This window comes from Streptomyces sp. (assembly GCF_019510245.1).
Lineage (GTDB): Bacteria > Actinomycetota > Actinomycetes > Streptomycetales > Streptomycetaceae > Streptomyces.
The window spans coordinates 1-41,775 of the sequence record NZ_JAEKKT010000174.1; the positions used below are offsets into that span (position 1 = coordinate 1).

Consider the following 41,775-nt stretch of genomic DNA (forward strand, 5'->3'; position numbering starts at 1 on the left):
AACCGCATCCGCAGCCGCGACCACAGCCTCCACACCCGCCACACCACCCCGCAACGACCCCAAACCCACCCTCGCCCTCCCCACCTCCGACCGCGCCCACTCCCGCGCCGCACCCCCCTCCACACCACCCACCACCCCCGCAAACCCAGCCCCCAGCAAAAACCCCGCCTCACTCTCCCCCTCCGGCCTCCCCGACACATCCTCAGACACCTTCGCCTCCACCACACCCGACACCCCCCACCCCACACCCCCCCACACCGGAGACACCCCCGACCCCACACCCCCCACACCCTCCACACCACCAGCCACACCCTCCCCCACACCCACACCCTCCACCTCACCCCGCACACCACCCACACCCTCCACCTCACCCCGCACACCACGCCCACCACCCAACACCCCCACCCCAACCCCCCTCACCCCACCCGCCACCACACCACTCACCACACCCGACCACAACTCCGAAACCAGCATCCCCCCATCCACACCCCTCCGCGGCCCCTCCACCACCTGCGACAACTGAACCAGCAAATCCAACCCCACATTCAACCCCCCACCCACCACCCCCAACTCCACCGCATCCACCACCACCGAACCCACCAACCGCCGCAACACCCCCACCACCCCCTCCACCCCCAACGCCACCTCCCCCGCACGACCCGCACCCACCCCCACCATCCGCGACGACAACACCAACCGAAACCTCCGCACCAACGCCTCACCCGCCACCAAAAAAGCCTCAACCAACTCCGGCGCCACCAACAACACCTGCGCCACCTCCACCGCCACCACCCCCACCATCCCCACCATCATCCGCTTACCAAACTGAACCCCCACCGCCACCTCACGCAACAACTCCCCCAACCCCACACACGACGCACCCAACCCAGGAACACTCCGCTCCAACCCACCCAAAAACCCATCCATCACCTCCCCCGCCACCCCCACCACACTCCCCCGCACCCGCCCACGCACACCCCCCACCACACCCCCCACCCCACCCAACCGCTCCCCCGACCGCACATGCACCCCACCCAACGCAAACAACCGCGACTCACTCGCCGGACTCCAACTCCCACCCAACACCCGCTCAGCAACCCACGCAAAACCCTCCGGCACCACAAGATCACGCACACCAACCACCCCCCCACACCAACCTACTCACGACACACCACGCCCACTCCCATCACTCAGCCGCGCCAGCTCTCCACCCCCCAACATAAAAACCACACCCCCACCAACCCCCCCCCACCCCCACACCGGGCACAACAAGACCCCACCCCGTACCCCTCCATACCCCCACCCCACCCCACAACCCCTAAACCAGACACCTTCACCAGCCCCCACGGCTGGGGCCCACCAAACCAACACCGCCACCCAGCCGAAACCCAGCACAAACCCCAAACAGCCACAATATGAATGAATCCGCTAAATCAAACATCAGAGATCATTCTCTTTTCCGAACCTCGTGTTCGGATTCCGCCGGTCACGGAAGTCTCGGTCCGTTGCTGACCGAGTTGTCATGGGAGTGGAGGCTGTGTCAAATAAACGGCTGATCGTGGTTGTTGTTGGCTATTCGTAGACGGTCAGCGGCAGAACCATCTCGTCGACGCCGGCCAGTCTCCGCTGCCGTTTCTTGACGATCTCTGACTCGAACGTCCCCGGGGCGTCACGCGAAACCTTGACCTCGATTGGTCCGACGTCGGTCAACGCCGTGTTGGCCCGGCCCCCGTTGGGGGGGTTGCCACTGCCCCAGCCGACCGCATCGTGCTTCTCCAGGTCCCGCACGGAACCGTGCTCGTGTGGTCGATCATCCGGCTTCGATTGGTGCCCTGCCGCTGGCTGTCTCGAGGGACATGCTGCCAGGTCGTCTACTTACTTGCCTTGACGATACGGCGGAACTCCGACCTCTACACCGGGCGAGGCCAAGACGGACGCAAGGGACGCGTTCAGAGCTGGAGGTGATCGCGAGGGCTTGGCGAGTCGATCCGCTGGGTGGTGTGCTTGACGCGGTCGCGAAGGAAGGCGACAAACCGTCCGGTCGCCGGGGGCCGTGCGGCCGTCGGCGCCGAGCACCGGGTTCCCCGCGAGACACTTGGTGCCGGGCACCTATGGCTGCCGACCCGTGTGCAGGCTCTTCACGAACAGAGTGGTGGACGCGGCCAGCGGGCAGCCGTCCGGGGACCCCGTGACTCCGTGCACCACGCAACGGCCGTCGGCACTCAGGCTCGCGCTCAGCGGCGTCGTGGCCAGTTGTGTCCCGCCGGCCTCACGACTCGCCCGCCGGACGGCGGCGCGGTCAGCCAGACCACGACGGCCAGCACAGGCCCCCTAGTGAATATCGGACTATGTACAACCAGATTGCAAGGTCACGCGTCCGCGAGGAGCTCCGCCGCCAGGAAGTCCCGCACGTGGCCGAGAACCTGTGCCCGGTCCGTTCCGCGCAGGCCGATCGCCACGTGGATGGAGAACCCGTCGAGCAGGGCGCGCAGCCGGGCGGCGCACCGGTCGGGGTCGACGGGGCGGAACTCGCCGCGCGAGATGCCCTCGGCGACCAGCGCCACCAGGTCGCGGTGCCAGGCGCCCTCGATGGCGGCCTGCCGGTCGCGGGCCGCCTCGTCGGCGTTCTGCGAGCGGTTCCAGACCTCCAGCCAGAGCGTCCAGTGCGGGTCCCGGTGCCCGTCGGGGACGTACAGGTCGACGTAGGCGTCGAGGCGTTCGCGGGCGGTGCCGCGCCGGGTCAGCACCCGGCCGCGCTCGGCGCCGAGCCGGCCCTCGCTCCACTCCAGGGTCTGGAGCAGGAGTTCGTCCTTGGAGCGGAAGTAGTAGAGGAGATGACCGCTGCTCATGCCGACCTCACGGCCGAGCGCGGCCATGGTGAGCTTCTCCAGACCCCGTCCGGCGATCATCGTCATGGCGGCGGCGAGCACGTCCTCGCGGGGCGGGGCGTTCCTGCGCGCACCGGCCATGTTCCGCTCCGCTCCTAGATCCTCGGCTGCTGCTGGGTGATGCAATGAATACCGCCACCACCCGCGAAGATCGTACGGGCGTCCACCAGCGTGACGGTCCGGTCGGGGAAGAGGCGGCCGAAGATCCCGGCGGCGATCTCGTCGCGCGGGTCGTCGAAGCCGCACAGGACGACCCCGCCGTTGCAGAGGTAGTGGTTGATGTAGGAGTAGTCGGCCCAGTGGCCGTCGGCCTCCAGGACGGTCGGGGCCGGCACCTCGACGACCTCCAGCCTCCGGCCGCGGGCGTCGGTCTGGGACCGCAGCAGGCCGATCACCTCCCGGCTCACCTCGTGGTCGGGGTGCGCGGGGTCGGGCTGGGAGTGCGCGACCACGACTCCCGGGCGGGCGAAGGCGGCGACGATGTCGACATGCCCGAGGGTGCCGAAGCCGTACGGGGGATAGTCGCCGGTGAGGCCGCGGGGCAGCCATATCGCCTTGCGGGTGCCGAGCATCCCGTGGATCTCGGCCTCGACCTCCGCCTTCGTCCAGCCCGGGTTGCGCTCGCGGCCCAGCTGCACGGTCTCGGTCAGCAGGACGGTCCCCTCGCCGTCGACGTGGATCGCACCGCCCTCGTTGACCAGCTGCGAGGCGTACGTCCGGGCGCCCGCGAGGTCCGCGACATACGCGGCGATCTTCGCGTCGTGCTCCCAGCGGGCCCAGTGCTGGGCGCCCCACCCGTTGAACGTCCAGTCCACGGCGGCCAGTTCACGTCCGTCGGTGAGGAAGGTGGGGCCGATGTCCCGCATCCAGGCGTCGTCGAGGTCCCGCTCGACGGTGTCGACGCCGGGGCCGAGCAGCGTCTGTGCCGCCGCCGACTGGCCGGGGCCGCACACCACGGTCACCGGTTCGAAGCGCAGGACGGCGCGGGCCACCGACGCCCAGGCCGTCCGGGCGGCGATGAGGTCGTCGGCGTCGTCAAAGGTGGGGTTGGGGCCCGGCCACGCCATCCAGGTGCGCTCGTGCGGGGTCCACTCGGCGGGCATCCGGAAGCCGTCGGCGGCAGCAGACATGAGTGATCCTTACAGGCTGTGACGTTCAGAGGAAGTACAGGCGGTTGAGGGAGACGGAGTCGGCCGGCTCCGAGCGCAGCGGTTCGCCGTCGAGGGTGACCAGGCCGGTGCGCTGGTCGACGTCGACCGCTCCGGTACGGGAGTTGCGCCGCAGGTCGGCCGGGCCGATGCCGCGGGTGCCGCGGACGGCGACCCGGCGGCGCCGGGTGGGCATGGTGTCGTGGCCCTGGTCGAGGGCCGCCTGGGCCACGAACGCGACGGAGAGGTCGGCGGGGGTGGCGCCGTGCGCCCCGAACTGGGGGCCCAGCACGAGGGGTTCGCAGGTGTCGGTGGCCGCGTTCGGGTCGCCGGTGACGCCGAACGCCGGGAAGCCGGCCTTCAGCACCAGCTGCGGCTTGGCCCCGAAGTACTCCGGCGCCCACAGCACGATGTCGGCGAGCTTGCCGACCTCGATCGAGCCGACCTCGTGCGAGAGCCCGTGTGCGATGGCCGGGTTGATGGTCAGCTTGGCCAGGTACCGGAGCACGCGCTCGTTGTCGTGGCCGTCGTCCGGGGCGCCGAGCTCGGCCTTCATCTTGCCGGCCATGGCGAAGGTGCGGCGGACGGTCTCCCCGGCCCGGCCCATGCCCTGCGCGTCGGACGAGGTGATGCCGATCGCGCCCAGGTCGTGCAGCACGTCCTCGGCGCCCATGGTCCCGGCCCGGATGCGGTCGCGGGCCATGGCGGCGTCGCCTGGCAGGTCGGTCTTGAGGTCGTGGACGGAGACGATCATCCCGTAGTGCTCGGCGACCGCGTCCCGGCCGAAGGGCAGGGTGGGGTTGGTGGAGGAGCCGATGACGTTGGGGACGCCGGCCATCTTCAGGACGTTGGGCACGTGCCCGCCGCCGCAGCCCTCGATGTGGAAGGCGTGGATGGTGCGGCCCTCAAGGACCCGGAGGGTGTCCTCGACCGAGAGGCACTCGTTCAGCCCGTCGCTGTGCAGGGCGACCTGGACGTCGTGTTCTTCGGCGACCCGCAGCGCCGTGTCCAGGGCCCGGGTGTGGGCGCCCATGTCCTCGTGCACCTTGAAGCCGCAGGCGCCGCCCTCGGCGAGGGCCTCGATTAGCGGGGCCGGGTGCGAGGACGAGCCACGCCCGAGGAAGCCGATGTTGACCGGCCAGGCGTCGAAGGCGCCGAACGCGTGCTTCAGCGCCCAGGGCGAGTTGACGCCGACGCCCCACACCGGCCCGAACTCCTGCCCGATGATCGTGGTCACACCGGAGGCCAGCGAGGCCTCCATGATGCGCGGCGACAACAGGTGGACGTGTGTGTCGACGGCCCCTGCGGTGGCGATGAGCCCCTCGCCGGACACGATCGAGGTGCCGGTGCCGACGACGACGTCCACCCCGTCGAGGGTGTCGGGGTTCCCGGCCCGCCCGATCGAGCAGATCCGCCCCTCGCGGATGCCGATGGAGACCTTCCGGATGCCCAGCACGGCGTCGATGACGACGACGTTGCTGATCACGACGTCACAGGTCTCCCGCACGGCGGCGGCCTTCAGGTGCAGCCCGTCCCTGGCCGTCTTGCCGAAACCGGCCAGGAACTCGTCCCCGTAGCGCTGGGAGTCGTCCTCGACGCGGATCACGAGTCCCGAGTCCCCGAGGCGGACGCGGTCGCCGGCGCGGGGGCCGTGGGTGGCCGCGTACTCGTGCGGGGTGAGGCGGCGCGCCTCGGCGGGATGCCCTCCGGGACGGCTCATCGCCCGGCCCCCTCTGCCTCTCGTACACCCAGGTACCCGCAGGCGGCGGCGCGGCGCAGCGCCTCCTCGCGGGCGCCGGGCGCGTCCAGCGGCCCGTCGACGAGCCCGGCGAAGCCGATGGCGACCCGGGAGCCGCCGATCGGCACGAGACCGACCTCCAGCGACTCACCCGGCCCGAACCGCACGGACGACCCGGCCGGCACGGCGAGCCGCAGCCCGTAGGCGGCGGCGCGGTCGAAGTCGAGGCGAGGGTTGGCCTCGAAGAAGTGGAAGTGCGAGGTGACGGAGACGGGGACGGCGGCGGTGTTGGTGACGGTCAGCCGGACGACCGCCTCCGGATCGGCGTGCTCGGGTCCCGGCAACAGCGCGCCCGGACCCTCCTCCCCCAGTCCCCCGCCCCCGATCGGGTCGGTGACGACCGCGAGCCTCGACCCGTCGTCGAAGACGGCCTCGACGTGCACCTCGGTGACGATGCCGGCGACACCGGGCAGCACGTCGGCCGACCCCAGGACGGAGCGGGCCGCCTCGATCGCCTCGGCGAGCCGCCGGCCGTCCCGGGCGGCCTCGCAGACGGTGTCCGCGATCAGCGCGGTGGCCTCCGGCACGTTGAGCCTGAGGCCCCGCGCGCGGCGGGCCCGCGCCAGCTCGGCGGCTCCGAAGAGCAGCAGCCGGTCACGTTCCGTGGGGGTCAGGCGCACGCCCGCCACCTCCTTGGCTTCGTCCTACCTCGCTCGATTTAGAACAACACTCTAAATGACCGACTACAAGAAGAGAACCACTGCAGTCCACCTAGAGGCTCAACCGCATTGAACGTCGCTCTAACGTCCAGGCAGCACCCAAAGGGGACCATTCGGGGTCTTCGCCTACGCCCCGCACTTCACGACATCCGCGCTGCCGGAACCGGGCGGCTTCTGGCCGATCTGGTGCCTGGCGGCGGGCCTGCCCGGTCCGGTCGCCTCCATCACCCTCCTCGGCGACGACATCCGCTACCTGCCCCCCGGCCCGCCGCACCTCCCGCCGGGTCCTGCACGCGACCGGGACCTGGCTAGGCCTGATCCTGGGCCTGCCGGTGCCGCAGCTCTTCGGCACGTTCACCGCGTACGCGGCGAGGGCGGCGGACTAGGCGGGCCCGCTGGTCTCGGCCTCCCCTGCCTGGTACCCGGTCCCGTTCCTGCTCTCCGCCTCCGCGGGCTCGGTCGGCGACGCGGGCCTGATGCTCTTCGCTCGCGCCCCGGGCCCCCAGTGGGGCTCACGGAGGGGGTTGCCGTGCGGGTCGAGGACAATGGCGCCGAGGTGGTCGGCGTTGAGGCCGACAGCAAGCAGTCTTGCACCGGAAGCCGGGATTCCCCTCCGGTGAGGGAGTGACCGCGGTGCTGGTGGACCAGGAGGCGTCCAGGTACCAGCGGTCGCAGGTCGGGTCATAGACGAGGTCACAGCGCACGGCCCGATGAGCACTCACCCGGTCCAACCACTGCGCACGGCCGTGGTTGAAGGTGAGCGTGCATGCCAGCCGGCAGCACCAGCGTGACCGAGCCGCCCTCGGGATCCACGGTGATGGTGTAGTTGCCGTGCGAAGCACCGGACTCCCTCTCGGCGGTCAGGAACATCCGGGCAGCAGTCCACCGTTTCCGCCAGTCGGCTTTGGCCATACCGGCCGCCGCGAGGTGGTGACGGGTCCCGGCCAGTCGGCGCGCACCCACCGTCCTCGATGGGCGCCCCTGCTCGATCTGCTGCTCCACCACAGCAAGGCGGCCCTCAAGCTTGCTCAGGTGCCGCTGCTTCTGCCAGCGCTCGGCCCCGTCGGCGTAACCGCGTGCCCGCTCGCGCTTCCGCCCGCACGCCACGCCACTGGCAGGCGCTGCCCGATCTTGCGGATCCGGCGGACCAGCCCCGCCCGCTCCTCCGCCGGGCAACGCAGGGAAAGCCGGTGCTGGTCCTCCGACGCCCGGGTCACAGCCCCCGCCCACCGCGACGAGGAAAGGGCCATCAACCGCTTCTTCCGCCCCGCCCGGCCAGTCTGATGCGCCGGGACATTCCCCGTCCGGACTCGTGCGGCCAGATCCGCTCGCTGATGGTGGCCCAGGAGCTCGCCGACCAGTGTCAGGACCTGCACGTCCGTCGCCGTCAGATCCTTCAGCCGGTCCCGGATCCTCGCTCCGGACGGAGCGGCCACCGTGAATCGAAGGGACCCGCCACCACCGATCATACGTTCCATGCAGGTGCGGCACCCTGACAAGCGGACCCGTTCACCCCGTCGAGCGACACCTGGGCCGACAACCGAAGATCGATCAGCCGAGCTGGTGCATCCAGCCGTGCTTGTCCTCGGCCTTGCCGCGCTGGATGTCGAGGAGGGCCTCGCGGAGCCGGAGCGTGACCTCGCCGGGCTCGCCGCCCGACTGCTGCCACTCGGCGTTCGCGCGCTTGACCGTGCCGACGGGGGTGATCACGGCGGCGGTGCCGCAGGCGAAGACCTCGGTGAGGGTGCCGTTCTCGGAGTCGCGCTGCCACTGGTCGATGGAGACCCGGGCTTCCTCGGACTCGTAGCCGAGGTCGCGGGCGACGGTGAGGAGGGAGTCGCGGGTGACGCCTTCGAGGATGGAGCCGGTGAGGGTCGGGGTGACGATCTTGTTCCCGTACACGAAGTACAGGTTCATGCCGCCGAGCTCCTCGACCCACTTGTGCTCGACCGCGTCGAGGTAGCAGACCTGGTCGCAGCCCTGGGCGGCGGCTTCGGCCTGGGCGAGCAGGGAGGCCGCGTAGTTGCCGCCGGTCTTGGCGTCGCCCATGCCGCCGGGGACGGCGCGGACGCGGTCCTCGGAGGCCCAGATGGAGACCGGCTTCACGCCGCCGGGGAAGTAGGCACCCGCCGGGGAGGCGATGACCAGGAAGAGGTACTCGTTGGCCGGCTTGACGCCCAGACCGACCTCGGTGGCGATCATGAAGGGGCGCAGGTAGAGGGATTCCTCGCCGCCGTGCGCCGGGACCCATGCCTTGTCCTGCTGGACGAGCAGGTCGCAGGCCTCGATGAAGGTCTCCACCGGCAGCTCGGGCATGGCGAGCCGGCGGGCGGAACGCTGGAAGCGCTTGGCGTTCTGGTCGGGGCGGAAGGTGGCCACCGAGCCGTCGGGGCGGCGGTAGGCCTTCAGGCCCTCGAAGATCTCCTGGGCGTAGTGCAGGACGTTGGTGGCCGGGTCGAGGGGGATCGGCGCGTACGGGACGAGCTGGCCGTCGTGCCAGCCGCGGCCCTCGGTCCACTTGATCGTCACCATGTGGTCGGTGAAGTGGCGGCCGAATCCGGGGCTGGTCAGGATCGCCTCGCGCTCCGCGGCGGGCAGCGGGTGTGCGGACGGCTTGAGCTCGATCGTGGGCGTCGTCATGAGTAGGTGTCCTTCACCGGTTGTAGTGATGGGCCGCGCTCACACCCTTGTCCTAGGACGTCCGAGCATTCCCTCACGGCGCGGCTCCGCGTTCGATTATCTCGCGGGGGCCGGGGTGGAAGGAATCGGGGTGAATGCGGACCCGGGTTTGATGGTGGCACCCGGCGGCAGGCATGGGGAAGCCGCCGAGCGCTTGTGCGACCCGGCGGCTTCGAAGATCTGCGAAGAAGCCCGGGGGTCAGCCGGCTACTCGTACGGCGAGCGCGTCGCCGATCTCCGAGGTGGAGCGGGCGGGCTTGCCCGTGGGGGTACCGCCCGTGCCCTTAAGGCTACGGGGGAGCTCGGTGAGGTCGGCGGTGACCGCTTCCTCGACGCGGGCGGCCTCGGCATCGTAGCCGAGGTGGCGCAGCAGCAGGGCGACGGACAGGACCGTGGCGGTGGGGTCGGCCTTGCCCTGGCCGGCGATGTCGGGCGCGGAACCGTGGACCGGCTCGAACATGGACGGGAACTCACCACCGGGGTTGATGTTCCCGCTCGCCGCGACGCCGATGCCGCCGGAGACGGCCGCGGCGAGGTCGGTGATGATGTCGCCGAAGAGGTTGTCGGTGACGATGACGTCGAAGCGGCCGGGGTCGGTGACGAGGTAGATCGTCGCCGCGTCGACGTGGATGTAGTCCGTGGTGACCTCGGGGAACTCCGCGGCCACCTTGTTGAAGATGTTCGTCCACAGGTGCCCGGCGAAGGTCAGCACGTTGTTCTTGTGGACCAGCGTGAGCTTCTTGCGCGGGCGGGCCTGGGCGCGGGCGAAGGCGTCCCGGACGACACGCTCGACGCCGAAGGCCGTGTTGACGGACACCTCGGTGGCGACCTCGTGCTCGGTGCCCTTGCGGATGGTGCCGCCGTTGCCGGTGTACGGACCCTCGGTGCCCTCGCGGACCACGACGAAGTCGATCTGCGGCTCGCCGGCCAGCGGGGTGGCGACACCCGGGAGCAGCTTCGACGGACGCAGGTTGACGTGGTGGTCGAAGGCGAAACGGAGCTTCAGCAGGAAGCCGCGCTCCAGGACGCCCGAGGGCACGCTCGGGTCGCCGATGGCGCCCAGCAGGATGGCGTCGTGCTGCTTCAGCGCGGCGAGGTCGGCGTCGGTGAGGGTCTCACCGGTGGCGTGGTAACGCTTGGCGCCGAAGTCGTACTCCTTGGTCTCCAGCTTCACGTCCTCGGGGAGGACGGCGGAGAGGACCTTGAGGCCTTCGGCCACGACTTCCTGCCCGATGCCGTCACCGGGGATCACTGCGAGATCGATGCTGCGAGACATGCCGGGCACCCTACTCCTCGTCCCATGGGATGACATGCAACGTCCGGCATACGGACAGGGGGTGTCGTTCCGTCGACCGGCGTTCACCCGTATGTGTGGCTGGTGTTGGCCTGCGCTGGGAAGCGTCCCGGCCATGGACATCCCCGACTTCGGCATCCCGCCGCGGCTCGCCGCCCGGATGAGTATGGCCGAGCAGTACGAGTACCTGCGCGCCCGGCTGGTGAGCCGCCGCACCCTGGTGACGGTGGGCACGCTGGCGGGCGGCGCGCTGGTGGCGGGCTGCGCGAAGACGTCGGCGAAGTCGGCGCACCCGGCTCCGGCGACCTCCGCGGTCCGCGGTTCCGCGGTCGTGCCGTTCGGCCGCCACCTCGCCTTCGGCGCCGACCCGCGGACGCAGATGCGGATCTCCTGGCAGGTGCCGTCCGCGGTGCGGAAGCCGTTCGTGCGGATCGGGACGCGCCCGGACCAGCTGGGCACCCGCGTGGCCGCGGAGATCCGGCACCTGCACACGCCCGGGGTGCAGGGGGTGCGCCCGGTGGTCGAGCAGTACTACGTGCACGCGGCCCTGACCGGCCTCACGCCCGGCACCACGTACTACTACGGCGTCGGCCACGACGGCTGGGACCCGGCCGCCCCCGGCCACCGCGCCGCCATCACCCCGTTCCGGACCGCGCCCGCGAGCCCGGAGCGGTTCGTGTTCACGGCCTTCGGTGACCAGGGCGTCGGCCAGGCCGGGAAGGCGAGCGACAACGCGCTGCTGAAGCAGAACCCCGCCTTCCACCTGCACGCGGGCGACATCTGCTACGCGGACGGCAACGGCGCCGGGAAGACCTCGGACGGCTACGACGCCCGGGAGTGGGACCGGTTCCTGCAGCAGAACGACCCGGTGGCGCGTTCCGTGCCGTGGATGGTGACGACCGGCAACCACGACATGGAGGCCTGGTACTCCCCCGACGGCTACGGCGGCCAGTACGCCCGCTTCGCCCTCCCGGACAACGGCTTCGACCCGCACGGCTCACCGGGCGTGTACGCGTTCACCTACGGCAACGTCGGCTTCGTGGCCCTGGACGCGAACGACGTGTCGTACGAGATCCCCGCCAACCTCGGCTACAGCGGCGGCCGGCAGACGAAGTGGCTGGAGAGGAAGCTGCAGGAGCTGCGGGCGGCGCGCGGCGTGGACTTCGTCGTCGTCTTCTTCCACCACTGCGCGTACTCCACGTCCTCGCACGCCTCCGACGGCGGGATCCGGGCGGCCTGGCTGCCGCTGTTCGCCAGGTACCAGGTGGATCTGGTGATCAACGGGCACAACCACGTCTACGAGCGCACCGACGCGGTCAGGGGCGGCGGGGTCGGCCGCGCGGTCCCGGTCGGCGGCTCGACCGACCCGACGCGGGACGGCATCGTCTACGTCACGGCGGGCGGCGGCGGGCGGGGCCTGTACGGGTTCCCCTCGGGGGTCGGGGACAGCTACGAGGGGCACGTCACCCGGCACGACGCGGTGCACAGCTTCCACTGGGCCAAGGGGCAGCACAACGTCGCGGAGGCGGTGGAGTGGTCGCGGGTGCGGTACACCGGCTTCTCCTTCCTCAGGGTCGAGGCGGAGGCGGGCACGGCCCCGCGGCTGAAGGTGTCGGCGCTCGCGCAGAGCGGTGCGCGGATCGACCGCTTCGAGGTACGCCGGGGCGCCTGATCCCCGGAGTACGGCGCGGCCGTCCCGGCCGCGCCGTACCCGTGCGGGGTGCGGCTCCCGTCGAGGGGTTGTTACACGTGATACCGACGGTGCGTCAACGGCTCGTCAACGGCTCAGTGGCCGGTCTCGCCGCCGTTGTCGCGGCGGTCGAGGGCGCGCTGCAGAGCGGCGGCGGCGTTCTTGCGGTCCGAGTCGCTCGTGCGGGACACGTGGCGGACTCGGCGGCGGACGGTCGTCTCGGCCATGGGAATCGACTCCTTCGACATACGTGGAGTACGGCAAGGGGGGATACGAGACGCCGGAAGGGGCGGGGAGCGGTGCCGCAGGGGTTGCCTGCACGGGGCCCGGCTCACGACCGCCATTCGCTTGATCGAGCGAGACGTTCGGCTCCTACAAAAGTAAGGGAGCGGCCCGCTTCTGTCTGCACAATTACTCGGACTTCCTACTATCTGAGACGACGAGGCGGGCCGCACGGCTGTGAACTGGGCCTTTGACGCGTGGGACAGGTGGTTCCAAAGGGGTGAACGGGTTGCCGCGGGGAGACGGGAGGGACATCGCCCCCGTGGCGTACCGGACTACCAGGCGACGGTGCCGTGGCGGTCGACGAAGCGGCCCGTCCCCGCGTCGGACGGCTCGGTGGCGAGGCGGACGATCGCGTCGGTGCCCTCGGTGACGGTCTGCGGGCCGCTGTGGGCGTTGAGGTCGGTCGCCGTGTAGCCGGGGTCGACGGCGTTGACGCGGATGTCCTTGAGTGCCTTGGCGTACTGGGTGGTGAGCATGGTGAGGGCCGACTTCGAGGCGGTGTAGAGGGGCGAGACGACGGAGGACTCGACACGTGCCGGATCGTGCGTGAGCGCGAACGATCCCATCCCGCTGCTGACGTTGACGACGACCGGGTCCGACGAGCGGCGCAGGAGCGGGAGGAAGGCGGTGGTGGTGCGGATGACACCGAAGACGTTGACGTCGAAGACGCCGAGGGCGTCCGCACCCGTCAGCTCCGCCGGGTCGCCGTGCGGGCCGGAGATGCCGGCGTTGTTGACCAGTACGTCGATCCGGCCCTCGTGGGCGGCGACGTCGGCGGCCGCGGCGGCCACCGACGCGTCGTCGGTGACGTCGATCCGGACGAACCGCGCGCCGAGCGCCTCGGCGGCCGCCGCGCCCTGCTCCGGACCGCGGGCGCCGAGAAGCACGGTGTGGCCGAGTCCGACGAGGCGGCGGGCGGTCTCGCGGCCGAGGCCCTTGTTGGCCCCGGTGATGAAGGTGATGGTCATGGATCGATCGTCGGCCCGGCGCGGGACCGCTGCCAGAGATGCTTCGACCGTAGGAACGGCGGTACCAGGATCGCGGAGAAGGCAGGATGGAGGGCATGGCGAGGAAAGAGGCGGCCGGGCTGGGCCCGACGATCCGGGCCTGGCGGGAGCGGCTGTCGCCGGCGGCCGTGGGAGTGGCCGCGACCGGCCGCGCCCGCCGGGCGACCGGGCTGCGCCGCGAGGAACTGGCCGAGCTGGCCGGGGTGTCGGTCGACTACGTCGTACGGCTGGAGCAGGGCCGGGCCACGGCGCCGTCCGGGCAGGTGGTCGCCGCCCTGTGCCGCGCCCTGCGGCTGACGGCCGCCGAGCGCGAGCACCTCTACCGGATGGCCGGGCTGGTCCCGCCGGACGCCGGCCCGGTCCCCGATCACCTCCCGCCGGGCGTGCTCCGCGTGCTGGACCGGCTCGGCGGTGTGGCGGTCGGCGTGTTCACCGCGCACTGGCAGCTGCTGTGGTGGAACCCCGGCTGGGCCGCGCTGCTCGGCGACCCGGCGGCCACCCCGCACGAGCTGCGCAACCTCGCCCGCGAGCGGTTCCCGGTCGGCGCCGGGGAGGCCCGGCTCTCGTCCTGGCCGGTACGGGTGACGAACGCCGACGGCTCCGACCTCGCGATCGTGGCCGACCTGCGCCGGGCCACCGGCCGCTTCCCGCACGACGCCCGCCTGGCCGGGCTGGTGCGCGAACTGGCCGAGGGCAACGAGCAGTTCGCCCGGCTCTGGGCGCGCGGGACGGTCGCCGCCCACCGCACGGACCGCAAGACGGTCGAGCATCCGGGGGTGGGTCCGGTGGAGGTGGACTGCGACGTCCTGACGGACGGCGACTCGGAGCTGAAGATCGTGATCCTCTCGGCGGCGCCTGGCACCGAGGGTGCGGCCCGGCTGCGCGCGCTGCTGTAGCCGGGCCGGGCATGGGAACGGGCCGGGAAGCCTGCTCGTGGGTCAGGCTTCCCGGCCCGTGCTCGGGGGGCTGAGGGTCAGCCCATGTGCGGGTACGTGTAGTCGGTCGGCGCGACGAGCGTCTCCTTGATCGCGCGGGTCAGCGTCCAGCGCAGCAGGTTCTGCGGGGCGCCGGCCTTGTCGTTGGTGCCGGAGGCGCGGCCGCCGCCGAAGGGCTGCTGGCCGACGACGGCACCGGTCGACTTGTCGTTGATGTAGAAGTTGCCGGCCGCGTAGCGCAGCTTCTCCATGGTGTACGCGGCCGCCGCACGGTAGTTGGAGATGACCGAGCCGGTGAGCGCGTAGTCCGACACCGACTCCATCGGGGTCAGCATCTCGTCGTACTGGTCGTCCTCGTAGACGTGCACGGCGAGGAACGGGCCGAAGTACTCGGTGCGGAAGACCTCGTTCTCCGGGTCGTCGCAGACGACGACCGTCGGGCGGACGAAGTAGCCGACCGAGTCGTCGTAGGAGCCGCCCGCGACGATCTCGCAGGACGGGTCGGTCTTGGCGCGGTCGATCGCGGCCTTGTTCTTGGCGAACGCGCGGTCGTCGATGACGGCCCCGATGAAGTTCGACAGGTCGGTGACGTCGCCCATGGTCAGGTAGTCGACCTCGGCGGCGAACTCCTCGCGGAAGCCGTCGTTCCAGATGGACGCGGGGATGTAGGCGCGGGAGGTCGCCGAGCACTTCTGGCCCTGGTACTCGAAGGCGCCGCGGGTGAGCGCCGTCTTGAGGACGGCCCGGTCGGCGCTCGGGTGGGCGACGAGGAAGTCCTTGCCGCCCGTCTCGCCGACCAGGCGCGGGTACGAGCGGTACTTCTCGATGTTGTTGCCGACCGTCTTCCACAGGTACTGGAAGGTCTTGGTGGAGCCGGTGAAGTGGATGCCGGCCAGGTCCCGGTGCTCGAGGGCGACCTTCGACACCTCGATGCCGTCACCGGTGACGAGGTTGATGACGCCCTTGGGCAGACCCGCCTCCTCCAGCAGCTGCATGAGCAGCACGGCCGCGTGCGTCTGGGTCGGCGACGGCTTCCAGACCACGACGTTGCCCATCAGCGCGGGCGCGGTCGGCAGGTTGCCGGCGATCGCGCTGAAGTTGAACGGCGTGATCGCGTAGACGAAGCCCTCCAGCGGGCGGTGGTCGAGGCGGTTCCAGACGCCCGGGGAGTTGGCCGGGGGCTGCTCGGCCAGGATCTGGCGGGCGTAGTGGACGTTGAACCGCCAGAAGTCGACCAGCTCACAGGGCGAGTCGATCTCGGCCTGCTGGGCGGTCTTGGACTGGCCGAGCATGGTGGAGGCGGCGATGGTCTCGCGCCAGGGGCCGGCGAGCAGTTCGGCGGCGCGCAGGATGATGGCGGCGCGGTCGTCGAAGGACATCGCGCGCCAGGCGGGCGCGGCGGCGAGGGCCGCGTCGATCGCATCGCGGGCGTCCTGCTGGGTGGCGTGCCGGCCGGTGCCGATGACGGCCTTGTGGTTGTGCGGCTGCACGACCTGGAAGGGCTCGCCGCCGCCGAGCCGCTTCTCGCCGCCGATGGTCATCGCCAGCTCGATCGGGTTCTCGGCGAGCTCCTTGAGCTTCGCCTCCAGGCGGGTGCGCTCGGCGGAGCCGGGGGCGTAGCCGTGCACCGGCTCGTTGACGGGCGTGGGGACCTGGGTCACAGCGTCCATGGGATCCGTAACTCCTTGTACGTGAGCGGGTGTTGAGGCTTGTCGCGGCTTGGTGGGGCTCAGCCCTTGCTGACCATCGAGCGCAGGAAGAAGCGCAGGTTCGCCGGCTTCTCCGCGAGCCTGCGCATGAAGTAGCCGTACCAGTCGGTGCCGTAGGCGGTGTAGACGCGCATCCGGTGGCCCTCGGCGGCCAGCCGCAGGTGCTCGTCGCTCCGGATGCCGTACAGCATCTGGAACTCGTACTCGTCGGGCTTGCGGCCGGCGCGCCGGGCGAGTTCCTGGGCGATGGAGATCAGGCGCGGGTCGTGGGAGCCGACCATCGGGTACCCCTCGCCCTCCATCAGAGTCCGCAGGACCCGCACGTACGCCTTGTCGATCTCGTGCTTCTGCTGGTAGGCGACCTCGGCCGGCTCCTTGTAGGCGCCCTTGACCAGGCGGACGCGGCTGCCGGAGTCGGCGAGGCGGCGGGCGTCGGCCTCGGTGCGGAAGAGGTAGGCCTGGATGACGCAGCCGGTCTGCGGGAAGTCCCGGCGCAGTTCCTCGTGGATGGCGAACATCGAGTCGAGGGTGGTGTGGTCCTCGGCGTCGAGGGTGACGGTGGTGCCGATCGCGGCGGCGGCCTCGACGACCGGGCGGACGTTGGCGAGGGCCAGCTCGTGGCCACCGGGGAGGGACTGGCCGAACATGGACAGCTTGACCGACATCTCGACGCGCTCGCCGAGGCCCAGCTCACGCAGGCGGTCGACCAGCGTCAGGTAGGCGTCCCGGGCGGCGCCGGCCTGCTCGGCGGTGGTGATGTCCTCGCCGACGACGTCCATCGTCAGCTCCAGGCCGCGGCCCGTGAGCTCCTTGATGACGGGGACGATGTCGGCGACCGACTCCCCGGGGATGAAGCGGTCGACGACCTGCTTCGTCACCGGGGCCGCCGAGATCAGACGTCGCATCCGGTCGCTGCGCGACGCGGCGAGAATCACGGGACCCAGCACGGGGCACCTCCACAACACATGCCAGACAGGCCGCGATCCGACGATTTGGATACGGCACGGGGAACCACCGTGAAAGTTAAGGATCCCTCCGATCGTGGGCCATCGACAGCTGTCACGCATCCGTGCCGCGGATCTCAGACAGATGTATGAAGGCGGTCGGGAATTGCGGGAGAATGCCCGGGTGACGTCGGAATTCAAGGGTGACTACCAGGAGCTGGTCGACGAGATCTCGGAGCTGCTGGGCGTCCCGGCGACCCTGGAGAACCGCGACTTCGAGCTGATCGCCTTCGGGGCGTACGACAGTGAGGGCGACCTCGATCCGTCGGCGCTGGACCCGGTCCGCACCCGCTCGATCCTGACCCGGCGTTCGACGGCGGCGGTCCGTACCTGGTTCGAGGGCTTCGGCATCACCCGGGCGACCGCACCGGTCCGGATCCCGCCGACCCCGGAGGCCGGCGTGTACCGGGGGCGGATCTGCCTGCCGGTACGCCATCGGGGTGTCGTCCTCGGCTATGTGTGGCTGCTCGACTCCGATCCGGGCCCGACGGACGCCCAGCTGGCCGCCGCCATGGGGGTGGCCGGGCGGATCGGCGCGCTGCTCGCGGACGAGGCGCAGGCGGGGGCGGGCCTCGGCCGGGAGCTGCGGGCGGTGCTGGTCGCGGAGGGCGGCTGGCAGCGGGACATGGCGGTGGCCGATCTGCGCACGGCCCTGGGCACCCGTGCGGACGCCCCGCACACCCTGGTCTGCGTCGCCCCCTGGCCGTCCGCCGACCCGGACGACGCCCCGTCCCCACGCACGGTCCCGCACGCCACCGCGCTGTGCGCCCTGCCCTGGGGGGCGACGGGCCACAGCCTCGCCGTACTGGTCCGGCTGCGCAGCACGGACACGGCCACGCCCGCCCTGACCGCCGCCGCCCGGCTGCTCAGGGACGCGGAGGAGGCCCGGTCGGCGGCGGCACGCGGGGCCGGGGCCCGGACGGCGGCGGCCGTCGCCGCGGGGCTCGCGGGACCGGTCCCGGTGGCGCAGAGCTGCGCCGCGGGGGTGGGCGGGGCCCGGACCGGGCTGGCCGGGCTGGGCGCGGTCTGGCAGGAGGCGTCGGCGGCCGCCCGTGCCGCGCTGGCGGAGCCGCGGTTCGGGCCGGTCGCGCAGTGGGCGGACATCGGCCCGTACCGCCTGCTGACCGCGCTGCCCTCGCAGGCCGCGCAGGACCCCGCCGTGGCCCCGCTGCTCACCCCGGCCCACCACGAGCTGGCCCGCACCGCCGAGGTCTACCTCGACCACGCGGGCCAGGCGGGCCGCACCGCATCCGCGCTCGGCATCCACCGGCAGACCCTGTACTACCGCCTGTCCCGCGTCGAACAGCTCACGGGTCTCGACCTGGACGACGGCGAGGACCGCCTGCTCCTGCACATGGCGTTGAAGGGGGCCCGGCTCGCCTGAGGTGCGCCTTTCGGTGCCGTGGGCGGATGCCGGTCGGCGTATGCTCCGCCTGTTCATGTGCGTGTTCACATCAAAGATGTCGGCGGGGGCGGACGTGGGTGAGTCGGGTCCGGGCACACGGCAGGGCGAGGCGGCCGAACCGCCGGCGCCGGCCGAGAAGAGCGGGGCGCGCGGACAGCTCGGGCCGGGCCGCCGGGCGGCCGCGCTGGGGATCGGGGCGCTCGCCCTCGCGGGGTGCGCCGCGGGAGCCGTCTGGCTCTTCCGGGACGACCTGCCCCACCCGCTCGGCGACGAACGGGCCTGCGCGGGAAGCGAGCAGCGACTGCCGGGCCGGATCCTCGTCCACGGGACGCCGGTCCCCGCCGACGCCGCCGACGTCCACTACTTCACCCGGAACGGCAGGGCCGCCCTGTCCTTCCGCAGCGGCCTGCTCCCGGACTTCCTGCGCGGCTCGGGCATCGTGCCGCCGGACGCCGGCCTGTTCGACGAGCGCCACGGCGGCGTCGGCGTGGCCGGCGAGCCGTACGAGCTCCCGGACGGCCTGTGCGGCCCCACCCTGCGCAGCCCCCTCTGGTACTACGACCCCGCCGGCGGCGTCCGGGTCACCGTCGAGCGGTCACCGCTGTACGGCGACACGCTCCGGTTCCCGGCCCGCGCCGTGATCACGTACCCGCTCGGCTGACCCGACGCACCGGCGCCGGCGGCGCGTCAACTCCGGTTCGCGGCCTCGATGATCTGGCGCAGTCCCGCGGTGAGCGCGTCGCCGTCGGGTGCGGTCTTCGGGTCGAAGGTCCAGGCGGAGATCAGGCCGGACATCAGGGTCATGTAGAAGCGGCCGAGGGTGTCGGCGGTCTCGTCGGAGACCTCCTCCTCCGGTACGCCCATCATCAGTGAGGTCAGTCCGCGGCCGCCCTCGCGCTGGGCGCGGGCCAACTGGTCCCGCACCTCGGGCATCTGATCACCCATCGCCATGATCTCCACGCTCAGCCGCCACAACGTGCCGGGCTCGCGCATGCTGCCGACGATGTTCGTCCAGACCTCGCGGAACCGTTCGAGGGAGCCGGGCGCTCCGGTCAGCCCCCCGTCGCCGCCCTCGAAGGACATCTCCTCCACCAGCGCGATGTAGGCCTGGGCGAGGAGCGCGTCCTTGGACCCGTAGTGGTAGCCGATGGAGGCGAGGTTGGTCCCCGACTCCTTGACGATGTCGCGCGCCGTAGTCCGCGCGAACCCCTTCTCCAGCAGGCAGCGCTTGGCGCCTTCGAGCAGATCCTCACGGTGTCCCATGCCGGCCAGCCTACCCCGGGATCCATACAGTCGTCCTAGACGCATGGCTTATACATTCGTTCTAGACAAGCGTTTAAGACGCCCGTACATTCCTTGGCATGACGAACCCGACGAGCACGACCACGAGCACACCCGAGCCCACATCCCTTGCCGGGCGCCGTGAATGGACCGCACTCGGCGTGCTGATGCTTCCGCTGCTGCTGGTCTCGATGGACGTCTCCGTCCTCTACTTCGCCCTCCCGGCGATCGGCGCGGACCTGGCGCCGAGCGGCACCCAGCAGTTGTGGATCCTCGACATCTACGGCTTCGTCCTGGCCGGCCTGCTGATGACGATGGGCGCGCTGGGCGACCGCATCGGCCGCCGCCGCCTGCTGCTGTTCGGGGCCGCGGCCTTCGGCGGCGCCTCGCTGCTCGCCGCGTACGCGGACAGCGCCGGGACCCTGATCGCCGCCCGCGCGGTCCTCGGCATCGGCGGCGCGACCCTGATGCCGTCGACGATGGCGCTGCTGCGCACGATGTTCACCGACCCGGGCCAGCGCGCGAAGGCGATCGGCCTGTGGTCCGGGGTGATGACGGGCGGGATCGCCCTCGGCTCGGTGATGAGCGGGATCCTCGTCGAGCACTTCTGGTGGGGCTCGGTCTTCCTGGTCAACCTCCCGGCGATGGCCCTGCTCCTGCTCATCGGCCCGTTCCTGCTCCCGGAGTCCAGGAACCCCTCCCCCGGCCGCTTCGACTGGCTGAGCGTCCCGCTCTCGATGGCCGCCGTGCTCCCCGTGATCTACGGCGTCAAGGAGATCCCCTCCGAGGGCTGGCACCCGCTCTACATCGTCTCGGTCACCGTCGGCCTGCTCTTCGCCGCCCTCTTCGTCCACCGCCAGCGCACCACCGGCTCCCCGCTGATCCCGCCGGCCCTGCTGAAGGGCCGGGGCTTCAGCCCGGCGCTGGCCCTGAACCTGGTCGCCTCGCTCGCCATGATGGGCTCGGCGATCTTCACCACCCAGTACCTCCAGTCGGTCCTCGGGATGAGCCCGCTCGCGGCGGCGCTGTGGAGCCTGCTGCCCTCGGTGTTCATCGGGGCGGCGGGGCCGCTCACCGCGCAGCTGGTGCAGCGGGGCGCGGACCGCGGGTACGTCGTCGCGGGCGGCTTCGCGGCCATGGCGGCCGGGTTCGTGCTGCTCGCCCTGATCGGCACCGACTCGCTGTGGCTGGTGCTGGTCGGCGCCGGCGTCCTCGCCTGCGGGATGGTCGCGATCATGTCCCAGCTGACCGACCTCGCGATGACCGGCGCACCGGTGGAACGGGCCGGGACGGCGTCCTCGCTGCTGGAGACGGCTTCGGAGTTCGGCGGTGCGCTCGGCATGGCGGTGCTGGGCTCGATCGGCACGGCGGTCTACCGCCACGAGATGCCGGCCACGGCCCCGGCCGGCGCCCGCGAGACGCTGGGCGGCGCGCTGGCCACCGCAAGCCGGCTGCCGGGGCCCGCGGGAGAGGCCCTGACCCGCACCGCCCGGGAGGCGTTCACCAGCGGGATGCAGGGGGCGGCGATCGCGGGGGCGGTGCTGCTGACGCTGGCCGCGGTGGGTGCGGGGGTGACGCTGCGGAAGCTCGGTGAGTAGCAGGACATGCGAACGGCGGGCGGGCTGATTTGCGTCAGCCCGCCCGCCGTTCGCAGAAGTGGCTGTTACACGAGGTTCACCGAACGAGCCGACGTGGCCCCGATCTCCGCCTCCACCTCGGCCAGCACGCCGGAGGCCACCGTGTCGTCGACGGTGAGCACGGCCAGCGCCTCGCCGCCGGCCGCCGCACGGGCGACCTGCATACCGGCGATGTTGATCCCGGACTCCCCGAGGATGCGGCCGACGGTGCCGACGACACCCGGCCGGTCCTCGTAGCGCAGCACCAGCAGGTGGTCGGCGATCGCGAGGTCGACGTCGTAGTCGCCGACCGCGACGATCTTCTGGAGGTTCTTCGGGCCGGACAGCGTGCCGGAGACCGAGACCTCCTCGCCGTTGCCGAGGGTGCCTCGCACGGTGACGACGTTGCGGTGGTCGGCCGACTCCGAGCTGGTCGTCAGCCGTACCTCGACCCCGCGCTCCTGCGCGAACAGCGGCGCGTTGACGTACGACACCGTCTCGTCGACGACGTCCTCGAAGACGCCCTTGAGCGCGGACAGCTCCAGCACCTTCACGTCGTGCTGGGTGATCTCGCCGTAGACCTCGACGTCGAGGCGGACCGCGACCTCACCGGCGAGCGCGGTGAAGATGCGGCCGAGGCGCTCGGCGAGGGGCAGGCCCGGCTTGACGTCCTCCGCGATGACACCGCCCTGGACGTTGACCGCGTCCGGGACCAGCTCGCCGGCGAGGGCGAGGCGGACGGACCTGGCGACCGCGATGCCCGCCTTCTCCTGGGCCTCGTCGGTGGAGGCACCGAGGTGCGGAGTGCAGACGACCTGGTCGAGCTCGAAGAGCGGGGAGTCGGTGCACGGCTCCTTGCTGTAGACGTCGAGGCCGGCGCCGGCGACCCGGCCCTCCTTGAGCGCCGCGTACAGCGCCTCCTCGTCGACGATGCCACCGCGCGCGGCGTTGACGATCCGTACCGACGGCTTGACCTTGCGCAGCGCCTCGTCGCCGATCAGACCGACCGTCTCGGGGGTCTTCGGGAGGTGCACGGTGATGAAGTCGGCGACCTCGAGCAGCTCGTCCAGCGACAGCACCTTCACGCCCATCTGGGCGGCGCGGGCGGGCTGGATGTAGGGGTCGTACGCGACGACCTTCATGCCGAAGGCGGACATGCGCTGCGCGACCAGGGCGCCGATGCGGCCGAGGCCGACGACGCCGAGGGTCTTCTCGGCGAGTTCGACACCGGTGTACTTGCTGCGCTTCCACTCGCCGTTCTTCAGCGCGGCGTTGGCCTGCGGGATGTGGCGGGCGCTGGAGATGAGGAGACCGCAGGCCAGCTCGGCGGCGGTCACGATGTTGGAGGTCGGGGCGTTGACGACCATCACGCCGGCCTTGGTGGCGGCGGAGACGTCGACGTTGTCCAGGCCGACGCCGGCTCGTGCGACGACCTTCAGCTTCTTCGCCGCGGCGATGGCCTCGGCGTCGACCTTGGTGGCGGAGCGGATCAGGATCGCGTCCACGTCGGCGATGGCGGGGAGCAGTTCGGCTCGGTCCGCTCCGTTGGTGTGCCGGATCTCGAAGTCCGGGCCCAGCGCGTCGACGGTGGCGGGCGACAGCTCTTCAGCGATGAGTACGACAGGTTTCGAGCTCACGTGAGTCCTCACATGTCCAATGCGGACGGCCGTCCCGACGGCCGCAGGCGGTGGAGGTTGGCTAGCCGCGTGGAGACGCACGACGCTGTGGGCCTGACGCGTATGTATGACGGCAGTGTAGTGGCGTGACCGAGGTCGTCCTGCGCCTCTGCGGAAGGATCACCCGTCCGAGATCCGACGGGGCGGACAACAAGGCCGGGGCGGTTCGCCCCGGCCCTGTCACCTGGGGCTCACGCGTCTTCGTTCACCCAGGACATCAGCTTGCGCAGCTGCTTGCCGGTGGTCTCCAGCAGGTGCTCGGAGTCCTGCTTCTTGTACTCGTTGTACTTCTTCAGACCGCCGTGGTACTCGTCCATCCAGTTGCGGGCGAAGGTGCCGTCCTGGATCTCGGCGAGGACCTTCTTCATCTCGGCCTTGGTGGCGTCGGTGATGATCCGCGGGCCGGTGACGTAGTCGCCCCACTCGGCGGTCTCGGAGACCGACCAGCGCATCTTCTCCAGGCCGCCCTCGTACATCAGGTCGACGATGAGCTTCAGCTCGTGCAGGCACTCGAAGTAGGCGATCTCCGGCTGGTAGCCGGCCTCGACCAGGGTCTCGAAACCGGCCTTGACCAGGGCGGAGGTACCACCGCAGAGGACGGCCTGCTCACCGAACAGGTCGGTCTCGGTCTCCTCGGTGAAGGTGGTCTTGATGACGCCGGCGCGGGTGCCGCCGATGCCCTTCGCGTACGACAGCGCCAGCGCGAAGCCGTTGCCCGTGGCGTCCTGCTCGACGGCCACGATGCAGGGCACGCCGCGGCCCTCCTCGTACTGGCGGCGCACCAGGTGGCCCGGGCCCTTGGGGGCGACCATGCAGACGTCGACGCCGGCCGGGGGCTTGATGAAGCCGTAGCGGATGTTCAGGCCGTGGCCGAAGAACAGGGCGTCGCCGTCGTTCAGGTTCGGGGCGATGGACTCCTCGTAGACCTGGGCCTGGATCGGGTCCGGGACGAGGATCATGATGACGTCGGCCTCGGCGGCGGCCTCCGAGGGGGTCACCACGCGCAGGCCCTGCTCCTCGGCCTTCGCCTTGGACTTGGAGCCCTCGTGCAGACCGACACGCACGTCGACACCCGAGTCGCGCAGCGACAGCGCGTGGGCGTGGCCCTGGCTGCCGTAGCCGATGACCGCGACCTTGCGGCCCTGGATGATGGACAGGTCGGCGTCGGCGTCGTAGAACAGCTCGGCCACTTTGGGTTCTCTCCTTGGTGTGCAGGTGTTGCGTCCCACCGTATGACGGCGGGCGGAAGGGAAGTTTCGGGGTCTCGACATACGGGCGGCCGCCGAGCCGGAAGGAGCGCCGGCCGCCCGTGTCGAGCCTTGCTCAAGCCTTACGCAGATCGGTCGAGGGCGCGCAGCGACCGGTCGGTGATCGAACGGGCCCCGCGTCCGATCGCGATGGTGCCGGACTGCACCAGTTCCTTGATGCCGAACGGCTCCAGCATCTTGAGCATGGCCGTCAGCTTCTCGCTGCTGCCGGTCGCCTCGATGGTGACGGCCTCCGGGGAGACGTCGACGGTCTTGGCGCGGAACAGCTGGACGATCTCGACGATCTGGGAGCGCGTCTCGTTGTCTGCGCGCACCTTCACCAGAACGAGTTCCCGCTGAACGGCCGAACCCGGCTCCAGTTCGACGATCTTGAGCACCTCGACGAGCTTGTTGAGCTGCTTGGTGACCTGCTCCAGCGGCAGCGCCTCGACACTCACCACGATCGTGATGCGGGAGATGTCGGCGTGCTCGGTGACCCCGACGGCGAGCGAGTCGATGTTGAAGCCGCGGCGGGAGAAGAGGGCCGCGATCCGGGCGAGGATGCCCGGCTTGTTCTCCACCAGGACGGAGAGCGTGTGCTTGGACATTTTTCTGCGTCTCTCTCTTACGTCTCTCGCTCAGTCGTCTTCGTTGTCGCCGAAGTCGGGGCGGACGTCCCGGGCGGCCAGGATCTCGTCGTTGGAGGTGCCGGCGGCGACCATCGGCCACACCATGGCGTCCTCGTGGACGATGAAGTCGACGACGACGGGGCGGTCGTTGATGGAGTTCGCCTCTTCGATGACCTTGTCGAGGTCGTCCGGGGACTCGCAGCGGATGGAGTAGCAGCCCATGGCCTCCGACAGCTTGACGAAGTCGGGGACCCGGGTGCCGCGGGCGTCCGGGTTGACGTCGTCGGGCCCGGAGTGCAGCACCGTGTTGGAGTACCGCTGGTTGTAGAACAGGGTCTGCCACTGGCGGACCATCCCGAGAGCGCCGTTGTTGATGATGGCGACCTTGATCGGGATGTTGTTCAGGGCGCAGGTGGTCAGTTCCTGGTTGGTCATCTGGAAGCAGCCGTCGCCGTCGATCGCCCAGACGGTCCTGCCCGGCTGGCCGGCCTTGGCGCCCATGGCGGCCGGGACCGCGTAGCCCATGGTTCCGGCGCCGCCGGAGTTCAGCCAGGTGGCGGGCTTCTCGTACTGCACGTAGTGCGCGGCCCACATCTGGTGCTGGCCGACGCCCGCCGCGAAGATCGTGCCCTCCGGGGCGAGCTGCCCGATGCGCTCGATGACCTGCTGCGGCGAGAGCGAACCGTTGTCGGGCAGGTCGTAGCCCAGCGGGTAGGTCTCGCGCCAGCGGTTGAGGTCCTTCCACCAGGCGGTGTAGTCGCCCTGGTGGCCCTCGCCGTGCTCCTTCTGCACCGCCTGGATCAGGTCGGCGATGACCTCGCGGGCGTCGCCGACGATCGGCACGTCGGCGGCGCGGTTCTTGCCGATCTCCGCGGGGTCGATGTCGGCGTGGACGATCTTCGCGTACGGGGCGAAGCTGTCCAGCTTGCCGGTGACGCGGTCGTCGAAGCGGGCTCCGAGGGCGACGATCAGGTCGGCCTTCTGCAGCGCGGTGACGGCGGTGACCGCACCGTGCATGCCCGGCATTCCCACGTGCAGCGGGTGGCTGTCGGGGAACGCGCCGAGCGCCATCAGGGTGGTGGTGACGGGCGCTCCGGTGAGCTCGGCGAGGACCTTGAGCTCGGCGGTGGCGTGCGACTTGATGACGCCGCCACCGACGTAGAGGACGGGCCGCTTCGCGGAGGTGATCAGCTTGGCGGCCTCGCGGATCTGCTTGGCGTGCGGCTTGGTCACCGGGCGGTAGCCGGGCAGGTCCATGACCGGCGGCCAGGAGAAGGTGGTCTTCGCCTGGAGGGCGTCCTTGGCGATGTCGACCAGGACCGGGCCGGGGCGGCCGGTGGAGGCGATGTGGAACGCCTGGGCGATCACCCGGGGGATGTCCTCCGCCTTGGTGACGAGGAAGTTGTGCTTGGTGATCGGCATGGTGATCCCGACGATGTCCGCCTCCTGGAAGGCGTCCGTGCCGATCGAGGAGGACGCGACCTGCCCGGTGATCGCCACGAGCGGCACCGAGTCCATGTGCGCGTCCGCGATCGGCGTCACCAGGTTCGTCGCACCCGGGCCGCTCGTCGCCATGCAGACGCCGACCTTGCCGGTGGCCTGCGCGTAGCCGGTGGCCGCGTGCCCCGCGCCCTGCTCGTGCCGGCACAGGACGTGGCGCACCCGGGTGGAGTCCATCAGCGGGTCGTAGGCCGGCAGGATCGCGCCACCGGGGATGCCGAATACCGTGTCAGCGCCGACCTCCTCAAGCGAGCGGATGAGGGACTTCGCACCCGTGACGTGCTCGACGGTCGGGGTCTGCTGTCCTCCGGAACGGGGCCGCGGCTGCGGATGGTGGGCCGCGGCGCTCTGCTCGGTCATCGGCATTCTCTTCTCGATGCTGAGGGTTTTTGCGAGGTTCGTACGGATTTTCGCCGCCGTACGTCTGGTGCTGGTGCAACAAAAAACCCCTCGTGCCAAAAGGCAAGCGAGGGGAGCGCGCCGGTGTGGTCGCTGGGGATTCCGGATCGTCCTCCGGTGGGTCCCAGCTCAGCCGACGCGCTGTCCAAGTACGAGAATTCGGGTGCGCATGGGACTGACCCTCCCTCCGACGCGCACCACGTGTCAAGCGGGTGGGACGGGAGTCTCATTATGTGAGCGTAGGGCACTTCCGCCTCCCAGCACGGCGGGCACACCACCGGTGTACACCCCCGGGCCGCTCCCTGCGAAGGCCGGCTCGGCCGGGGCGTGCGGAACCGGGTAGTGGCCGGATCCGAGCGCCCGGCGCAGCCGGTACTCGTCCACCGGGCCGGAGAACGCCATGCCCATCCCGTGCGTGCACCCCATCGCGCGGAGCGCCGTGACCTGCTCGGGCAGGTCCACGCCCTCGGCCACGGACTGCAGGCCGAGGTCGCAGGCGATCCGCAGCAGCCCGCTGGTGATCTTGTGCAGCCGGGCCGACTCGACGACCCCCTCGACCAGGCTGCGGTCGAGCTTGAGCACGTCGACGGGGAGCTTGCGCAGGGCCGTGATCGCCGCGTAGCCGCTGCCGAAGCCGTCCAGCGCGATCCGGACACCGTGCCGGCTGAGCGTGGTCAGCCGCCGCTCCAGCTCGTCCAGCGGGACCCGGGGGTCCGTGTCGGACAGCTCCAGGAGCAGCGCCCCGGAGGGCAGCCCGTGCCGGGTGAGCAGGGCCTCCACGGAGCCGAGCGGCGAGGACCGGTCGAGCAGCCGCCGGGCGGAGGTCCGGACGGCGACCGGCACCACGAGCCCGCTCGCGGCCCGCTCGGCGGCCTGTTCGACCGCCTCCTGGAGGATCCACCGGTCCAGCTCGGCCGTCTTGTCGCTGTCCTCGGCGACCCGCAGGAACTCGGCCGGCGTGAACAGCACCCCCTGCGAGGAGCGCCAGCGCGCCTGCGCGGAGACCGATTCGATCCGGCCGTTCTCCAGGGACACCACCGGCTGGTGCAGCAGCGCGAACTCGCCGTCGTGCAGGGCAGCCCGCAGCCGGGTGGCCAGCTCCGCCTTGCGTACGACGTCCTGCTGCATCTGCGGCTTGTACAGCTTGACGCGGCCTTTTCCGGCCGACTTGGCGCGGTACATCGCCAGGTCGGCGTTGCGCAGCAACTCGCCCGCGCCGAGACCCGGTTCGGCGAAGGCGACACCGATGGACGCGTTGACACGGACATCGTTGCCGTCAATGGCGTACGGCTGGGAGAGGGTCACCCTGAGGCGGTCGGCGAGCTCCAGGATGTGCCGCTCCCGGGCACTGCGGTCACGGGTGCCGTCACCGACGATCAGCGCCGCGAACTCGTCGCCGCCCAGCCGGGACGCGGTGTCGCCCTGGCGGACCGCGTCCTGGAGTCTGCGCGCGGCCTGGACGAGCAGTTCGTCCCCGGCCTGGTGCCCGATCGTGTCGTTGACGGCCTTGAACCCGTCCAGGTCGATGAAGAGCACCGCCGTGTTCCTGAGGGCCGGGCCCCGGTCGGAGGAGCGGCGGCCGGACAGGGCCTGCTGCACGCGCCGGGTGAACAGGGCGCGGTTGGGCAGGTCGGTGAGCGGGTCGTGCTCGGCGTTGTGCTGGAGCTGCGCCTGCAGGCGCACTCTCTCGGTCACGTCCCGGCTGTTGAAGATGAGGCCGCCGTGGTGGCGGTTGACGGTGGACTCGACGTTGAGCCAGCCGCCCTCGCCGGACCGGAACCGGCACTCGATGCGGGTGGTGGGTTCCTCCTGGGGCTTCGCGGCGAGGAAGCGGCGCACCTCGTGCACCACACAGCCCAGGTCCTCGGGATGGATCAGGTTGGCCAGCTCCGAGCCCACCAGGTCCTCGGCGGTCCGGCCGTAGACCCCGGCGGCGGCCGGGGAGACGTACCGGAGGATGCCGTTGGGCGCGGCGATCATGATGACGTCGCTGGAGCCCTGCACCAGGGAGCGGAAGTGGTTCTCCTGCTGCGCCAGTTCCTGGGTGAGGGTGATGTTGTCGAGGAGCATGATGCCCTGGCGCACGACGAGCGCGAGGACCACGCAGCCGGCGGTGATCAGGACGACGTGGTCCGGACTGCGGCCGTTGAGGACGTTGTAGAGGATGCCAAGGGTGCACACGGCGGCGGCCAGGTACGGGGTGAGCGCGGCCAGGGAGCCGGTGATCGGCCGGCCGGCCGGGTATCGGCTGTGGTCGCCTCCCGGGGCGGGCGCCGGCGGCTGCTTGGGCGCCTGGGCACGGCCGCCGGGCACGTGCTCGTGGACCACGCGCGTGTGCCCCTCGGGGTCCTGGGCGCCCTGTGACCGGGGTGCGGCCCAGGGGGCGTACGCGAGCAGCAGCGAACCGGCGAACCAGCCCGCGTCCAGCAGCTGGCCGGAGCGGTAACTGCTGTGCAGCAGCGGCGAGGTGAACAGGGCGTCGCACATCACGGTCAGGGCGAGGGCGCCGATCGCGGTGTTCACCGCGGTGCGGTTGCCGGGCGAGCGCCGGAAGTGCAGTGCGAGCACCATGCTGACCAGGGCGATGTCCAGCAGCGGGTACGCCAGCGAGAGCGCGGTGTGCGCGACGCTGGGCCCGTCGAACCGGGCGGCCTGGGCGAGCGCGAGGCTCCACGACAGGGTGAGCAGGGAGCCGCCGATCAGCCAGGCGTCGAGCGCCAGGCAGATCCAGCCGGCCCTGGTCACCGGCCGCTTGGCCAGCACCAGCAGACCCACGATGGCGGGCGGCGCGAAGCACAGGAAGAACAGGTCGGCGTAGCTGGGGCTGGGCACGGGCCGCTGGAGCACGACCTCGTACCACCCCCATACCGCGTTGCCCAGGGCCGCCATCGCCGAGGAGAGGGCGAACAGCAGCCAGGCGGGTCGAAAGCGGACCCGCGGGGAGCGGGCGTAGAGGAAGCACGACACGGCGGCGGTGCCGGCGGCCGCGGTCAGACCGAAGTCGCCCATGAACAGGGCGATCTGGTTCGAGCCCCAGTCGAACGCGGAACCGACGGCGTATCCCGCGCAGATCAGGGCCAGGACGAGTTGCCGGACCATGCCGGTCCCGCCGCCGGTGGCCGGCGGCCGGGGGTGCGGCATCCCCGCCGGAGGCTGTGCCCGCAGCGCTCCGGGGAGGGTGGTCGTCACAGGCGTGGACGCGGTCACCGGATGCTCCCGGTGCACGTCACTCCCGGGTCCCGCGGGTCCCGGAGCGCTGGGTGGGGGTGCCTCCTGCGTCCGCTGTGCCGGTGGTGGTGATGGCTGGTGTGGTGGCCGCGTCTGCGCGCAGCCGTGCGCCAGGGTCGCCGCCGGCGGCTCCGCCGCGTCGGATCGTTCGTCCATAGGCCGTGCATCGCCCGTCGCCCCCCTCACAAATCTGAAATGTCCATCCCCGGCGCCGTAGGTGCGCGGCGCAGCCCCTTCCGGGACGATACACCAGTCTCGTCACTCAGGGACATAGCTTCTCTACGCTCCGTGACGGCCAGGGGCTATGCGCGCACGCACCGCACCCGGAAGGTCGCGGACCGTACCGGAAGCGGATTACACGCGTATTGCCGTGATGGTCAGTTGTCGGTGGATCCCGTCGTCAAAATCACGTTCCGCAGGGGCTCCTGGTTCACGAGACGGTTCAACTGCTCGGTGACGAGGCGCTTGGCGCGCGGCAGGAAGGCCGAGGTGGGGCCGCCGACATGAGGGCTGATCAGGACTCCGGGCGCCTGCCACAAGGGGTGCCCGGCCGGCAGCGGCTCGGGGTCGGTGACGTCCAGGGCGGCGGTGAGGCGGCCGCTCTCCAGTTCGGCCAGGAGGGCCTTGGTCTCCACGACGGGCCCGCGCGCGACGTTCACGAGCAGGGCGCCGTCCTTCATCCGTGCGAGGAACCCCGCGTTGACCAGGCCACGCGTGGTGTCCGTGAGGGGCGTGGAAAGGATGACGACATCGGCTTCCGGAAGCAGATTCGGCAGTTCGGTGAGTGGATGCACGGGACCGCGCGCCGAGGCGCGCCCGGAGCGCGCGACGCGCGCCACCCGCGCAACCTCGAAGGGTGCGAGCCGGTCCTCGATGGCCGAACCGATGGCGCCGTAGCCGACGATGAGGACGGACCTGTCGGCGAGGGCGGGGTGGAATCCGCTCTGCCAGTGCTCCTGCTGCTGGGCGCGCACGAACCCCGGGATGCCGCGCAGGGAGGCCAGTGTGAGCGCGAGCGCGAGTTCGGCGGTGCTCGCCTCGTGCACGCCGCGCGCGTTGCACAGCGGCACGCCGGGGACGATGCGGTCGCCGGCCGCGATCATGTCGTCCACACCGGCCGTGAGGGTCTGGATCAGCCGCAGGTTCCACATCGCCGCCAGCGGCCGCACCTTCACGTCCTGCCGCTTCATGTAGGGGACGACGTAGACGGCACAGTCGGCGGGGTCGCCGGGGAACTCCTGGTCACCGTTCCAGAAGAGGTAATTGAGCCCTTCGGGCAGATCCGTGAACTCGTCGGGCGGGATGGGGAGCCATGCGTCCTGGGTCATGGTCAGGAGGCTATGTCAGGGGTGCGGACGCGGGCGGGTTAGGTTGGGGGCCGGAGAAGGAGGTTCACGGGCTGGTGGAGCGCAGGACGATCGGCGCGGGGGCGCTCGCGGTGGGGGCCGTCGGACTCGGGTGCATGCCGATGAGCTGGGCGTACAGCGGGTCGCGGCAGCGGGGTGACGAGTCGCTGAGAGCGGTGCACGAGGCCCTGGATTTGGGCGTGACACTCCTTGACACAGCCGACATGTACGGTCCGTTCACCAACGAGCTGCTGCTGGGGCGGGTGCTCAGGGAGCGGCGTGCGGAGGCCTTCGTCTCGACGAAGGTGGGCCTGCTGGTGGGCGACCAGCACATCGTGGCCAACGGCCGTCCCGGATACGTGAAGCGGGCCTGCGACGCGTCGCTGCGCCGGCTCCAGACCGATGTCATAGACCTCTACCAACTGCACCGCGCCGACCCCGAGGTCCCGGTCGAGGAGACCTGGGGCGCGATGGCGGAACTGGTGCAGGCGGGAAAGGTGCGGGCACTGGGGCTGTGCGCCGTGGGGGCGCGCGGGGGGCGCAGGTCCGGCGCGCGGTTGCACGACGCGACCTTGCGGCAGCTTCGGCGGGTGCAGCAGGTGTTTCCGGTGAGCGCGGTGGAGGCGGAGCTGTCGGTGTGGTCGCCGGAGGCGCTGGAGTCGCTGCTGCCGTGGTGCGCGGCGCGGGGGGTGGGGTTCCTCGCGGCGATGCCGCTCGGCAACGGCTTCCTGACCGGCACGCTCACGCCGGGTGAGGGGTTCGAGCCGGACGACCTGCGGGCGCGGCACCCTCGCTTCACGGCGGAGATGATGGCGGCGAACCAGCCGATCGTGGCGGGGCTGCGGAGGGTGGCGGGCCGGCAGGAGGGCGACGGTGTCACCGCCGCTCAGGTGGCGCTGGCGTGGGTGCTGGCGCAGGGGGCGCATGTGGTGCCGGTGCCGGGGGCGAAGCAGGGGCGGTGGGTGGCCGAGAACGCGGGGTCCGTGGAGGTCCGGCTGAGTGCGGAGGATCTGGCGGAGCTGGGTGGGTTGCCTGCTGCGGAGGGGTCTTGGGACTAGCACGGCGATGGCCGTGATGCGCCGGTGGTTCGGTGCGGCGCCGTGGGGGCTGGTCGCGCAGTTCCCCGCGCCCCTTACGGGGCGCCGGCAGCGGGCGTTCGTATTCGTCAGCCACCGGACAACCCCGCACCCCTGACGGGGCGCCGGCAGCGGGCGTACGCGTCATGAGTCGCCCGGCGGTCCCGCGCCCCTGACGGGGCGCGTTGTACTACCGTCGGTCGGAGGAGCCGGGGGCTGTTCGAAGGGACCGTGATCGTGCGACGTCGAGCTGTGCCCGCCTTGTTGGCCGCGGCCGGACTCCTGCTGGTGGCGGGGTGTTCCTCCGGGGGCAGTGGTGGGGATCTGCCCACGCCGTCCTGGGCCGGGGGGTCGTCGGCGGCGCACTCCTCCGGGGCCTCCGCGCCGGGCGGGGCCGCCGAGTCCGCCGCGCCTGCCAAGGGGTCGGTGAAGGTGCTGCGTACCGTCGCCGAGGGGCTGAAGTCGCCCTGGGGGCTGGCGCCGCTGCCGGACGGGGCGGGGCTGCTGGTGTCCGACCGGGACGACGGGACGATCAGCAAGGTCGACGAGAAGACCGGGAAGACCACGGAGCTGGGGGTCGTCTCCGGGGTGTCCGCGGCCGGTGAGGGAGGGCTGCTGGGGATCGCGCTCTCCCCCGACTTCGCCTCGGACCACATGATCTACGCGTACTTCACGTCGGCCTCCGACAACCGCATCGTCCGCATGCTCTGGGACGAGAGCAAGCCGGCCAAGGAGCAGCTGGGCGCGCCCGACACGGTCTTCAAGGGCATTCCGAAGGGGCTCATCCACAACGGCGGCAGGATCGCCTTCGGCCCCGACGGCATGCTCTACGCCGGGACCGGGGAGAGCGGGCAGCGGGGCCTCGCGCAGGACAAGGGCTCGCTCGGCGGGAAGATCCTGCGGCTGACGCCGGAGGGTGACCCGGCCCCCGGCAACCCGTTCCCGGGCTCCCCCGTCTACACCTACGGCCACCGCAACGTGCAGGGCCTCGCCTGGGACGACCGGCAGCGGCTGTTCGCCTCGGAGTTCGGGCAGGACACCTGGGACGAGCTGAACGCCGTCAAGCCCGGCGGCGACTACGGCTGGCCGAACGCGGAGGGCAGGTCGTCCGACCCGAAGTACGTCAACCCGATCGCCCAGTGGCACACCGACGACGCCTCCCCCAGCGGCATCGCCTACGTCGACGGAGTCATCTGGATGGCCGGTCTGAAGGGTCAGCGGCTGTGGCGCATCCCGCTGGACGGCACGAACGCGGCCGCGGCCCCGCAGGCCTTCCTCACCGGCGAGTACGGCCGCCTGCGCACCGTCGTGGCGGCAGGCGGCGACAAGCTGTGGCTGATGACCAGCAACACCGACGGACGGGGCAGGCCGAAGCCGGGCGACGACCGGATCCTGGAGCTCGAGGTGAAGTAGCCGGGGCCGGGGGGGCGCCGCTCACGCCTCGTCGTCCCCCGAGTCCGCCGAGGGCTCCCCTTCGGACTCCGCCGCAGGCTCGTCCTGCGGGAGCCGTATGACGACCTTGCCGGACGAGAGGTCTATCGGCCCGCGGCCGGGGTCCGTGTCCCCCACGTCCTCCCGGGTCAGCTCCAGCCGCTTCTGCTCCTCGTGGGTGTGTCTGCGGCCGGGTGCGAACAGCTCCTCGAACATGTTGAACACGGTGCCTCCTCTGCCGGTCCCCTACGTGGTCGGGCCGAGGGCCTCGACGGGGAACATCCCCAGTCTGTGTGCCACCGCCGCCGCCTCGCCCCTCCCTGCAACGCCCAGCTTGCCCAGAATGTTCGAGACGTGGACGCTCGCGGTCTTCGGAGAGATGAAGAGCTCCTCGGCTATCTGGCGGTTGGTACGGCCGGCCGAGACCAGGCGCAGGACGTCGCGCTCCCGGCTGGTGAGGCCGAGGCTCTCGGCGGGGTCGAGGGCCCGCGGCGCGGCGCGGGTGGTGAGGGTGAGGCGGGCCCGCTGGGCGAGGAGGGCGACGGCCTCGGCGAGCGGGCGGGCGCCGAGGTGGTCGGCGACGGCCCCCGCCAGCCGGAGGAGCTCCGTCGCGCGGTCGCGTTCGTCGTCGCCGGTGGCCTCTTCGAGCAGGGCCTGGGCGAGACGGCGGCGGACCCGCGCGAGGTCGTAGGGGCGGTCCAGGCACTCGAAGCCGGTGACCACGTCCGACCAGAGGGCGGCGGTGGCGGTGCTCCGGGCGCGGTGCAGTTCGGCGCGGGTCCAGCGCTCGTACGCCTGCCAGAGGGGCGCGCCGGTGGTGAGCTTGCGGGCTGCCTCGGCGAGCCGGTCGAGCGCCTCGGCGCGGCCCGCGGCCGCCGCGGGCAGGGCGCGGGCGTCGGCCTCGGCGGTCGCGGCGGCCAGCAGCAGGGGCCAGCCGTAGCGGTGGGTGCCGGGCGGGAAGCCGGCCGCCAGGGCGCGGTCCAGCTCGGCGCGGGCGTCGAGGATCCTGCCCTCCTCGGCGGCGACGCCGATCGCGATCCGGGCGACCGGCAGCTGGGCCTGCGGCATCGGGTCGTGGGTGCCGTAGTGGGCGCGCGCGATGGCCAGCCGGCGGGCGGCCTCGGCCGTGTCGCCCCGGGCGAGGGCGACATGGGCGAAGTGCAGGGCGCCCGCGCCCCGGGGCTTGGCGCTGGCCGCGGAGCCGAGGGCGCCCGCGGCGGCTTCCGCGGCCTCGTCCCACTGGCCGAGCGCGTACAGCGACTCGGAGAGGTTGCCCCAGATCCACGCCTCGGAGTCCAGCAGGCCGTATCTGCGGGCGAAGGCGATGCCCTCGCGCTGGATCGGCACCGCCTCCCGGGAGCGGCCCACCGACTCCAGCTCGGAGGGGAGGTTCGTGTAGGCGCGGCCCGCGACATGGGTGACGCCTTCGTGGAGGGCGGCGTCCTTGACGCGCTCCAGCTCCGCGAGGCCGTTGTCGACGTCACCCGCGTCGACCATGAGACAGCCCAGAGTGACCCGCGCGTTGAGCTCGATCTCCCGGGCGCCCACCATCCGCGCGTACTCGACGGCCCGTTCGGCGGCGGCGAAGGCCTCGGGGCCCGGCTCGTGCAGCATGGACCAGGCGGCGGCGTTGGCCAGCACGTCGGCGTGCACCTCGGACGGCGGCAGACCGCGCACCAGGTCCTGGGCGGTGCCGAGTTCCTGCCGGCCGTCCCCGCGGGCGAGGCCCTGGACCAGCCGGGAGCGCTGTACCCAGAACCAGGCGGCGCGCTGCGGGTCGTGCTCGTCCTGGAGGATCCGAAGCGCCTTCTTGGTGATCTTCAGGGCGCGTTCACGCTCCCCGCAGAAGCGGCCGGCGACGGCCGCCTCCGCCATCAGGTCGAGATAGCGCAGCGGGGTGGTCGCGGGATCGCAGCCGCAGGGAGGGTAGACGTCGGTGTAGTCGACGGGGCGCAGGGCCGCGCGGATCTCCTCGGGGGCGGTGTCCCACAGCTCCATCGCCCGCTCCAGGAGCCGCAGTTGCTCGCTGTAGGCGTGCCGGCGGCGGGCCACGACGGAGGCGTCGAGGGCGGCGGGCAGGGCCTTGGCCGGGTCGTGGGCCTGGTACCAGTAGCTGGCCAGGCGGGTCACGCGCGCATCGGCCGGGACCAGCTGGGGGTCGGCCTCCAGGGCTTCGGCGTAGCGGCGGTTGAGCCGGGAGCGTTCGCCGGGCAGCAGGTCGTCGGCGACGGCCTCGCGGACCAGGGAGTGCCGGAAGCGGTAGCCGTCGCCGGCGGGGGTGGCGGTGAGGAGGTTGGCGCCGACGGCGGCCCGCAGCGCCTCGATGAGGTCGTCCTCGGCGAGCTGGGCGACGGCGGCCAGCAGCCGGTACTCGACGGTGGAGCCGCCCTCGGCGACGATGCGGGCCACCCGCTGGGCGCTCTCGGGCAGTGCCTCGACCCGGACCAGGAGCAGGTCGCGCAGCGAGTCGGTGAGCCCGGTGCAGCAGCCCTCGGTGGCGGCCACCGCGAGCTCCTCGACGAAGAAGGCGTTGCCGTCGGAGCGTTCGAAGATGTCGTCGACCTGGGCGGGGTCGGGTTCGGCGGCCAGGATGCCGGCGATCTGGCGGCCGACCTCCTCGCGGGTGAACCGGGCGAGTTCGAGGCGGCGGACGGTGCGCAGCCGGTCGAGTTCGGCGAGCAGGGGGCGCAGCGGGTGGCGGCGGTGGATGTCGTCGGAGCGGTAGGTGGCGAGGACGACGAGCCGGCCGGTGCGCAGGGTGCGCAGCAGGTAGGCGAGGAGGTGGCGGGTGGAGGCGTCGGCCCAGTGCAGGTCCTCCAGGGCGACGACCACGGTGCGCTCGGCGGCGACCCGCTCCAGGAGGCGCGCGGTGAGTTCGAAGAGGCGGGCCATGCCCTGTTCGTCGTGGTGGCCGGAGGTGGCCTCGCCGAGTTCGGGCAGCAGCCGGGCCAGCTCGTCCTCCTGGCCGGCGGCGGCCTCGGCCAGTTCGTCGGGCAGGGCGGCCCGCAGTGCGCGCAGTGCGGTGGAGAAGGGGGCGAACGGCAGCCCGTCGGCGCCGATCTCCACGCAGCCGCCCAGGGCGACGACCGCGCCTCTGCGGCAGGCGGCGGTGGCGAACTCCTCCACCAGCCGGGTCTTGCCGACGCCGGCCTCGCCGCCGAGCAGCAGCGCCTGCGGCTCGGCGGCCCCGGCGCGGTCGAGCGCGTCGTTCAGCGTGTCCAACTCGTCGTTGCGGCCTACGAAGACGGGACTCACGGACCTGGTTTCCACAGGCCAGAGCATCGCATGGGGGCCGGAGCCCACGGCAGCGGTTTTCCACAGCACCGGTGCGCTTGTCGTACCGGTGGTCGGCAAAGGGGGAAGCCGGTGGCCGACCCCCGTGCGGCCACCGGCTTCCCCGTTCCCGGCCTCCGGGCGGTCTGTGCCGCCCGGCCGTCCCAGGTTCACGCGGCGCGCGGGAACCGGCGCCGGCCACGGCGGTCGATATGGGCCTCCTGCGCCACCGGGACGTCGCCCGCCGTCCCGGCAGTCCGTGCCTCCCGGCGGGCTGCGCGGCGGGAGCGGACGGCCTCGCGGACGAGACGGGCGTCGTCGGCCTGCCGACGCATTTCGGCGGAACGGATCCGGTGGAGTTCGTACTCGAACATGGTGGGTTCCCTTGTGAGAGTGGGTGGTTGGGCTTCGCTCTGTGCGATGCCTCCACTTTCGTCTCCCAGGGGGGTGCGCCACATCGGGAGAGTTCCGCATCTTCGCGGGACCGCCGGACCCCGGACACGCGTAAGGGGCCTCAGACCGTCCGTAAGGTGCTTACGGACGCCCTAAGGCCCCTCCGGCCTGGGCCGTCGCGGTCGGCTCAGCCGGTCGAGGGCAGTCCGAGGAGTGCGTCGGAGTACTTGAGGACGGCCAGCAGCAGGCCGATGACGCCGAGCGCGACACCCGCCCAGGCGACCGACTTGATCCACGGTGCCTGCGCCTTGCCCGGGGCACCGAAGGCGGGCCGGGCCAGCACCACGACACCGGTGATCAGCGCGGCCAGCGCGAAGAGGCCGGCCCACAGCGCGGTGGTCGCCCACGCGTCGCCGTACACCTCCTTGACCTGCTTGGCGACGCTCGCGCTCGACGAGGTCTGGAGCTGGCCGACGAGGGTCTCGCGGGCGGCGGCCACCGTACCGATCCAGCCACCCGTGAGGGAGACCAGGCCGAGCGCGACGGAGACGACGGCACCGGCGCCCTGGCCGACCCCCGACGGGCCCTCGGCGAGGTCGGCGCCGTCCGCCAAGTCCTCGGCGTCCGCGTCCTCGGCGTCCTCCGCGTCCTGCGCGTCGAGTTCGGCGCCCCTGCCGTCGGCGGCCTCGGTACCGGACTCCGCCACGTCGTCGGCGCTCTTGGTGACGCTTACCTTCTGCTCGTCGGTCGTGGCTTCGGCGCCCGTCTCGGCACCGGTCTCGTCAGCTGTCTTGGTTCCCATGTCCGGCACCGTACGGATCCTGTCTGAGAGGCGTCTTAATGATCGTTCTCTGCGGCACGTGCGCGTGCTTCACGCCATTCCGGGGCGAGGATCGACCACACCTCCAGGTCGTGCCGTAGGCCACCATAGGGGTGCGCCTGGCGGCGTACGCCATCGCGGGTCATCCCCAGCCGCCGGGCCACGTTCAGGCTGGGCACGTTGCCCGAGGCGGCGACCCACTCGATCCGGTGGATGCCGCGCTGGTCGACCGCGAAGTCGAGCAGTACCCGCATCGCGCGGGTGACGAGTCCGCGCCCGGTGCCGGCCGGCTCCAGCCAGCAGCCGACCTCGGCGTTGCCGCGTTCGGCGTCGAAGTTCAGGAAGAGCACCCCGCCGACGAGCGTGCCCTCCAGCCACAGGCCGTGCAGGGAGCCGGTGTCGGCGGCGCGCATGTCGGCGTACCGCTGGAGCATGGCCCGTGCGGCGGGCACGTCCGTCTCCTTGGAGCCGAAGGAGATGAACTGTCCGATGAACTCCCGCCCGCGCTCCAGGTGGGCGAGGAACTCCTCGGCGTGCCAGGGCTCCAGCGGGCGCAGTTCGGCGCCGTCGTCACCCAGCGATATCGCGTACATCGTGCTTCTCCCGTTCCACCACGTCCTCGGCCGGCCCGTCGAGCCTCTCATGCGCGGCCGGCACCCGGGCGGCCCGCCGGTCCGGGGCGGGGGCGTCAGTCGAACTGGTCGCCGAGCGCCATCACCATCGTGCCCAGGATCATCAGCCACAGGGCCCAGCGGGTCCGGCCGCGGGCCCCGAGCCGTCCGGCGAGCACGCACACGGCGGATCCGGAGCCGTAGGCGGCCGGCACCAGGGCGGGCACGCCCCCGCCCACTCTCATCGACGCGGCGGTGAGCCCCATCAGGGCCAGCAGCACCCCGGTCACCGTGGCGGTCCAGCGGGCCCGGCGGGCGTCCTCGTAGAGGTCCTCGTCCTCGTCGTCCGCGGCCTCCACCCCGGATGTCCCTGGTTCGGCGTCGGATTCGGCGTGTGCGGTCATGGCGGGCGAGCGTAGTACCCGCACCTGAGGAAACCGGCTGCGAACCAGGTGGACAACTGCTAGCTTCCGCTGGTCAGCCCTGACCGGCCCCTCGCCGACGACCGAAGCGGGTGCATTGTTTGACGGCTCGAACGATCTCCTACGCATCGCCTTCCACTACGAAGATCACAAGGAGCCCGTTCAGTCATGTCCGACGCCGTCTCTCCCGCACCGTCGAAGGACGCCTCACTCGCTGACCGTCTGACCCTGCCCCGTTACCCGCGCAGCAGCACCTACGACGCCCGCTGGGCGGTCGAGAACCAGATGGGCCCGCACGCCCTGTGGCTGCTGGAGTGGCTGGCCCCCGCCCTCGGCCTGGACTCCCTGCGCCCCTGCGCGCGCGTCCTCGACCTGGGCTGCGGCCGGGCGATGACGTCGATCTTCCTGGCCAGGGAGTTCCACGCGCAGGTCACCGCCGCGGACCTGTGGATCAGTCCCGACGACAACGCCGGGCGGATCGCCGAGGCCGGGTTCGCCGACCGCGTGCAGCCGGTACACGTGGAAGCGCACGACCTGCCCTTCGCCGAGGGCAGCTTCGACGCGATCGTCTCGGTCGACGCGTACCAGTACTTCGGCACCGCCGACCTCTATCTGCCCTCGGTCACCCGGCTGCTGAAGCCCGGCGGCCGGATCGGGATCGTCGTGCCCGCGGTGCGCGAGGAACCGGACGGCGCCGAGCCGCCCGAGCATCTGAGAGCGCACTGGGACCCGGGTTTCTGGGCGTTCCACTCCGTCGGCTGGTGGCACCGGCACTGGACCCGCAGCGGGGCCGTGCAGGTCGAGGCCGCCGACTGGCTGGAGGACGGCTGGCGCGACTGGCTGCTGTGGAGCGAGGTGTGCGCCGCGGAGAGCCCGGATGCGGAGATGGCCCGGATGGCCCGGGAGTCGGTGGAGCTGCTGGAGGCGGACCGCGGGCAGCTGCTCGGCTTCGCCCGGATCGTGGGCCGCCGCCTGTGACGCGGTACGGCCCCGGAGGCGCTGCCTCCGGGGCCGTACCAGGCGCGTGCTGCCGCTCAGCCCTCGCTGACGCCCAGCTTCTCCAGGATCAGTTCCTTGACGCGGGCCGCGTCGGCCTGACCGCGGGTCGCCTTCATGACCGCGCCGACCAGGGCACCGGCCGCGGCCACCTTGCCGCCGCGGATCTTGTCGGCGACGCCCGGGTTGCCGGCGATGGCCTCCTCGACGGCGGCGGTGAGCGCGCCCTCGTCGGAGACGACCTTCAGGCCGCGCTTGTCGACGACCTCGTCCGGGGTGCCCTCGCCCGCGAGGACGCCCTCGATGACCTGCCGGGCCAGCTTGTCGTTCAGGTCACCCTTGGAGACCAGCTCGGTGACCCGGGCGACCTGCGCCGGGGTGATCGCCAGCTCGTCGAGCGAGGTGCCCGACTCGTTGGCGCTGCGGGCCAGTTCGCCCATCCACCACTTGCGGGCGGAGGCCGCGTCGGCCCCGGCGTCGATGGTGGCGACGATCAGGTCCAGCGCGGCGGCGTTGATGATCGCCTGCATCTCCACCGCGGAGATGCCCCACTCGGCGAGCAGCCGGTTGCGGCGGGCCAGCGGCATCTCCGGCAGCGCGGCACGGATCTCCTCGACCCACTCGCGCGAGGGCGCCACGGGGACCAGGTCGGGCTCCGGGAAGTACCGGTAGTCCTCTGCCTCCTCCTTCACGCGGCCCGAGGTCGTCGACCCGGTGTCCTCGTGGAAGTGCCGGGTCTCCTGGACGATCGTCCCGCCGGAGGACAGCACGGCCGCGTGCCGCATGATCTCGAAGCGGGCCGCGCGTTCCACGGACCGCAGCGAGTTCACGTTCTTCGTCTCGGAACGCGTGCCGAACGTGGCGGTGCCGTGGGGGCGCAGCGACAGGTTCACGTCGCAGCGCATCTGGCCCATCTCCATGCGGGCTTCCGACACGCTGAGCCCGCGGATGACCTCGCGCAGCTCACGGACGTACGCCCGCGCGACCTCGGGAGCCCGCTCGCCGGCGCCCTCGATCGGCTTGGTGACGATCTCGATGAGCGGGATGCCCGCGCGGTTGTAGTCGAGCAGGGAGTGGGACGCGCCGTGGATACGGCCGGTGGCGCCGCCGACGTGGGTCGACTTGCCGGTGTCCTCCTCCATGTGGGCGCGCTCGATCTGCACGCGGAAGGTCTCGCCGTCCTCCAGCTGCACGTCGAGGTAGCCGTTGAAGGCGATCGGCTCGTCGTACTGGGAGGTCTGGAAGTTCTTCGGCATGTCCGGATAGAAGTAGTTCTTCCGGGCGAAGCGGCACCACTCGGCGATCTCGCAGTTCAGCGCGAGACCGATCT

Annotated in this window: 33 protein-coding genes and 3 pseudogenes; 9 read left to right on the forward strand and 27 right to left on the reverse strand. The window is 71.5% G+C overall.

What is annotated here, in order from left to right; all coding sequences use genetic code 11:
- From JF597_RS33970 to ureA, 6 genes and pseudogenes are all read right to left on the reverse strand, one after another.
- Positions 1-813: pseudogene (locus tag JF597_RS33970) on the reverse strand (hypothetical protein); the annotation flags it as partial.
- 774 nt (positions 814-1,587) lie between these two features.
- A pseudogene (locus JF597_RS33975) lies at positions 1,588-1,776 on the reverse strand (transposase); the annotation flags it as partial.
- 593 nt (positions 1,777-2,369) lie between these two features.
- The gene (locus tag JF597_RS33980; RefSeq protein WP_294004187.1) at positions 2,370-2,969 is read right to left on the reverse strand and encodes a TetR/AcrR family transcriptional regulator; all 600 of its coding nucleotides are present in this window, start codon (positions 2,967-2,969) and stop codon (positions 2,370-2,372) included.
- Positions 2,970-2,983: 14 nt separating this feature from the next.
- Positions 2,984-4,018: an agmatine/peptidylarginine deiminase gene (locus JF597_RS33985; protein WP_294004190.1), complete on the reverse strand. Its 1,035-nt coding sequence runs from the start codon at positions 4,016-4,018 to the stop codon at positions 2,984-2,986.
- A gap of 25 nt (positions 4,019-4,043) precedes the next feature.
- Entirely contained in the window at positions 4,044-5,756 is a 1,713-nt protein-coding gene (locus tag JF597_RS33990; protein ID WP_294004193.1) for an urease subunit alpha, read from the reverse strand.
- Positions 5,753-6,454, reverse strand: a complete 702-nt coding sequence (gene ureA, locus JF597_RS33995) for an urease subunit gamma (RefSeq protein ID WP_294004196.1) — start codon at positions 6,452-6,454, stop codon at positions 5,753-5,755. The genes JF597_RS33990 and ureA overlap by 4 nt, the downstream gene beginning before the upstream one ends.
- Positions 6,455-6,608: 154 nt before the next feature.
- Between ureA and JF597_RS34000 the strand changes: the two are divergent.
- Positions 6,609-6,981: pseudogene (locus JF597_RS34000) on the forward strand (cytosine permease); the annotation flags it as partial.
- Positions 6,982-7,186: 205 nt separating this feature from the next.
- Here the strand turns inward: JF597_RS34000 and JF597_RS34005 are convergent.
- From JF597_RS34005 to JF597_RS34015, 3 genes are all read right to left on the reverse strand, one after another.
- Positions 7,187-7,495, reverse strand: a complete 309-nt coding sequence (locus JF597_RS34005) for a hypothetical protein (protein ID WP_294004199.1) — start codon at positions 7,493-7,495, stop codon at positions 7,187-7,189.
- 549 nt (positions 7,496-8,044) lie between these two features.
- Positions 8,045-9,133 (reverse strand): branched-chain amino acid aminotransferase, encoded by a 1,089-nt coding sequence (locus JF597_RS34010; protein WP_294004202.1) that lies wholly within the window; start codon positions 9,131-9,133, stop codon positions 8,045-8,047.
- A 238-nt stretch (positions 9,134-9,371) separates the two neighbouring features.
- Positions 9,372-10,448, reverse strand: a complete 1,077-nt coding sequence (locus JF597_RS34015; RefSeq protein WP_294004205.1) for a 3-isopropylmalate dehydrogenase — start codon at positions 10,446-10,448, stop codon at positions 9,372-9,374.
- A 133-nt stretch (positions 10,449-10,581) separates the two neighbouring features.
- On the opposite strand from JF597_RS34015, the gene JF597_RS34020 reads away from it, so the two are divergent.
- Positions 10,582-12,138, forward strand: a complete 1,557-nt coding sequence (locus JF597_RS34020) for a metallophosphoesterase family protein (protein WP_294004207.1) — start codon at positions 10,582-10,584, stop codon at positions 12,136-12,138.
- A gap of 113 nt (positions 12,139-12,251) precedes the next feature.
- Here JF597_RS34020 and JF597_RS34025 read toward each other — a convergent pair whose 3' ends face one another.
- Together JF597_RS34025 and JF597_RS34030 are read right to left on the reverse strand one after the other, a co-directional pair.
- Positions 12,252-12,383, reverse strand: coding sequence for a hypothetical protein (locus JF597_RS34025; RefSeq protein WP_294004210.1), 132 nt, complete (start codon positions 12,381-12,383; stop codon positions 12,252-12,254).
- Between the two features lie 330 nt (positions 12,384-12,713).
- Entirely contained in the window at positions 12,714-13,409 is a 696-nt protein-coding gene (locus tag JF597_RS34030) for an SDR family NAD(P)-dependent oxidoreductase (protein WP_294004213.1), read from the reverse strand.
- Between the two features lie 86 nt (positions 13,410-13,495).
- Here JF597_RS34030 and JF597_RS34035 point away from each other — a divergent pair, with 86 nt between their 5' ends.
- The gene (locus JF597_RS34035) at positions 13,496-14,344 is read left to right on the forward strand and encodes a helix-turn-helix transcriptional regulator (RefSeq protein ID WP_294004216.1); all 849 of its coding nucleotides are present in this window, start codon (positions 13,496-13,498) and stop codon (positions 14,342-14,344) included.
- Between the two features lie 77 nt (positions 14,345-14,421).
- On the opposite strand, the gene pruA is transcribed toward JF597_RS34035, so the two are convergent.
- Both pruA and JF597_RS34045 read right to left on the reverse strand, forming a co-directional pair.
- Positions 14,422-16,053, reverse strand: a complete 1,632-nt coding sequence (gene pruA, locus JF597_RS34040; protein WP_294004218.1) for an L-glutamate gamma-semialdehyde dehydrogenase — start codon at positions 16,051-16,053, stop codon at positions 14,422-14,424.
- A gap of 59 nt (positions 16,054-16,112) precedes the next feature.
- On the reverse strand, positions 16,113-17,039 hold the full coding sequence (locus tag JF597_RS34045) for a proline dehydrogenase family protein (RefSeq protein ID WP_294004221.1): 927 nt from the start codon (positions 17,037-17,039) through the stop codon (positions 16,113-16,115).
- Between the two features lie 142 nt (positions 17,040-17,181).
- Here JF597_RS34045 and JF597_RS34050 point away from each other — a divergent pair, with 142 nt between their 5' ends.
- Together JF597_RS34050 and JF597_RS34055 are read left to right on the forward strand one after the other, a co-directional pair.
- Positions 17,182-18,480, forward strand: a complete 1,299-nt coding sequence (locus JF597_RS34050; RefSeq protein ID WP_294004224.1) for a CdaR family transcriptional regulator — start codon at positions 17,182-17,184, stop codon at positions 18,478-18,480.
- 40 nt (positions 18,481-18,520) lie between these two features.
- Positions 18,521-19,162 (forward strand): hypothetical protein, encoded by a 642-nt coding sequence (locus JF597_RS34055; protein ID WP_294004228.1) that lies wholly within the window; start codon positions 18,521-18,523, stop codon positions 19,160-19,162.
- 26 nt (positions 19,163-19,188) lie between these two features.
- Here JF597_RS34055 and JF597_RS34060 read toward each other — a convergent pair whose 3' ends face one another.
- A complete protein-coding gene (locus JF597_RS34060) occupies positions 19,189-19,764 on the reverse strand; it encodes a TetR/AcrR family transcriptional regulator (protein ID WP_294004231.1) in 576 nt (191 codons plus the stop codon).
- A gap of 98 nt (positions 19,765-19,862) precedes the next feature.
- Here JF597_RS34060 and JF597_RS34065 point away from each other — a divergent pair, with 98 nt between their 5' ends.
- Positions 19,863-21,380 (forward strand): MFS transporter, encoded by a 1,518-nt coding sequence (locus JF597_RS34065; RefSeq protein ID WP_294004234.1) that lies wholly within the window; start codon positions 19,863-19,865, stop codon positions 21,378-21,380.
- Positions 21,381-21,445: 65 nt separating this feature from the next.
- Here JF597_RS34065 and serA read toward each other — a convergent pair whose 3' ends face one another.
- The 6 genes from serA to JF597_RS34095 all read right to left on the reverse strand — a co-directional run bounded on the left by serA (position 21,446) and on the right by JF597_RS34095 (position 31,405).
- Positions 21,446-23,035, reverse strand: a complete 1,590-nt coding sequence (gene serA / locus JF597_RS34070) for a phosphoglycerate dehydrogenase (protein WP_294004236.1) — start codon at positions 23,033-23,035, stop codon at positions 21,446-21,448.
- Between the two features lie 230 nt (positions 23,036-23,265).
- Positions 23,266-24,264, reverse strand: a complete 999-nt coding sequence (ilvC, locus tag JF597_RS34075; protein WP_294004239.1) for a ketol-acid reductoisomerase — start codon at positions 24,262-24,264, stop codon at positions 23,266-23,268.
- A 140-nt stretch (positions 24,265-24,404) separates the two neighbouring features.
- Positions 24,405-24,929: an acetolactate synthase small subunit gene (gene ilvN, locus JF597_RS34080; RefSeq protein WP_046726929.1), complete on the reverse strand. Its 525-nt coding sequence runs from the start codon at positions 24,927-24,929 to the stop codon at positions 24,405-24,407.
- A 30-nt stretch (positions 24,930-24,959) separates the two neighbouring features.
- Positions 24,960-26,810 carry an acetolactate synthase large subunit gene (locus JF597_RS34085; protein ID WP_294004246.1) on the reverse strand — a complete coding sequence of 617 codons (1,851 nt, stop codon included), beginning with the start codon at positions 26,808-26,810 and terminating at the stop codon, positions 24,960-24,962.
- 243 nt (positions 26,811-27,053) lie between these two features.
- On the reverse strand, positions 27,054-29,990 hold the full coding sequence (locus JF597_RS34090) for an EAL domain-containing protein (RefSeq protein WP_294004277.1): 2,937 nt from the start codon (positions 29,988-29,990) through the stop codon (positions 27,054-27,056).
- Positions 29,991-30,454: 464 nt separating this feature from the next.
- On the reverse strand, positions 30,455-31,405 hold the full coding sequence (locus JF597_RS34095) for a 2-hydroxyacid dehydrogenase (RefSeq protein ID WP_294004249.1): 951 nt from the start codon (positions 31,403-31,405) through the stop codon (positions 30,455-30,457).
- Between the two features lie 74 nt (positions 31,406-31,479).
- Between JF597_RS34095 and JF597_RS34100 the strand changes: the two genes are divergently transcribed.
- The gene (locus tag JF597_RS34100; RefSeq protein ID WP_294004252.1) at positions 31,480-32,481 is read left to right on the forward strand and encodes an aldo/keto reductase; all 1,002 of its coding nucleotides are present in this window, start codon (positions 31,480-31,482) and stop codon (positions 32,479-32,481) included.
- Between the two features lie 270 nt (positions 32,482-32,751).
- Positions 32,752-33,912, forward strand: a complete 1,161-nt coding sequence (locus JF597_RS34105; protein WP_294004280.1) for a PQQ-dependent sugar dehydrogenase — start codon at positions 32,752-32,754, stop codon at positions 33,910-33,912.
- Between the two features lie 21 nt (positions 33,913-33,933).
- On the opposite strand, the gene JF597_RS34110 is transcribed toward JF597_RS34105, so the two are convergent.
- The 6 genes from JF597_RS34110 to JF597_RS34135 form a co-directional block, all read right to left on the reverse strand.
- The gene (locus JF597_RS34110) at positions 33,934-34,155 is read right to left on the reverse strand and encodes a DUF6191 domain-containing protein (RefSeq protein ID WP_294004255.1); all 222 of its coding nucleotides are present in this window, start codon (positions 34,153-34,155) and stop codon (positions 33,934-33,936) included.
- A 21-nt stretch (positions 34,156-34,176) separates the two neighbouring features.
- A complete protein-coding gene (locus JF597_RS34115; RefSeq protein ID WP_294004258.1) occupies positions 34,177-37,212 on the reverse strand; it encodes a helix-turn-helix transcriptional regulator in 3,036 nt (1,011 codons plus the stop codon).
- A 161-nt stretch (positions 37,213-37,373) separates the two neighbouring features.
- Entirely contained in the window at positions 37,374-37,577 is a 204-nt protein-coding gene (locus tag JF597_RS34120) for a hypothetical protein (protein ID WP_294004261.1), read from the reverse strand.
- 206 nt (positions 37,578-37,783) lie between these two features.
- A complete protein-coding gene (locus JF597_RS34125) occupies positions 37,784-38,398 on the reverse strand; it encodes a hypothetical protein (RefSeq protein ID WP_294004263.1) in 615 nt (204 codons plus the stop codon).
- A gap of 35 nt (positions 38,399-38,433) precedes the next feature.
- Positions 38,434-39,009 (reverse strand): GNAT family protein, encoded by a 576-nt coding sequence (locus JF597_RS34130; protein ID WP_294004266.1) that lies wholly within the window; start codon positions 39,007-39,009, stop codon positions 38,434-38,436.
- A gap of 95 nt (positions 39,010-39,104) precedes the next feature.
- Entirely contained in the window at positions 39,105-39,431 is a 327-nt protein-coding gene (locus tag JF597_RS34135; RefSeq protein WP_294004269.1) for a hypothetical protein, read from the reverse strand.
- Positions 39,432-39,617: 186 nt separating this feature from the next.
- On the opposite strand from JF597_RS34135, the gene JF597_RS34140 reads away from it, so the two are divergent.
- Complete coding sequence (locus JF597_RS34140) at positions 39,618-40,427, forward strand: methyltransferase domain-containing protein (RefSeq protein WP_294004272.1); 810 nt, start codon at positions 39,618-39,620, stop codon at positions 40,425-40,427.
- Positions 40,428-40,483: 56 nt separating this feature from the next.
- Here JF597_RS34140 and gatB read toward each other — a convergent pair.
- Positions 40,484-41,775 (reverse strand): Asp-tRNA(Asn)/Glu-tRNA(Gln) amidotransferase subunit GatB (gene gatB, locus JF597_RS34145; RefSeq protein ID WP_294004274.1); only part of this gene is annotated, 1,292 nt, incomplete at its 5' end.

Excerpts from the sequence above, each read along its gene's own strand:
- JF597_RS33980 (WP_294004187.1), bottom strand. The coding sequence starts at position 2,969 with ATGGCCGGTGCGCGCAGGAACGCCCCGCCCCGCGAGGACGTGCTCGCC.
- JF597_RS33985 (WP_294004190.1), bottom strand. The coding sequence starts at position 4,018 with ATGTCTGCTGCCGCCGACGGCTTCCGGATGCCCGCCGAGTGGACCCCG.
- JF597_RS33990 (WP_294004193.1), bottom strand. The coding sequence starts at position 5,756 with ATGAGCCGTCCCGGAGGGCATCCCGCCGAGGCGCGCCGCCTCACCCCG.
- JF597_RS34010 (WP_294004202.1), bottom strand. The coding sequence starts at position 9,133 with ATGACGACGCCCACGATCGAGCTCAAGCCGTCCGCACACCCGCTGCCC.
- JF597_RS34015 (WP_294004205.1), bottom strand. The coding sequence starts at position 10,448 with ATGTCTCGCAGCATCGATCTCGCAGTGATCCCCGGTGACGGCATCGGG.
- JF597_RS34020 (WP_294004207.1), top strand. The coding sequence starts at position 10,582 with ATGGACATCCCCGACTTCGGCATCCCGCCGCGGCTCGCCGCCCGGATG.
- JF597_RS34025 (WP_294004210.1), bottom strand. The coding sequence starts at position 12,383 with ATGGCCGAGACGACCGTCCGCCGCCGAGTCCGCCACGTGTCCCGCACG.
- JF597_RS34030 (WP_294004213.1), bottom strand. The coding sequence starts at position 13,409 with ATGACCATCACCTTCATCACCGGGGCCAACAAGGGCCTCGGCCGCGAG.
- JF597_RS34035 (WP_294004216.1), top strand. The coding sequence starts at position 13,496 with ATGGAGGGCATGGCGAGGAAAGAGGCGGCCGGGCTGGGCCCGACGATC.
- pruA (WP_294004218.1), bottom strand. The coding sequence starts at position 16,053 with ATGGACGCTGTGACCCAGGTCCCCACGCCCGTCAACGAGCCGGTGCAC.
- JF597_RS34050 (WP_294004224.1), top strand. The coding sequence starts at position 17,182 with ATGTATGAAGGCGGTCGGGAATTGCGGGAGAATGCCCGGGTGACGTCG.
- JF597_RS34055 (WP_294004228.1), top strand. The coding sequence starts at position 18,521 with ATGCTCCGCCTGTTCATGTGCGTGTTCACATCAAAGATGTCGGCGGGG.
- JF597_RS34060 (WP_294004231.1), bottom strand. The coding sequence starts at position 19,764 with ATGGGACACCGTGAGGATCTGCTCGAAGGCGCCAAGCGCTGCCTGCTG.
- JF597_RS34065 (WP_294004234.1), top strand. The coding sequence starts at position 19,863 with ATGACGAACCCGACGAGCACGACCACGAGCACACCCGAGCCCACATCC.
- ilvN (WP_046726929.1), bottom strand. The coding sequence starts at position 24,929 with ATGTCCAAGCACACGCTCTCCGTCCTGGTGGAGAACAAGCCGGGCATC.
- JF597_RS34085 (WP_294004246.1), bottom strand. The coding sequence starts at position 26,810 with ATGACCGAGCAGAGCGCCGCGGCCCACCATCCGCAGCCGCGGCCCCGT.
- JF597_RS34090 (WP_294004277.1), bottom strand. The coding sequence starts at position 29,990 with ATGCCGCACCCCCGGCCGCCGGCCACCGGCGGCGGGACCGGCATGGTC.
- JF597_RS34095 (WP_294004249.1), bottom strand. The coding sequence starts at position 31,405 with ATGACCCAGGACGCATGGCTCCCCATCCCGCCCGACGAGTTCACGGAT.
- JF597_RS34115 (WP_294004258.1), bottom strand. The coding sequence starts at position 37,212 with ATGCTCTGGCCTGTGGAAACCAGGTCCGTGAGTCCCGTCTTCGTAGGC.
- JF597_RS34120 (WP_294004261.1), bottom strand. The coding sequence starts at position 37,577 with ATGTTCGAGTACGAACTCCACCGGATCCGTTCCGCCGAAATGCGTCGG.
- JF597_RS34125 (WP_294004263.1), bottom strand. The coding sequence starts at position 38,398 with ATGGGAACCAAGACAGCTGACGAGACCGGTGCCGAGACGGGCGCCGAA.
- JF597_RS34130 (WP_294004266.1), bottom strand. The coding sequence starts at position 39,009 with ATGTACGCGATATCGCTGGGTGACGACGGCGCCGAACTGCGCCCGCTG.
- JF597_RS34135 (WP_294004269.1), bottom strand. The coding sequence starts at position 39,431 with ATGACCGCACACGCCGAATCCGACGCCGAACCAGGGACATCCGGGGTG.
- JF597_RS34140 (WP_294004272.1), top strand. The coding sequence starts at position 39,618 with ATGTCCGACGCCGTCTCTCCCGCACCGTCGAAGGACGCCTCACTCGCT.